This window comes from Ruegeria sp. AI3 (assembly GCF_056541245.1).
In genome coordinates this window covers 166070-221290 of record NZ_JBQFYA010000008.1, presented here as the reverse complement: position 1 = coordinate 221290, position 55221 = coordinate 166070, and the positions used below count along the sequence as shown (strand labels likewise).

Annotated in this window: 59 protein-coding genes, 1 tRNA gene and 1 riboswitch (2 of these 61 only partly in view); of the genes, 31 read left to right on the top strand and 29 right to left on the bottom strand. The window is 58.7% G+C overall.

The genetic code is table 11. The features are described 5' to 3' along the window. The 4 genes from ACRZ95_RS13980 to ACRZ95_RS13965 all read left to right on the top strand — a co-directional run. A protein-coding gene (locus ACRZ95_RS13980) for a helix-turn-helix domain-containing protein (RefSeq protein WP_170379801.1) crosses the window boundary here: on the top strand, positions 1-403 show its 3' portion. Its footprint begins 152 nt before the window's first position; only the last 403 of its 555 coding nucleotides appear in the window; its start codon lies beyond the left edge, outside the window; it ends in the stop codon at positions 401-403. Between the two features lie 24 nt (positions 404-427). After that, positions 428-700: a CBU_0592 family membrane protein gene (locus ACRZ95_RS13975; RefSeq protein ID WP_170679665.1), complete on the top strand. Its 273-nt coding sequence runs from the start codon at positions 428-430 to the stop codon at positions 698-700. A gap of 70 nt (positions 701-770) precedes the next feature. Beyond that, the gene (sseA, locus tag ACRZ95_RS13970) at positions 771-1625 is read left to right on the top strand and encodes a 3-mercaptopyruvate sulfurtransferase (RefSeq protein WP_170679663.1); all 855 of its coding nucleotides are present in this window, start codon (positions 771-773) and stop codon (positions 1623-1625) included. Further along, entirely contained in the window at positions 1625-2809 is a 1185-nt protein-coding gene (locus tag ACRZ95_RS13965) for an amino acid aminotransferase (RefSeq protein WP_170679661.1), read from the top strand. The genes sseA and ACRZ95_RS13965 overlap by 1 nt, the downstream gene beginning before the upstream one ends. A gap of 56 nt (positions 2810-2865) precedes the next feature. Here the strand turns inward: ACRZ95_RS13965 and ACRZ95_RS13960 are convergent, their stop codons facing one another. The 3 genes from ACRZ95_RS13960 to ACRZ95_RS13950 all read right to left on the bottom strand — a co-directional run bounded on the left by ACRZ95_RS13960 (position 2866) and on the right by ACRZ95_RS13950 (position 5075). Beyond that, positions 2866-3231, bottom strand: coding sequence for a SpoIIAA family protein (locus ACRZ95_RS13960; RefSeq protein ID WP_170679659.1), 366 nt, complete (start codon positions 3229-3231; stop codon positions 2866-2868). Positions 3232-3388: 157 nt separating this feature from the next. Continuing rightward, on the bottom strand, positions 3389-4702 hold the full coding sequence (locus ACRZ95_RS13955) for an ammonium transporter (RefSeq protein ID WP_170472706.1): 1314 nt from the start codon (positions 4700-4702) through the stop codon (positions 3389-3391). A gap of 34 nt (positions 4703-4736) precedes the next feature. Further along, entirely contained in the window at positions 4737-5075 is a 339-nt protein-coding gene (locus ACRZ95_RS13950; protein ID WP_170379789.1) for a P-II family nitrogen regulator, read from the bottom strand. Between the two features lie 260 nt (positions 5076-5335). Between ACRZ95_RS13950 and ACRZ95_RS13945 the strand changes: the two genes are divergently transcribed. Beyond that, entirely contained in the window at positions 5336-7522 is a 2187-nt protein-coding gene (locus tag ACRZ95_RS13945) for a PBP1A family penicillin-binding protein (protein WP_170679657.1), read from the top strand. A 73-nt stretch (positions 7523-7595) separates the two neighbouring features. Here the strand turns inward: ACRZ95_RS13945 and leuB are convergent, their stop codons facing one another. Continuing rightward, positions 7596-8699: a 3-isopropylmalate dehydrogenase gene (leuB, locus tag ACRZ95_RS13940; RefSeq protein ID WP_170679655.1), complete on the bottom strand. Its 1104-nt coding sequence runs from the start codon at positions 8697-8699 to the stop codon at positions 7596-7598. A gap of 91 nt (positions 8700-8790) precedes the next feature. Here leuB and ACRZ95_RS13935 point away from each other — a divergent pair, with 91 nt between their 5' ends. Then, on the top strand, positions 8791-9318 hold the full coding sequence (locus ACRZ95_RS13935) for a redoxin domain-containing protein (RefSeq protein WP_170679653.1): 528 nt from the start codon (positions 8791-8793) through the stop codon (positions 9316-9318). Positions 9319-9321: 3 nt separating this feature from the next. Here ACRZ95_RS13935 and ACRZ95_RS13930 read toward each other — a convergent pair whose 3' ends face one another. The 6 genes from ACRZ95_RS13930 to ACRZ95_RS13905 all read right to left on the bottom strand — a co-directional run bounded on the left by ACRZ95_RS13930 (position 9322) and on the right by ACRZ95_RS13905 (position 14305). Beyond that, positions 9322-10350, bottom strand: coding sequence for an endonuclease/exonuclease/phosphatase family protein (locus tag ACRZ95_RS13930; protein ID WP_170679651.1), 1029 nt, complete (start codon positions 10348-10350; stop codon positions 9322-9324). Further along, complete coding sequence (locus tag ACRZ95_RS13925; protein WP_170555195.1) at positions 10347-11177, bottom strand: hypothetical protein; 831 nt, start codon at positions 11175-11177, stop codon at positions 10347-10349. The genes ACRZ95_RS13930 and ACRZ95_RS13925 overlap by 4 nt, the downstream gene beginning before the upstream one ends. Before the next feature lie 333 nt (positions 11178-11510). Next, entirely contained in the window at positions 11511-12116 is a 606-nt protein-coding gene (gene leuD / locus ACRZ95_RS13920) for a 3-isopropylmalate dehydratase small subunit (RefSeq protein ID WP_170472726.1), read from the bottom strand. 42 nt (positions 12117-12158) lie between these two features. Further along, on the bottom strand, positions 12159-12713 hold the full coding sequence (locus ACRZ95_RS13915) for an HdeD family acid-resistance protein (protein WP_170379776.1): 555 nt from the start codon (positions 12711-12713) through the stop codon (positions 12159-12161). Positions 12714-12750: 37 nt separating this feature from the next. After that, positions 12751-14154 (bottom strand): 3-isopropylmalate dehydratase large subunit, encoded by a 1404-nt coding sequence (gene leuC / locus ACRZ95_RS13910; RefSeq protein WP_170379774.1) that lies wholly within the window; start codon positions 14152-14154, stop codon positions 12751-12753. A gap of 43 nt (positions 14155-14197) precedes the next feature. Next, positions 14198-14305, bottom strand: coding sequence for an isopropylmalate isomerase (locus ACRZ95_RS13905; RefSeq protein ID WP_152611973.1), 108 nt, complete (start codon positions 14303-14305; stop codon positions 14198-14200). Between the two features lie 230 nt (positions 14306-14535). On the opposite strand from ACRZ95_RS13905, the gene rsfS reads away from it, so the two are divergent. Genes rsfS through ACRZ95_RS13890 form a run of 3 tightly spaced genes read left to right on the top strand, consistent with a single transcriptional unit; the run spans position 14536 to position 15908 of the window. Then, positions 14536-14895: a ribosome silencing factor gene (gene rsfS, locus ACRZ95_RS13900; RefSeq protein WP_170379770.1), complete on the top strand. Its 360-nt coding sequence runs from the start codon at positions 14536-14538 to the stop codon at positions 14893-14895. A gap of 44 nt (positions 14896-14939) precedes the next feature. Beyond that, positions 14940-15410 (top strand): 23S rRNA (pseudouridine(1915)-N(3))-methyltransferase RlmH, encoded by a 471-nt coding sequence (gene rlmH / locus ACRZ95_RS13895; RefSeq protein ID WP_170679649.1) that lies wholly within the window; start codon positions 14940-14942, stop codon positions 15408-15410. A 12-nt stretch (positions 15411-15422) separates the two neighbouring features. Further along, positions 15423-15908, top strand: coding sequence for an NAD(P)H-dependent oxidoreductase (locus tag ACRZ95_RS13890; protein WP_170679647.1), 486 nt, complete (start codon positions 15423-15425; stop codon positions 15906-15908). 3 nt (positions 15909-15911) lie between these two features. Here ACRZ95_RS13890 and ACRZ95_RS13885 read toward each other — a convergent pair whose 3' ends face one another. Together ACRZ95_RS13885 and ACRZ95_RS13880 are read right to left on the bottom strand one after the other, a co-directional pair. After that, positions 15912-16259 carry a hypothetical protein gene (locus tag ACRZ95_RS13885; RefSeq protein WP_170679645.1) on the bottom strand — a complete coding sequence of 116 codons (348 nt, stop codon included), beginning with the start codon at positions 16257-16259 and terminating at the stop codon, positions 15912-15914. Between the two features lie 35 nt (positions 16260-16294). Continuing rightward, complete coding sequence (locus ACRZ95_RS13880; RefSeq protein ID WP_170644035.1) at positions 16295-17005, bottom strand: DUF599 domain-containing protein; 711 nt, start codon at positions 17003-17005, stop codon at positions 16295-16297. Positions 17006-17086: 81 nt separating this feature from the next. Here ACRZ95_RS13880 and ACRZ95_RS13875 point away from each other — a divergent pair, with 81 nt between their 5' ends. The 8 genes from ACRZ95_RS13875 (at position 17087) to ACRZ95_RS13840 (ending at position 26786) form a co-directional block, all read left to right on the top strand. Beyond that, on the top strand, positions 17087-18526 hold the full coding sequence (locus tag ACRZ95_RS13875; RefSeq protein WP_170679643.1) for an FAD-linked oxidase C-terminal domain-containing protein: 1440 nt from the start codon (positions 17087-17089) through the stop codon (positions 18524-18526). A 48-nt stretch (positions 18527-18574) separates the two neighbouring features. Beyond that, positions 18575-19675 (top strand): FAD-binding protein, encoded by a 1101-nt coding sequence (locus tag ACRZ95_RS13870; RefSeq protein ID WP_170679641.1) that lies wholly within the window; start codon positions 18575-18577, stop codon positions 19673-19675. Between the two features lie 4 nt (positions 19676-19679). Continuing rightward, positions 19680-20999, top strand: coding sequence for a glycolate oxidase subunit GlcF (gene glcF, locus ACRZ95_RS13865; protein WP_170679640.1), 1320 nt, complete (start codon positions 19680-19682; stop codon positions 20997-20999). 119 nt (positions 21000-21118) lie between these two features. Then, on the top strand, positions 21119-21910 hold the full coding sequence (locus ACRZ95_RS13860; protein ID WP_480555079.1) for a trypsin-like serine peptidase: 792 nt from the start codon (positions 21119-21121) through the stop codon (positions 21908-21910). Next, positions 21907-22722: a trypsin-like serine protease gene (locus ACRZ95_RS13855; protein ID WP_170679638.1), complete on the top strand. Its 816-nt coding sequence runs from the start codon at positions 21907-21909 to the stop codon at positions 22720-22722. Before ACRZ95_RS13860 ends, ACRZ95_RS13855 begins: the two co-directional genes overlap by 4 nt. A 126-nt stretch (positions 22723-22848) precedes the next feature. Continuing rightward, positions 22849-23316: an Hsp20 family protein gene (locus ACRZ95_RS13850; protein ID WP_170679636.1), complete on the top strand. Its 468-nt coding sequence runs from the start codon at positions 22849-22851 to the stop codon at positions 23314-23316. Between the two features lie 189 nt (positions 23317-23505). Beyond that, positions 23506-24546, top strand: a complete 1041-nt coding sequence (locus tag ACRZ95_RS13845) for a glycosyltransferase family 2 protein (RefSeq protein WP_170679635.1) — start codon at positions 23506-23508, stop codon at positions 24544-24546. After that, entirely contained in the window at positions 24546-26786 is a 2241-nt protein-coding gene (locus ACRZ95_RS13840) for a glycosyltransferase family 2 protein (protein WP_170679633.1), read from the top strand. The genes ACRZ95_RS13845 and ACRZ95_RS13840 overlap by 1 nt, the downstream gene beginning before the upstream one ends. Before the next feature lie 3 nt (positions 26787-26789). On the opposite strand, the gene ACRZ95_RS13835 is transcribed toward ACRZ95_RS13840, so the two are convergent. After that, positions 26790-27758, bottom strand: coding sequence for a glycosyltransferase family 2 protein (locus ACRZ95_RS13835; protein WP_170679631.1), 969 nt, complete (start codon positions 27756-27758; stop codon positions 26790-26792). 193 nt (positions 27759-27951) lie between these two features. Here ACRZ95_RS13835 and ACRZ95_RS13830 point away from each other — a divergent pair, with 193 nt between their 5' ends. Further along, positions 27952-30162 (top strand): hypothetical protein, encoded by a 2211-nt coding sequence (locus tag ACRZ95_RS13830; protein WP_170679629.1) that lies wholly within the window; start codon positions 27952-27954, stop codon positions 30160-30162. A 9-nt stretch (positions 30163-30171) separates the two neighbouring features. Here the strand turns inward: ACRZ95_RS13830 and dxs are convergent, their stop codons facing one another. From dxs to ACRZ95_RS13800, 6 genes are all read right to left on the bottom strand, one after another. After that, positions 30172-32100 (bottom strand): 1-deoxy-D-xylulose-5-phosphate synthase, encoded by a 1929-nt coding sequence (gene dxs, locus ACRZ95_RS13825; protein ID WP_170679627.1) that lies wholly within the window; start codon positions 32098-32100, stop codon positions 30172-30174. Between the two features lie 16 nt (positions 32101-32116). Next, a complete protein-coding gene (locus tag ACRZ95_RS13820) occupies positions 32117-32983 on the bottom strand; it encodes a polyprenyl synthetase family protein (RefSeq protein WP_170679625.1) in 867 nt (288 codons plus the stop codon). After that, positions 32984-33226 (bottom strand): exodeoxyribonuclease VII small subunit, encoded by a 243-nt coding sequence (locus ACRZ95_RS13815; protein WP_120634800.1) that lies wholly within the window; start codon positions 33224-33226, stop codon positions 32984-32986. Further along, a complete protein-coding gene (locus tag ACRZ95_RS13810) occupies positions 33223-34149 on the bottom strand; it encodes a histone deacetylase family protein (RefSeq protein WP_170679623.1) in 927 nt (308 codons plus the stop codon). The genes ACRZ95_RS13815 and ACRZ95_RS13810 overlap by 4 nt, the downstream gene beginning before the upstream one ends. Positions 34150-34218: 69 nt before the next feature. Then, entirely contained in the window at positions 34219-34920 is a 702-nt protein-coding gene (locus tag ACRZ95_RS13805; RefSeq protein WP_170379735.1) for a response regulator, read from the bottom strand. Continuing rightward, on the bottom strand, positions 34917-35429 hold the full coding sequence (locus ACRZ95_RS13800; RefSeq protein ID WP_170459388.1) for a MarR family transcriptional regulator: 513 nt from the start codon (positions 35427-35429) through the stop codon (positions 34917-34919). The genes ACRZ95_RS13805 and ACRZ95_RS13800 overlap by 4 nt, the downstream gene beginning before the upstream one ends. Before the next feature lie 159 nt (positions 35430-35588). Between ACRZ95_RS13800 and ACRZ95_RS13795 the strand changes: the two genes are divergently transcribed. The 4 genes from ACRZ95_RS13795 to ACRZ95_RS13780 all read left to right on the top strand — a co-directional run bounded on the left by ACRZ95_RS13795 (position 35589) and on the right by ACRZ95_RS13780 (position 38434). Beyond that, positions 35589-36455, top strand: coding sequence for a branched-chain amino acid aminotransferase (locus ACRZ95_RS13795; RefSeq protein WP_170679620.1), 867 nt, complete (start codon positions 35589-35591; stop codon positions 36453-36455). Between the two features lie 111 nt (positions 36456-36566). Then, positions 36567-37517 carry an AraC family transcriptional regulator gene (locus ACRZ95_RS13790; RefSeq protein ID WP_170494359.1) on the top strand — a complete coding sequence of 317 codons (951 nt, stop codon included), beginning with the start codon at positions 36567-36569 and terminating at the stop codon, positions 37515-37517. Positions 37518-37628: 111 nt separating this feature from the next. Continuing rightward, a complete protein-coding gene (locus ACRZ95_RS13785) occupies positions 37629-37994 on the top strand; it encodes a hypothetical protein (RefSeq protein ID WP_170679618.1) in 366 nt (121 codons plus the stop codon). Positions 37995-38245: 251 nt separating this feature from the next. Beyond that, on the top strand, positions 38246-38434 hold the full coding sequence (locus tag ACRZ95_RS13780; RefSeq protein WP_170679616.1) for a hypothetical protein: 189 nt from the start codon (positions 38246-38248) through the stop codon (positions 38432-38434). On the opposite strand, the gene cobO is transcribed toward ACRZ95_RS13780, so the two are convergent. From cobO to ACRZ95_RS13755, 5 genes are all read right to left on the bottom strand, one after another. Beyond that, a complete protein-coding gene (cobO, locus tag ACRZ95_RS13775) occupies positions 38428-39027 on the bottom strand; it encodes a cob(I)yrinic acid a,c-diamide adenosyltransferase (RefSeq protein ID WP_170679614.1) in 600 nt (199 codons plus the stop codon). The two genes, ACRZ95_RS13780 and cobO, sit on opposite strands and share 7 nt — an antisense overlap. A gap of 56 nt (positions 39028-39083) precedes the next feature. Continuing rightward, on the bottom strand, positions 39084-40019 hold the full coding sequence (locus tag ACRZ95_RS13770) for a DMT family transporter (RefSeq protein WP_170640659.1): 936 nt from the start codon (positions 40017-40019) through the stop codon (positions 39084-39086). 54 nt (positions 40020-40073) lie between these two features. After that, positions 40074-40736 carry an HD domain-containing protein gene (locus ACRZ95_RS13765; protein WP_170679612.1) on the bottom strand — a complete coding sequence of 221 codons (663 nt, stop codon included), beginning with the start codon at positions 40734-40736 and terminating at the stop codon, positions 40074-40076. Continuing rightward, positions 40720-41820 carry a chorismate synthase gene (aroC, locus tag ACRZ95_RS13760; protein WP_170679610.1) on the bottom strand — a complete coding sequence of 367 codons (1101 nt, stop codon included), beginning with the start codon at positions 41818-41820 and terminating at the stop codon, positions 40720-40722. The genes ACRZ95_RS13765 and aroC overlap by 17 nt, the downstream gene beginning before the upstream one ends. A gap of 141 nt (positions 41821-41961) precedes the next feature. After that, positions 41962-42399, bottom strand: coding sequence for a 6,7-dimethyl-8-ribityllumazine synthase (locus tag ACRZ95_RS13755; RefSeq protein ID WP_170679608.1), 438 nt, complete (start codon positions 42397-42399; stop codon positions 41962-41964). 75 nt (positions 42400-42474) lie between these two features. Further along, positions 42475-42629: riboswitch (FMN riboswitch) on the bottom strand. A gap of 54 nt (positions 42630-42683) precedes the next feature. Here ACRZ95_RS13755 and ACRZ95_RS13750 point away from each other — a divergent pair. After that, a complete protein-coding gene (locus ACRZ95_RS13750; RefSeq protein WP_170679606.1) occupies positions 42684-43313 on the top strand; it encodes an FMN-binding negative transcriptional regulator in 630 nt (209 codons plus the stop codon). A 56-nt stretch (positions 43314-43369) separates the two neighbouring features. Beyond that, positions 43370-43978, top strand: coding sequence for a glutathione S-transferase (locus ACRZ95_RS13745; RefSeq protein ID WP_170679605.1), 609 nt, complete (start codon positions 43370-43372; stop codon positions 43976-43978). 3 nt (positions 43979-43981) lie between these two features. Here ACRZ95_RS13745 and ACRZ95_RS13740 read toward each other — a convergent pair whose 3' ends face one another. Beyond that, positions 43982-44425 carry a cytochrome c family protein gene (locus tag ACRZ95_RS13740; RefSeq protein ID WP_170679603.1) on the bottom strand — a complete coding sequence of 148 codons (444 nt, stop codon included), beginning with the start codon at positions 44423-44425 and terminating at the stop codon, positions 43982-43984. Positions 44426-44886: 461 nt separating this feature from the next. Between ACRZ95_RS13740 and petA the strand changes: the two genes are divergently transcribed. The 3 genes from petA to ACRZ95_RS13725 are packed head-to-tail and all read left to right on the top strand — an operon-like array spanning position 44887 to position 47623. Beyond that, entirely contained in the window at positions 44887-45471 is a 585-nt protein-coding gene (gene petA / locus ACRZ95_RS13735) for a ubiquinol-cytochrome c reductase iron-sulfur subunit (RefSeq protein WP_170379708.1), read from the top strand. A 14-nt stretch (positions 45472-45485) separates the two neighbouring features. Continuing rightward, positions 45486-46817: a cytochrome b gene (petB, locus tag ACRZ95_RS13730; RefSeq protein WP_170379706.1), complete on the top strand. Its 1332-nt coding sequence runs from the start codon at positions 45486-45488 to the stop codon at positions 46815-46817. Positions 46818-46834: 17 nt separating this feature from the next. After that, positions 46835-47623, top strand: a complete 789-nt coding sequence (locus ACRZ95_RS13725) for a cytochrome c1 (RefSeq protein ID WP_170644066.1) — start codon at positions 46835-46837, stop codon at positions 47621-47623. A 140-nt stretch (positions 47624-47763) separates the two neighbouring features. Here ACRZ95_RS13725 and mtaB read toward each other — a convergent pair whose 3' ends face one another. Together mtaB and dapF are read right to left on the bottom strand one after the other, a co-directional pair. Continuing rightward, positions 47764-49020 (bottom strand): tRNA (N(6)-L-threonylcarbamoyladenosine(37)-C(2))-methylthiotransferase MtaB, encoded by a 1257-nt coding sequence (gene mtaB / locus ACRZ95_RS13720; protein WP_170679601.1) that lies wholly within the window; start codon positions 49018-49020, stop codon positions 47764-47766. After that, positions 49017-49859 (bottom strand): diaminopimelate epimerase, encoded by an 843-nt coding sequence (gene dapF, locus ACRZ95_RS13715; RefSeq protein WP_170679599.1) that lies wholly within the window; start codon positions 49857-49859, stop codon positions 49017-49019. The genes mtaB and dapF overlap by 4 nt, the downstream gene beginning before the upstream one ends. 212 nt (positions 49860-50071) lie before the next feature. Between dapF and ACRZ95_RS13710 the strand changes: the two genes are divergently transcribed. Then, positions 50072-50147, top strand: a tRNA-Lys gene (locus ACRZ95_RS13710). Positions 50148-50202: 55 nt separating this feature from the next. On the opposite strand, the gene ACRZ95_RS13705 is transcribed toward ACRZ95_RS13710, so the two are convergent. Both ACRZ95_RS13705 and ACRZ95_RS13700 read right to left on the bottom strand, forming a co-directional pair. Continuing rightward, the gene (locus ACRZ95_RS13705) at positions 50203-51282 is read right to left on the bottom strand and encodes a tyrosine-type recombinase/integrase (protein WP_170679597.1); all 1080 of its coding nucleotides are present in this window, start codon (positions 51280-51282) and stop codon (positions 50203-50205) included. After that, positions 51270-51437: a hypothetical protein gene (locus ACRZ95_RS13700; protein ID WP_170679595.1), complete on the bottom strand. Its 168-nt coding sequence runs from the start codon at positions 51435-51437 to the stop codon at positions 51270-51272. The genes ACRZ95_RS13705 and ACRZ95_RS13700 overlap by 13 nt, the downstream gene beginning before the upstream one ends. Positions 51438-51627: 190 nt before the next feature. On the opposite strand from ACRZ95_RS13700, the gene ACRZ95_RS13695 reads away from it, so the two are divergent. The 3 genes from ACRZ95_RS13695 to ACRZ95_RS13685 form a co-directional block, all read left to right on the top strand. Continuing rightward, positions 51628-52074, top strand: coding sequence for a hypothetical protein (locus ACRZ95_RS13695; protein WP_170679593.1), 447 nt, complete (start codon positions 51628-51630; stop codon positions 52072-52074). Positions 52075-52520: 446 nt separating this feature from the next. After that, complete coding sequence (locus ACRZ95_RS13690) at positions 52521-54854, top strand: DNA cytosine methyltransferase (RefSeq protein ID WP_170679591.1); 2334 nt, start codon at positions 52521-52523, stop codon at positions 54852-54854. Positions 54855-54860: 6 nt separating this feature from the next. Then, positions 54861-55221 carry the start of a hypothetical protein gene (locus ACRZ95_RS13685; protein WP_170679589.1) on the top strand. Its footprint extends 2000 nt past the window's final position, so only the first 361 of its 2361 coding nucleotides appear in the window; it begins with the start codon at positions 54861-54863; its stop codon lies beyond the right edge, outside the window.

Below are 55221 nucleotides of genomic sequence, written 5' to 3'. Positions count from 1 at the left end.
GAAAATTGCCAAGGGGTTTCAGGTTCCGCTGAGCGCCTTGATCGGGACTTCGGACGCGCGCGCGCAGGGCGTGTTCCGGACCGTGACCTTTCCGGGCAGCATTCAGGTCAAGATCGTCTTTCCCTTCGATCCCGCCCTTGGGGCCGAGACCTTCCATGTCGAACTGGCCGCCAATCAAAGCCACGAATCCCCGGCCCACGCCGCCGGGGTGACCGAGGAGGTCTTCGTGCTGAACGGCGCACTAGAGGTTTTGCAGGATGGCAAATGGGTCGCCCTAAAAGCCGGTGAGGGGCTGCGCTTTGCCGCCGATCTGCCGCATGGGTATCGCGCTGGGCCAGATGGGGCGGCCTTTCTGAACATGCATCACTATTTTCAACCGGCCGAGCTGGCCTCGGTCGGGTAGCCCGGCCTTTCAGGATAATTTGCAATGACGGACGTGCTGAAAAGCCTGACTATCGTGGATGCCGTGGGATCAGCCGGCGCGCTTATCGTGGTAGCGGCCTATTTTGCAACGCAGATGCGGATGATGAATTCCGACGATCTGGCCTTTCCGGTGATCAATCTGCTGGGGTCGGTGCTGATCGCATACTCTTTGCTGCACAACTTCAATCTGGCCTCGATGCTGATCGAGGGGTTCTGGATCATCATCAGCGTGATCGGGATAATTCAGTACTTCCGGCTGAAACGGGGCGTGGAATAGCGCTAACCCGGCTTGAATACGGCCCTTTGCGCGTATAGGGAAAACCCAACCGCGCTTAGGGGAGGCTTTGATGCAAGACGATCCCAAAACCCTCGTTTCAACCGACTGGCTTGCCGCCCATCTGAAAGACCCGGATCTGCGGATTCTGGACGGATCGTGGTACCTGCCTGCGCAGAACCGTGATGCCAAGGCGGAGTATGACGCGGCACATATCCCCGGCGCCCGGTTCTTCGATATCGATGACATTTCAGACCACCGTTCGGACCTGCCGCATATGGCCCCTCCAGTCGAGAAATTCATGTCGCGCCTGCGCGCTATGGGAGTAGGCGATGGCCATCAAGTGGTGGTCTATGACGGGGCCGGGCTGATGTCGGCCGCGCGTGTCTGGTGGCTGTTCCGGCTGATGGGACAAGAGAATGTCGCCGTTCTTGATGGTGGTCTACCTAAATGGCAGGCCGAGGGGCGCGAGGTCGAAGACCTGCCGCCCGTGATCCGCGATCGCCATATGACGGTGCGGGTGCAGAACCATCTGGTGCGGGACGTGACTCAGGTCTCGGCGGCTGCCAAGCTGGCCGATCATGAGATCATCGACGCCCGCTCGGCCCCGCGTTTCGAGGGCACCGAGGCCGAGCCGCGCGAAGGTCTGCGCTCGGGCCACATCCCGGGATCGCGCAACGTGCCCTTTGGCCAATTGCTGAACAAGAACGGCACGATGAAATCGCCCGAGGATTGCCGCGCCGTATTCGAGGCCGCAGGCGTGGATCTGTCGAAACCCGCGATCACCTCCTGTGGGTCGGGCGTGACAGCAGCGATCCTCAGCCTTGCGCTAGAGCGCATGGGCAAAAAAGACCACTCGCTTTATGACGGGTCATGGGCCGAATGGGGTGCCTTCCCAACCCTGCCTGTCGCAACCGGAGAGAACTGATGTTCGAGAACCTCAAGCCGCAGCCAGCTGACAAGATCCTGGCGCTGATGCAGATGTACCGTGAAGACCCGCGCGATCAGAAGATTGATCTGGGCGTCGGCGTCTACAAGAACGCCGAAGGCGTGACCCCGGTGATGCGCGCCGTCAAGGCCGCCGAAAAGCGCATTCTCGAAGAGCAGGAAACCAAAGCTTATACCGGTCTGGCAGGTGATCCGGCCTATGCCGATGCGATGATCGGCCTGATCCTCGGCGACGCAGTACCGCGCGCTAATATTGCCGCCGTTGCGACCCCGGGTGGCACCGGTGCCTGCCGTCAGGCGTTCGAGATGATCCGCATGGCCAACCCCGAGGCCCGCGTATTCGTGTCGAACCCGACATGGCCGAACCACCTGTCGATCCTGAACTATCTGGGCATGGAGACTGTCCAGTATCGCTACTTCGACGGCGAAACCCGTGGTGTCGATTTCGATGGAATGATCGAAGACCTGAAAACCGCCAAGGCGGGCGACGTGGTTCTGCTGCATGGTTGCTGCCACAATCCCACCGGCGCGAACCTGAACCTGGTGCAGTGGCAAGAGGTCGTGAACCTGATCAACGAGCTTGGCCTCGTGGCGATGATCGACATCGCCTACCAGGGTTTCGGCGACGGTCTCGAAGAAGACGCGCAGGCAACCCGTCTGGTGGCCTCGTCGGTCAAGCGCTGCCTGATCGCAGCGTCCTGCTCGAAGAACTTCGGCGTGTACCGTGAGCGTACCGGCCTTCTGATGGCGATCAGCGATGACGCTGCACAGACCTCGCTGAACCAGTCGACGCTGGCCTTCCTGAACCGCCAGAACTATTCGTTCCCGCCGGATCACGGCGCGCGCGTTGTGACCACGATCCTGACCGATGACGCCTTGCGCGCCGATTGGCAGGCCGAACTGGAAGAGGTTCGCCTGTCCATGCTGGGATTGCGCCAGCAACTGGCCGATGAGTTGCAGCGCCTGACCGGGTCGGATCGGTTCAGCTTTGTCGCCCAGCACCGCGGTATGTTCTCACGTCTGGGTGCAGCACCTAAGCTGGTCGAGAAACTCCGTGCGGACCACGGGATCTACATGGTCGGCGACAGCCGGTTGAACATCGCCGGTCTGAACGCAAACACAGTGCCTATTTTGGCAAAAGCGATCGTGGATGTAGGCTGCTAAGCCACCCTTTGGAAATCAAGAAAGCCGCGAAATTCGCGGCTTTTTTGCTTTGAAGGTTAAGACTTGATCCAAGCCCAGGCTTTATCAAGTTCGTCGGTGGTAAAGTGCTTTTCACGGATGTCGATCATAGCGGCAAATTTCGCGTCGATCTCGACAAGGTGACCCAAGAACACGCTGTCAGCGACAATCGCCAGCTTACCAAGTTTCTTCACATTCTTGATGATCCATTTCAGATCAGTCATTGCGGCCTCAAATGTGGCAGAGACCCCTTTGTCGACGACCACGAGCACGCTGATCTTGGCGTGATCTTTTAGTATGTACTCGGCTTTTGCGATTAACTCACGTTCTTGCGTGATGTCGATTTTGCCAGAGATTTCTAGGCCAAGGATATTGCCCTCGCTTTGGTCCAGCACCTTGTACATAACTCTCTCCCGATCTGATGCACGTCTTTGCGACCGTTGATTGGTCGGCTGTGTTCAGTGTTCAGCCATATACCAGAGTTAAGGGTGCAAGGGATCGAACAAAAGTAAAATGGCCCGGCATTGCGCCGAGCCATTCCAATGGTTTTATGAGTGGCACTTACCCTTTCGAGAATTCGGGGTAAGCTTCCATGCCCAGTTCCGCCATGTCGAGGCCGTTGATCTCGTCCTCTTCGCTGACGCGGATGCCAAGGATGGCTTTGAGGATGGTCCACAGGATCAGTGCGCCGACAAAGGTGAACACACCGTAGGCCGCAATACCCAGCAGCTGGGTGCCCAGAGAGGCCTCACCGTAGAAGATGACGGCGATGGTGCCCCAGATACCTGCGAACAGGTGAACCGGGATTGCGCCGACAACGTCGTCCAGCTTGAACTTGTCCAGCATCGGGACAGTGAAGACCACGATGATACCGCCAACTGCACCGATCCACAGCGCACCGAACAGGGTCGGGGCCAGAGGTTCAGCGGTGATCGAAACCAGACCGGCCAGCGCGCCGTTCAGGACCATGGTCAGGTCAGGCTTTTTGTACAGCAGTTGGGTCAGGATCAGGGCTGTAACAGCACCCGAAGCGGCGGCCATGTTGGTGTTGGCAAAGATGCGCGATACGTCAGTTACGTCACCCACGGTGCCCATCGCCAGCTGCGAGCCGCCGTTGAAGCCGAACCAACCCAGCCACAGGATGAACGTACCCAAAGTTGCCAGCGCCAGGTTCGAACCGGGCATCGGGTGGACTTTGCCGTCCTTGTACTTGCCGATACGCGGGCCCAGAACGATCACGCCTGCCAGGGCTGCCCAGCCACCGACCGAGTGTACGACGGTCGAACCGGCGAAATCCGAGAAGCCAGCTTCAGACAACCAGCCGCCGCCCCACTGCCAGGAGCCCGAGATCGGGTACAGGATACCGGTCAGCACGACTACGAAGATCAAGAAGGGGAACAGCTTGATCCGCTCGGCCACGGCACCCGACACGATGGACGCGGTTGCAGCCACAAAGACCAGCTGGAAGAAGAAGTCCGACCCGATCGAGGCATAGTCCAAAGCAGCCTCGGCAGGGTCAACACCAACCGGGTCCAGCACGGTTGGGCCGCCAATGGCAAAGAAGCCATTGAAGTCGCCCGGGTACATCGTGTTGAAGCCAACCAGCCAGTACATGATCGCGGCAATGGAAAACAGCGCCACGTTCTTGATCATCTGCATGGCCACGTTCTTTGAACGCACCAGACCGCCTTCCAGCATGGCAAAGCCTGCCGCCATGAAGAAGACCAGGAAGCCCGCCATCAGGAACAGCAGGGTGGTGAAGATATACTGGGTGTGCAGCGCAGCTTCGCCTTCGGCGGCGGCCTCTTGCGCCAGACCCATCTGCGGCAGCGCGACAATCGCGGCAGCAGGGATGAGAGATTTCATCAGGTTCATAGTCAGTCCTCGAATGATAGTGAGTGTGGGCGCCTTACAGCGCCTCTTCGTTCGTTTCCCCAGTCCGCACGCGCATGGCCTGCTCGACATCGAGGACGAAAATCTTGCCGTCACCGATCTTGCCGGTCTTGGCTGTGTTGGTGATGGTCTCAACGATCTGATCGGCCATCGTTGCAGGTACAACGATCTCAAGCTTGATCTTGGGTACGAAGTTCACGGCGTATTCCGCGCCACGGTAGATTTCAGTGTGACCGGATTGCGAGCCGAAGCCCTTGATTTCGGTCACCATCATGCCGCGTACGCCCGCTTCGGTCAGTGCCTCGCGCACCTCCTCGAGCTTGAACGGCTTGATTGTCGCAATGATCAGTTTCACGTCTGTCCCCTCTACTACTCCGGATCGGGCCGGCTTGTTTGCACGTGCAGAAAAAGAGCGCGTGTCGGGGCGTTAAGGAACGATTCCCCGACGTGAAACCGACTGAAAATGACGCAATATTGCACAATTTTTGCACAAATAGTGTCTGATGATTAAAAAATAGGCAAAAATGGGAAGGATAGTTCCGGAAAATCGGACCTCAACATAGGCGGGACGTCAGGGTATGGTGAGGCAAAAGTATAAACGGGCAGAGTTTGAGCATGTCTGAGTCCAAGCGCCGCAAACCGACACTGGTCGCGGATAAAAGATACCCTTCGAAGGCGCGCAAACCTTCGACGACCATGCGGGCTGCCAAGCCCGCGGGCAAGAAGTCGACCGCCCGAAAAACCACGACCCGCAAGACGGCACGGAAGAAAACGCGCAAGCGGTCGGGCGGCAACGGCGGAGGTTTTTTCCGTCGTCTGTTCCGCTGGATCTGGCGGCTGGTCTGGGGCGTGACATGGCGCGTTGGGGCCGTGGTCGCCATGCTGATCGCGCTGGCGGTGGGCGTGGTCTATACCTCGCTGCCCGATGTCGATGCCTTGCTGGATGGTCGCGCACGCGGCTCGGTCACGATGTTGGACCGCGATGGCAAGGTCTTTGCCTGGCGCGGGGACCAGTTTGGCGGGGTGATCACCGCCGATACCGTTTCACCCCACCTCAAGAACGCCGTCATCGCGACCGAGGATAAACGGTTCTACCGCCATTTCGGCGTCAGCCCGCGCGGTGTGGCCAGCGCGGTTCGCATCAACCTGAGCGAAGGGCGCGGTCCGCTCTCGGGCCATGGCGGCTCGACCATCACGCAGCAGACGGCCAAGCTGCTGTGTCTGGGCGTACCTTACGACCCTGCCGCGTGGGAGTCGGAGGCCGCTTATGAGGCGGATTGCCGTCAGGGCTCGCTCTGGCGCAAAGGCAAAGAGGCGATTTATGCCCTGGCGATGGAGGTGAAATACTCCAAGGACGAAATCCTGACGATCTATCTGAACCGCGCATTCCTGGGGGCTGGTGCACGTGGGTTCGAAGCGGCCAGCCAGCGCTATTTCGGAAAATCTGCGGCCGAGGTTTCTCCTTCAGAAGCCGCGATGCTGGCCGGTCTCCTGGTGGCACCATCGCGCTATGCGCCGACGAACAACCTGCAGCGCTCGCAGGATCGGGCGCGACTTGTGGTTGGGCTGATGGAAGCGCAGGGCTACCTGTCCGGCGCGCAGGCCAGTGAAGCGCGTGCCCGTCCTGCGCAACTCTCCGAAGCCGCTGCTGCCCGTGCAGGCGGCTATTTCGCCGATTGGGTCATGGCCAGCGGGCCAGAGTTCTTCACCCGCAACACCACCGAGGATGTGGTGATCCGCACGACATTGGACCAGCGCATCCAGACCTCGGCCGAAGAGGCGCTGCAATTCATCTTTCAGGAGAAGGTCCGGGAAGGGTCGAAAGCGCAGGCCGCGATTGTTGTGATGTCGGCGGATGGGGCGGTGCGCGCCATGGTTGGCGGCCGCAAAACCCGCGTCTCGGGCGCGTTTAACCGCGCGACACAGGCGCTGCGGCAGACCGGGTCGTCGTTCAAGCCTTTTGTCTATGCTACTGCGTTGGAGCTTGGGTATTCGCCCTATGATACGGTGATGGATGAGCCCTACTGCGTGAACATCCCCGGATCGGGTCAATGGTGCCCCAAGAACTACACCAACAAATACTATGGGCAGGTTACGCTGGCGGACGCGCTCAAGAACTCTCTGAACATCCCAGCGGTGAAAGTGGCCGAGATTTCGGGCCTCGACAATGTGCGTACGGTCGCCACCGGTTTCGGGATCGCCAGCGATCTGGCACAAGGCCCCGCACTGGCGCTGGGCGCGTCGGAAAGCACCCTGATCGAGATGACGGGCGCGTATGCGGGTATTCTGAACGGCGGCTCGTCGGTTGAACCCTACGGCCTGACCGAATTGAAGCTGCTGGGCGATGAAACCCCGGTGATGGTGACGACCACGGGGATTGGTGAGCGGGTGATCAATGACAAAGCCGCCAAGGAACTGATCTGGATGATGGAGCGTGTGGTGTCCGAGGGCACAGGTGGCCGCGCCCAGCTGCCGGGATGGCAGGTGGCAGGCAAGACCGGAACGACCCAGGCGGCGCGGGATGCTTGGTTCATCGGGTTCACGGCCGACTACGTGGCCGGTGTCTGGATGGGCTATGACGACAACACGCCCCTGTCCGGTGTCACCGGAGGCGGGTTGCCGGCCGAAATCTGGAAAGAGACGATGCTGCGCGTGACCGAAGGGATGACGCCGACACCTCTGCCGATGATCACGCCAGAGCCGCCGGTGCAGGTCGCGCAACCTCAGCCCCGCCGCAATCAGGGCGGAGGGTTCGAGCGTGCCATCAACAACTTGATCCGGGATATCTTCGGCGGAAACTAGCGCGCTAGGGTCCAAGCATTAAAAAAGGCGGCACACCCGGTGCCGCCTTCTTCAATTCAAACGTGATCTGGGATCAGACGCTGGCGTCCAGCGCTGCCAGAATTGCGTCGCCCATTTCTGTGGTTGTAACCGGAGTCACACCTTCATCGGCCAGCAGGTCTGCGGTGCGAACGCCGTCGGCCAGCACTTTCTCAATCGCGGCTTCCAGACGGTCGGCTTCGTCCCCCTGATCAAAGCTGTAGCGCAGCGCCATTGCAAAGCTGAGAATACAGGCGATCGGGTTGGCTTTGCCTTCGCCCGCGATATCCGGTGCCGAGCCGTGTACCGGCTCATACATCGCCTTGGGACGACCATTCTCCATCGGGGCACCCAAGGAGGCCGAGGGCAGCATGCCCAGCGATCCGGTCAGCATTGCGGCGCAATCCGACAGGATGTCGCCGAACAGGTTGTCAGTCACGATCACGTCGAACTGCTTGGGCGCGCGCACCAGCTGCATCGCGCCGTTGTCGGCATACATGTGGGTGACTTCGACCTCGGGGTAATCCTTGGCGACCTCATTCACCACTTCGCGCCACAGAATGCCCGATTCCATGACATTGGCTTTTTCCATCGAGCAAAGCTTCTTGTTCCGGCGCATCGCCAGTTCAAAGGCCGAGCGCGCGGCGCGTTCGATCTCGGATTCGGTGTAGCGCTGAGTGTTGACGCCCACACGCTCATTGCCTTCCTCGAAGATGCCGCGCGGCTCGCCGAAATAGATGCCCGAGGTTAGCTCGCGCACGATCATGATATCCAGACCTGTTACAACATCGGTTTTCAGCGACGAGAAATCCGCCAGCGCGTCAAAGCATTGGGCCGGGCGCAGGTTGGAATAGAGGTCCATTTCCTTGCGCAGGCGCAGCAAGCCGCGTTCGGGCTTCAGGCTGAAGTCCAGATCGTCGTATTTCGGGCCGCCAACAGCGCCCAGCAGAACCGCGTCTACCTCTTGGGCTTTGGCCATGGTCTCATCCGACAGGGGTTTGCCATGGGCGTCATAGGCCGCACCGCCGACCAGATCCTCGCTCACGTCAAAGTGAAGGCCGCGGTTGGTGTCGAACCAAGAGATGATTCTGCGCACTTCGGCCATAACTTCCGGGCCAATTCCGTCTCCGGGCAGGATGAGGAGCGAGGGGTTGGACATCGACAGTCTCCTTGCGTTTCGTCGCAAAGGGCCTAGCGTCTGCGCCGCACCGGGTCAATGAGACGAACCGGATGAATCGCGAGGAAAACACATGTTGATACCGGGAAATCCCGTCCCAGGCCTGAAAATCGAAACTGTCGGGCATGGGGTGTTCGATCTTGAGGCCGACAAAGGCGAAAACGGAACGCTGGTGATCCAGTATCGGGGACTGCATTGTCCGATCTGCATCAAGCAGATGACCGAGGTCGAAGCGGCGCTGGATGATTTTGCCGCGCTGGGCGTCGAGGTCATCATGATAACCACAGATACTGCCGACCGCGCGGCCGAGGCCGCTGAAAAGGCCGGTGTATCGCGCCTGCGTGTCGGTCACAGCCTGCCGCTGGCCGCGGCGCGTGAGGATTGGGGTCTGAAAATCTCAACCGCGCGTGAAGGCAGCGCCGAACCCGCTTTCTTTGCCGAGCCGGGGCATTTCTATATCGCAACCGACCGGACGCTGTACTACGCGTGGCAGCAGACAACGCCATTTGGGCGTCCGGCCATGGCGGATATCGTTGGCGGTCTGAAATTCACCCTCGGCAACAATTATCCTGCGCGTGGCACCTATACAGGCCCGCTCTAGGCCTTATGGCAGCGCGACATCGACCCACACCAGCCGGTGACGGCTGGCGCGCTGGGCAGTCTCGCGCATCGGGTCCTCAGGGTTGGGCCAGAACACGCCCGACTTGATGACCTGCAGGTCGACTGAGGGCAGGACATAATCCACCCTCAGCTCTCCGACGGCTTTCCAGTTTACAGTTGCGGCGTCGCCCTCTGCGGTCTTGGGCTGGGGGTCTTGCAGGCGGGGTTCCGAGAGAAGCGCGGCTATAGTCTCGGTGCGTCCGTCGCTCTTGCCGGGGTCCAGATTGGCGTCGCCTGCGATGACAAAAGGGCCGTCCGGAACGGGGCCAAGCCGCCCGTCCATCAGCAGGGACCAGAACCGGATCTCATCGCGATTGCGCAGGCCGTTGCGGTCCTCTGGCCCGTCGAAGACCGGCGGAGTGGCGTGAAAGGTCATCAGATTCAGATGACCAAAAGGCGTGGTGACGGGAACCACCCAATGCCCAGTGGAGGACAGCCTCTGCGCCGCCTGCGCCTGTGCTGAAGGGTAGGGCGCGCCATTCACGACCGGCAGTTCAGCCCCCGGAAGTTCTGACCATAACAGGGACGCGAAATCCTGTGCCTCGTCCTGTGCGATCTCGTATCGGGACAGAACGGCCAGCCCACCATGACCCGTAAACAAGCCCCAACCCTGCGAGTCGCCCGGTCCTTGGGTACGTCCGTCTCCGTCCAGGTCCAGCCCGCTGTCTATCCCGGTATTGGGCTGCGCTGTAAAACGATGTGGGTAGTCCAGCCCCGCCGCGCGCAGTGCCTCGGCAAAAGCGGTCAACGCCAAACCATCCATGTCCCAGTCGATCCCTTGCAACGCCAGAATGTCTGGCTGGACCCTTACAAGGACATCAACAACGGCCTGAACCTGTTCGTCATCTCGCTGAATATCGCGCAGCAGCAACCCGGGGCCTTTGCGGCTGAGTTCGGTGTTATAGGTGGCAACGCGCACGGTCTCTGCCTGTGCGGCCAGAGGCAGCATCAGCAGGATCAGGGCACGGATCATGCGGTCTGAGTAGACTCGGTTGTGGAATAGGCGCGGCGTTTCTCAACGATAAGCCCGGCAATCCGCAGGGTCGCCATGCCGCGCATGATCATGCTTGCGGGCAGGAAGGCCCAGGCGCACATGGTCCAGATCAGGGTCTGAGGGTTGCTTAGCGAGATCGGGAGCAAGATATTTGTCAGTAGCTTCATCACTGCCGGGATCAGGAAGGGCAACAGAATGCCGATGCAGATGTTCAGGCGCCCGTCGCGTTGCAGGCGAGTAACCACGTCACCGCCTTTGGTCGGGTCGAACAGAGGCAGGTTTGTCCACACATTGAACGCCCCGTTTCCAGTCGGCCAGCCGCGCAGTTTCACAGCATAGGCGAAGCTTGCGATGGTCACCAATGCGGCCATGTAGGCGATGCTGGCAGCGACACGCACAAGCTCAACCAGCGGCTGGGCAGCATCTGCGGGCAGCATCAAAACGATCAACCGAACCGGCGAATAGGGAAAATCGACTACATTCGCGACGGACAAGCCCATCGCGTAGGAAAAGCGGGTCATTTCAGTCGGCGCATAGGCGTTTTTGCAGATCAGCGTCAGGAACGTGACCATCGACATCAGGCCAACGAACCGCAAACGGTTCACCGGCGGCGCATCACGGAATTCAATAAAGCTGGGGAAGGCCGAGTTATATTCGGCAAAGGTCAGGATGAACGCGAGGATCGCGAGGAAGACAATGACCTCGGTCCCGTTCGTCGATGAAACTGGCAGGTACAACGCGGGGGTCAACACCATAACGGCGACCAAAATCCCACGTATCGCCGCCCCTGTCGTGCGTGCAATCACTATCCGAACCCTTTTTCAAACCGGAACCAGCCAATTCTGTGTCGGCTTCATTCCAACTTGTGCCCGTCGCCTGCGTTTTATGACGGATACCTCTTTCGACCAAACATGGACGATAAGCGGTAATTCGCTCAAGCCAGGGTGCAGATAACACGTGATTTCGGGCAAAATGATGGCGCAACTGGTGCGGGATTGCATCAATTTCGACGCAAATCCGACGTGTATCTCAATTTGAGACCTACATGTTGTGTTTCTCGGATTTTCAACCCCAAGAATGCGAACGGAGCCGCCTTGGCGACTCCGTTAGGTTGAGTATCAACAGATTCGTCCCCAGAATCACACCCAGGGGCGGGCCTGACCGGCGTGATCCTCGAACTTGTCGATGTGATGGTCTTTTTCCATCGTCAGGCCGATATCGTCCAGACCGTTCAGCAGGCAGTGCTTGCGGTGCGGGTCAATGTCGAAGGTGATCTCAACACCGTCCGAAGTGGTAATCTTCTGATCTTCCAGATGCACGGTCATGCGGGCGTTTTCACCCTTGTGCGCGTCATCCATCAGAACCGCGTGATGCTCTTCTTCGACCACGATAGGCAGGATGCCGTTCTTGAAGCAGTTGTTGAAGAAGATGTCGGCGAAGCTGGTCGAGATCACGACCTTTATGCCGAAATCCTTGATGGCCCAAGGTGCGTGTTCGCGCGAGGAGCCGCAGCCGAAATTGTCGCCGGCCACCAGAATCTCGGCCTCGCGATAGGCAGGTTTGTTCAGAACGAACTCTTCGTTTTCCTGCCCGTCGTCGTGATAGCGCATCTCGTCAAACAGAACGACGCCAAGGCCGGACCGTTTGATGGTCTTCAGGTGAACTTTGGGGATGATCATATCGGTGTCGATATTGATCAGTGGCATTGGGGCGGCCACCCCGTGGACTTTGTCAAACTTTTCCATGTCTACACTCCTGCGGGGTAGGGCCGCGCCCGTGCCTCGCGTCTAAGCTTCTTTCGCTTCAGTTGTTTCGTCTTTGGGTGCGTTCTTGACGAAGAACGCCATGAAGACCAATCCGAACCCGTTAAACAGCATCTCGATGCCCAGGAAGATCCCCAGAATGCTCAGCAGGGCCTGCGGTTGCTGCCCGACATAGCTCCAGATGATGCCTGCGAGGACGATCGACAAGATGCCTGAGATCATCGTGGGCCAGAAAAACTGCGTTCCCTTCATCTGGAACGACAGAATGATCCGCGCGATGCCGCCTGCCATGAACAGGATCAGCATAACGGTCGCCAGCGTCAGCGTGCCCTGCAGCGGGTGATCCAGAAAAGACCAGCCCAGAAACAGCATGACCGCACCCATGATGAGTGACAGGATCTTGTTGCCGACGCCTTCAACCGTGAAGCCGCCAACAACCTGCAGCACGCCCGAGATCAGTAGCAACACACCGGTTACCACCGTTACGGCGACAGATGCCACGACAGGTGCGCCCAGCACAAAGATACCGAACGCTATGGATAGGAGCCCCAGCAGGAGCCATTTGATCCAGTCACTCATTTGTTCAATCCCTCAAATATCTAGATATGAGGGGACCTTACATCAATTCACGGACGTCTGTCAGCCGTCCTGTGATTGCCGCAGCGGCAGCCATTGCCGGGCTCAGCAGGTGAGTCCGCCCACCACGCCCCTGACGACCTTCGAAATTGCGGTTCGAAGTAGCGGCACAGCGCTCGCCCGGTTGCAGCTGGTCGGGGTTCATCGCCAGACACATCGAGCATCCCGCCAGACGCCATTCGAAACCGGCCTCTTTGAAGATTTCGGCAAGGCCTTCTTCTTCGGCCTGAGCGCGGACAAGACCCGAACCGGGCACGACCATGGCGCGCATGCCGTCCTTGATCTTCTTGCCCTTCAGAATTTCCGCGGCGGCGCGCAGATCTTCGATACGACCGTTAGTGCAGGACCCGATAAAGACGGTGTCGACTTCGACATCGCTCAGCTTCTGACCGGCTTCCAGACCCATATATTCGATCGAACGGCGGGCCGCGTCGACTTTGCCGCCTTCAAAGTCCTCAGGGTGCGGGACGGTTGCTGTGATCGGTAGAACGTCTTCGGGGCTAGTGCCCCATGTGACGACCGGCGCAATATCTTCACCACGTAGCGTGATGACCTTGTCAAAATGCGCGCCTTCGTCGGTGTAGAGCGTTTTCCACCAGTCCAGCGCCGCTTCCCACTGAGCTCCTTTCGGAGCATGCGGGCGACCTTTGACATATTCAAACGTGGTTTCGTCCGGCGCGATCAGACCGGCACGCGCGCCACCTTCGATCGCCATGTTGCAGACGGTCATGCGACCTTCCATAGACAGATCGCGGATTGCTTCACCGCAATATTCGATGACATAGCCGGTGCCGCCAGCAGTGCCGGTCTCACCGATCACGGCCAGAGTGATGTCTTTGGCGGTCACGCCCGGCTGCAATTTGCCGGTGATCTCGACCTTCATGTTCTTGGACTTCTTCTGGATCAGGGTCTGGGTGGCCAGAACGTGCTCGACCTCAGACGTCCCGATGCCGTGAGCCAGAGCACCAAAAGCGCCATGGGTGGCGGTGTGGCTGTCGCCGCAAACGACAGTCATGCCGGGCAGGGTCCAGCCTTGCTCAGGGCCGACGATGTGGACGATACCCTGGCGGACGTCATGCACCGGATAGTAGTGAATGCCGAAATCCTTAGCGTTCTTGTCCAGTGCTTCGACCTGAATGCGCGATTCGGGGTTTTCGATCCCGTTCACACGGTCCGGCGTGGTCGGAACGTTGTGGTCCGGCACGGCGATGGTCTTTTCCGGCGCGCGCACCTTGCGGCCTGCCATGCGCAGGCCTTCGAAGGCCTGTGGGCTGGTTACTTCATGAACCAAGTGGCGGTCGATATAAAGCAGGCAGGTGCCATCATCGGCTTCATGCGCGACATGAGCATCCCAGATCTTGTCATAGAGTGTTTTGGGGGACATCGGTCCTCTCCCGTATGTAATGAGAAATAGCTGGCGAGGTGGCTTAGGCCGCCGATAGGCGGGCCAGAACCGTGCGGGCAGCCCCATAGAACCGTTCGCGCAACCGCGCGCGGTCTTCCAGATTCTGAAGTTGGGCTACATTGAGTCTCATATTTCGGTCAGATATAGACACTGGCCGAGTCTATCAAGGTCTTGTAAGGCCCCCAGATGCCATCAGGGCACATTCATGCGAGGCATCAGGCGTGCTTCATTGAAATGTCATGGGTCGCTTGCTACCTTGAATTTACCCTGCGCCGGGTTTTACGGCGCGCAGCAAAGGAGGACTATGTCCTGTCTCTACATACCCAGGCGGGTTTGCCCGCCGATGACGGGGCCAGTGTAATGGCCCACTCTCAGTCAATCAGCGACAAGCTGCTTGAGCGTATCCTTTCCTCACTTTCCGACGACAAGGCCGAAGACGTCGTGCAGATCAACCTGCAAGGTAAGTCTTCTGTTGCGGATCATATGGTGATTGCCTCGGGTCGGTCGACCCGTCAGGTCGCAGCCATGGCGGAAAAGCTGACGGATCGCATCAAGCAGGAATTCGGTTTCACCTCGAAGGTCGAAGGCAAGGATGCCGGTGACTGGGTGTTGATCGATACGGGCGACGTAATCGTCCATATCTTCCGCCCCGAAGTGCGTGAATTCTACCAGCTGGAAAAGATGTGGCAGCCTGCGGGCGGCAGCGCCTCAGCCAACTGAGGCGCCATCCCGGCCTTTATTGAATGGCCGGAGGCGAGAGAGATATGCGTATCAGCATAGTTGCGGTCGGGCGATTGCGCGCCGGACCCGAGAAAACCCTGCTTGACGATTACCTGACCCGTTTCGACCGCACTGGCCGTGGCCTGGGCCTTGGTCCTGCGCGGATGATCGAGGTTGAAGACAAGAAAAACGCAGGCATGGGCGCCGAGGCCGGTCTGCTGCGCAAGGCACTGCCCAAAGGCGCTGTGATTTTTACGCTGGATGAGCGCGGACGGCTGATGTCTTCACCGGATTTTGCCCAAAAGCTGGGGTATTGGCGCGACGCCGGGCGGCAGGATCTGGCGCTGATCATCGGTGGAGCAGATGGAATTGACCCTTCACTGCGCGCTGAGGCGGATTTTTCCATCTCATTCGGGTCCATGGTCTGGCCCCATATGCTGGTCCGTGTAATGTTGGCCGAGCAACTCTACCGGGCCGCAACCATCTTGTCGGGCGGCCCCTATCACCGGGTCTGAAACGGGTCTGACATGGCGCAGCTTCTGATTGTCTATCATTCGCGCACCGGCGGTGCTCGGCAAATGGCCGAAGCAGCGGCCGAGGCCGGTAGGGATGAGGCAGATATCGTCCTGAAAACCGCAGATCAGGCCGGGCCCGACGATCTGCTGGCCGCCGACGGCTACATTTTCTGCGCCCCCGAAAACCTCGCCGCGATTTCTGGCCTGATGAAAGAGTTCTTCGATCGCAGCTATTATCCCGTTCTGGGCCGGGTCGAAGGTCGCCCCTACGCTCAGATGGTGTGTGCCGGGTCTGACGGAGAGAACGCCGCCCGTCAAACCGCCCGCATCGCCACCGGCTGGCGGTTGAAAGAAGTGCAGCCGCCTTTGATCATCTGCACTTATGCTCAATCGCCTGAGGCGATACTGGCTGAGAAGACAATCCCCGAAGACCAGCTGGATCAATGCCGCGAGATCGGCGCTGCTATGGCGGCGGGGCTGAGCCTCGGGGTGTTCTGATCCTTAGTTCAGGTCGATGATCGTGGTGTCTTCGCTCCAACCGCCGACATTGTCGCGGGCTTGAATCTGCACCTGCGTGATACCTTCGGGAATCGAAACGCCGCTCAGCGAGCGGGTGAAGGGCTGTTCGTCCACATGCGGGTGATGCAACACGCGCATACCAAGCTCGGCCCCGTCCATGTCCAGCACACGCCAACCATCGGCGTAGTCATCCCATCCGGTATCCGGATGCCGGATCGTCACATCAAAACGCCACGTATCTCCGCTGCGGCTGGCCGAGACGCTCTCGATGGTCGGAGGATCGGCAAGAACGGGTGTGGCAAAGAAAGCAGTCAGAATCAGATAGCGCATGGGCAGATCCTAAGGAATTGGTTGCGAAATAGGGATCACGTCTTGGTGTCAGGGGGCAAGGTCAGAAGCACCGTTCTCGAATGTGATGCGAACTCACGCCGGTAGAGAACACCGAATGTGATCACGGTGCCAATGATCAACGCGATGGGGCCTAGAAACCACGCAAGCGAGGCAAGCGCGAAGTAGGTGGCCCTGAGCGCGCGGTTGAAACTGCGGGCGGCGGTCACACAGATCTCGGCGGCTTGCCTAGCGCGCGGGTAGGCTTCCGGGTCATCGGGTTCATTCGGCACGGCCGCCATCAGAACGGCGCAGTAGCCGAACAAGCGGTGCGCCCAGACGTATTTTAGAAACGCGTTTGCCAGAAACAGGATTACGACGAGGATCTTAATCTCCCACACCAATGCAGGGGCGCTGCCGATGGCCAGATCGCTGGCAACGCCTGCCAGTTGCTCGGTATTACCCAACAAGGCCAGCCCACCGCCAATTGCGATCATCGTGGTTGAGGCGAAAAAGGTGCTGCCCTGCCGCATGGCTGCAACAACCTGTGCGTCGAACATGCGGGGCTGGCGGGTGACCATCTCGTGCATCCAGCCGCGGCGGAAATCGTCCATCATCATCGCAACAGACAGTTTGCCCGGCGAAGGGTGTTCGATCTTCCAGCCGATCCCTTGCCAGGCCACCAGCAAAAGCAAAACGGCCGCATAGTCCAGCGTCGAAAACATAAGCGCGCGATCAATCCAGGTCATGGCGCGACAGTAGGGTCAGATCATAAAACTTGCCAGACGGAGAAATTGGTAATATTATTTTACCAAATTGGAGGATCAGCCATGGAAATGCCCCAGCCAAATCCTGATGTGCTTGCCCGAAAGCAGGCCGTTCTGGCGCGATTGCTGCAGGTTTTGCCTGAGGACGCAGTGATTCACGACCCGTCGGAAACGCGGGCCTATGAGTGTGACGCGCTGACCGCGTATCGTTGCCCACCCATGCTGGCGGTGCTGCCTTCGACCACGCAGGAGGTCTCGGACGTGCTGCGCATTTGCCATGACGAAGGCGTGCCGGTGGTCCCGCGCGGTTCGGGGACTTCGTTGGCCGGCGGGGCGCTGCCAACGGCGGATTGTGTGATCCTTGGCGTCGCGCGCATGAATGACGTGCTGGAGACGGACTATGACAACCGTTTCATCCGCGTTCAGACCGGCCGCACCAATCTCAGCGTGACTGGCGCGGTTGAAGAGGAGGATTTCTTCTACGCCCCCGATCCATCATCCCAGCTGGCCTGTGCGATTGCGGGGAACATCGCGATGAATTCGGGCGGAGCGCATTGCCTGAAATACGGCGTGACCACCAACAACCTGTTGGGCGTGACCATGGTGATGATGGATGGCAGCGTGGTCGAGATCGGCGGCGCGCATCTGGATTCCGGCGGGCTGGACCTGTTGGGCGTGATCTGCGGCTCGGAAGGTCAGCTTGGCGTCGTGACCGAGGCGACGCTCCGCATCCTGCGCAAACCTGAGGGCGCGCGGCCTGTTCTGATGGGGTTCGATGACAATGAGGTGGCCGGTCAATGCGTCTCGGACATCATCAAGTCGGGTATCTTGCCGGTTGCGATCGAGTTCATGGATACGCTCTGCATCAAGGCGTGTGAGAACTTCGCCCATGCCGGCTATCCTGACTGCCACGCGCTGCTGATTGTCGAGGTCGAAGGCTCAGATGCCGAGATCGACTATCAACTGTCGAAGACCGTCGAGATTGCGAAGCGCCACAACCCGGTGGAACTGCGCGAAAGCCAGTCCGCTGAAGAAAGTGCCAAGATCTGGCTGGGTCGGAAATCGGCCTTTGGCGCGATGGGGCAGATGAACGACTACATGTGTCTGGACGGCACGATCCCGGTCTCGGCGCTGCCTCAGGTTCTGCGCCGCATCGGCGAGTTGAGCGAGGACTATGGCCTGCCTGTCGGCAATGTTTTCCACGCAGGCGACGGCAATATGCACCCGCTGATCCTGTTTGATGCCAATAAGCCCGGTGATCTGGAAAAATGCGAGGCGTTTGGTGCCGATATCCTAAAGCTCTGCGTCGATGTGGGCGGCTGCCTGACCGGAGAGCACGGGGTGGGCATCGAGAAACGGGATCTGATGTCGCATCAATATAGCGCGGCCGATCTTGAGGCGCAGATGGCGGTGAAGGATGTGTTCGACCCGCAGTGGCTGTTGAATCCGGCCAAGGTGTTCCCGTTGGACGTTTCACAGGCGCGGCGGATGGCTGCGGAATAGGGGCTCTGTCCCCATCCCCCCGAAGTATTTTAGAACAGAAGAAGTGTCATGAGACCTGAGACAGAAACGGAGCTGGCCGAGATCGTGGCCGGGTTGCAGTGGCCGGTGCGAATTGCAGGTGGCGGGACGCGCGGGGTGTATGGCCCGGGGGCGGTTTTGAATGTGGATGGGTTGCGTGGGATATCGCTCTATGAACCCGGTGCGCTGACTTTGGTTGCGCAGGCGGGAACCCCGGTGGCTGAGATTGACGCCGCGCTGGAGGCCGAAGGTCAGCAACTGGCGTTCGAGCCTGCGGATTACCGTGCGCTTCTGGACACCTCGGGTGAGCCGACAATAGGCGGAGTTGTCGCTGCCAATATCTCGGGGCCACGGCGGGTGCTGGCCGGGGCGTGCCGGGATTTTCTGCTGGGCGTGCGCTATGTCGACGGGCAGGGGCAGGTCGTCAAGAATGGCGGGCGGGTGATGAAGAATGTCACCGGCTATGATCTGGTCAAGCTGATGGCGGGCTCTTGGGGCACGCTGGGGGTGTTGACCGAGGTGTCGTTGAAAGTGTTGCCGAAACCCGAAGCGGTCGTGACCCTGGGCGTGCCGGTTGCCCATGCCACGGGTGCGGTTGAGGTTCTGTCGGCTGCGTTGAGGTCGCCTTATGAGGTGAGCGGGGCTGCCTTTGCCCCCGAAACAGGTCAGGCATTGTTGCGGGTTGAGGGGTTTGCGGACTCGGTTGCGTATCGTGTCGGACGATTGCAGGACGTGCTGTCGGGGTTCGGCGAGGTAGCCGTTGTAGAGGATTCAGATGCCACCTGGCGTGCGATCCGGGACGTGACCCCGTTCGCGGGCAAAGAGGGCGATGTCTGGCGGATCTCGGTCAAGCCCAGCGATGCGCCGGAGATCACTGCGCGGCTTGAGGCCAATAAACTCTTACTCGATTGGGGTGGCGGTTTGATCTGGGCGTTGGTGGATGAGGGCACCGATGTCCGCGCGCGGCTTGGCGGTTTTCAGGGCCATGCCTCTATCGTGCGGGCTAAACCCGAAACCGTTGAGGCGCTGGGCCGTTTCCAACCGGAGCCCGCACCGGTTGCAGCCCTGAGTCAAGGGTTGCGGCAGCGGTTCGACCCAAAAGCTCTGTTTAGTCCGGGATTGATGGGGTAGGCCGATGCAGACGACTTTCACCGAAGAACAGCTGCAGGACCCAGGCATTCAACGCGCAAACGAGATCTTGCGCAGCTGTGTTCATTGCGGGTTTTGCACCGCCACATGCCCCACCTATCAGGTACTGGGGGATGAGCTGGACAGCCCGCGCGGCCGTATCTACCTGATCAAGGATATGCTTGAGAATGAGCGTGTACCGGACGAGAAAACGGTAAAACATATCGACCGTTGCCTGTCCTGTCTGGCCTGCATGACGACCTGCCCGTCCGGTGTGCATTACATGCATCTGGTCGATCACGCGCGCGAGTATATCGAAAACAACTACAAGCGCCCATTGACCGATCGTGTGCTGCGCTGGGTTCTGGCGCAGATCTTGCCCTATCCGATGCGATTTCGCTGGGCCTTGATGGGGGCCAAGCTGGGTCGTCCGTTCCGGTTCTTGATGCCGGATGCCCGTCTGCGAGCGATGCTGGACATGGCGCCGAAACATATCCCTCCGGTCAGTCGCAATGACGACCCGCAGAGCTTTGCGCCCAAAACACCGCGCAAAAAGCGAGTGGCCTTGATGACGGGCTGTGCGCAAAAGGCGCTGAACACCGATATCAACGACGCAACGATCCGTCTTCTGACCAGGTTGGGATGCGAGGTGGTTGTCGCCGAAGGGGCCGGATGTTGTGGTGCGCTGACCCACCACATGGGCAAAAGCAAGCAGAGCCACGCGGCGGCTGCAAGCAATATCCGTGCTTGGGTGCGTGAAATGGATGGGGATGGGCTGGACGCCATCGTCATTAACACCTCGGGCTGTGGGACGACGGTCAAGGACTATGGGCACATGTTCCGAAATGACCCTCTGGCACAGGACGCGGCACGGGTGTCGGCCCTTGCGATGGATGTCAGTGAGGTCCTGATGCAATTGGATCTGCCCGAGCAGTCGGATCAAGGGCTGACCGTGGCCTATCACGCGGCGTGTTCGCTGCAACACGGGCAGCAGATCAAGACCTACCCGAAGGAGCTGCTGAAAAGCGCTGGCTTCAAGGTTGTTGAACCCGCTGACAGCCATCTGTGTTGCGGCAGTGCGGGCACGTATAACCTGATGCAGCCCGAGATCTCGGGCCAGCTGAAACAGCGCAAGGTGCGAACGCTTGAGGCGAAAAAGCCCGACCTGATCGCTGCGGGGAATATCGGCTGCATGATGCAGATCGGATCGGGGACCGAGCTGCCGATCGTTCATACGGTCGAGCTGCTGGATTGGGCCACCGGAGGCCCGAAACCTCGTGGTTTGCAGACGGGCAGGGCGACCTCAGAGGTGCCTATTTTGCGCTAGGCAGCGATGATGCGCCTTGGCATCAGTTGAACAGGAAATTTCCGCCAAGCCGACCTGCCCTATTTTCGCCCCACGCGACCCGTAGAACAGTTGACCGGAACGGATAGCCGGAGAACCGCGTGCGCAACTGGATCAAGGCCATCGCGCTGAGTGTGCTGCCAATGGCCGCCTCGGCGCAGGATACCGGGCTGAAAAGCCTCGAGACGTCGGATTCCGGGCGGCAATGGATGGCCGTGGGGCGGCTGGATATTGACGGCACCGGGTTTTGTACCGGCGCGTTGATCTCACCCACTCTGGTGCTGACCGCCGCGCATTGCCTGTTCGAAAAACATACCAAGAAGCGAATCGACCCGTCGCGGATCGAGTTTCTGGCGGGTTGGCGACGTGGGAGCGCTTCGGCCTATCGTCCGGCGCGTCAGGCCGTGATTCATCCGAAATATGTATACAATGGCAGGGCCACCAGCGACCGTGTCCGCTATGATCTGGCGTTGATTGAGCTCTGGCAGCCGGTTCGAAACACCACCGTTATTCCTTTTGAGACCGGTGCACGCCCCGACCAAGGCGAGCAGGTGGGTGTCGTGTCTTACGCGCATGACCGGGCCGAAGCCCCGTCGCTGCAGCAGGTTTGCTCGGTCATGGCTGGGCACCGTGGTGTTTTGGTAATGTCCTGCGACGTTGATTTCGGGGCCTCTGGCGCGCCGATTTTCTCTCTGAGTGGTGAGCGTCCGCGAATCGTATCTGTGGTGTCGGCCAAAGCCGAGCTTAACGGGGAAAACGTATCATTGGGCACCGCGCTGGATGGATCGCTGCAGCTGTTGCAGGCGGAACTGTCCAATGGCAATGGGTTTGGCCTGTCTTCGGGCAGCACCGGGTCTGGCAAGAATGTCGGGGCAAGGTTTATCCGGCCATGAGGAATGCCTTTGCCCTTTTCGTCCTGTGCGCCTCTTTGGTGGCCACGGCGGCGCAGGCCCAAAGCAACAAACGCACACTGACGGATCGCGATGACCTCTACGGGTGGGAGGCGATCGGCCGGCTTGATGTGGGCAAACGGTCCTTCTGTACGGGGACGCTGATAGCGCAGGACATGGTGCTGACAGCCGCCCATTGTGCCTTGGACAAACGCACCGGACAGGCCTATGAGCCGGGCGAGGTGACGTTCCGCGCTGGGCTGAGCAATGGCGTCGCCCTGGCCGAGCGCAAGGTGGTTCAGATTGCCACGCTTCCAAGCTATGGGACCAATGACCCTCTGTCGAACCAAGGTGTGCGCGAAGACGTGGCGCTGATGCGGCTGGAGGAACCGATCCCCTATTCGATTGCCGATCCGTTTGTCCTGTATAAGGGGCCCGTCATCGGCTCGGAACTCAGTATCGCCTCTTACGGTCGAGGACGGTCCGAGGCCATAACACGCGAAAAATCCTGTCGAATCCTGGATCGGCGAGACGGGCTGATCACCTTTGATTGCGATGTCACCTTTGGCTCATCGGGGTCGGCTGTTCTGACCAAAAACGGGTCGCGCTGGCAGATTTTGTCGGTTGTCTCCGCTATTGGCGAGAGCGGGGGGCGCAAGATCGGCTTCGGGATGGAACTGTCTCCGGTCGTCTCCGAACTCAAGGCGATCATGCGGCGGGATGTACCCCAACCCAAAGCCAATATCCGCAGATTTCAGGTGGGTTCGGGCAAGTCCGGATCGGGCGCGAAATTCATCAGCTCGGGCGGGGGTTGAACTTACCCAAATCGTTACCCATTTGATTTGTATCGGATCGCCACAACGGGGTCCGGTATAACCCAAGGCCCGTCCAGATCGGAGGGCTGAACATCGTAAATCGCTCTAGGATGAGGATAACGACACATGCGTACATTTGATTTTGCACCGCTGCACCGCGCCACCATTGGTTTTGACCAGATCGCCGACATGATGGACCGCGTTCTGACCAACGACGTGGCACAGCCCAGCTATCCCCCATATAACATCGAAAAAACCGACGCCGACACCTATCGGATTTCCGTCGCTGTCGCCGGTTTTTCCGAAGAAGACCTGTCCGTCGAAGTGAAGGAAAACGCACTGATCGTGGCTGGCAAGAAAGCCGCCGAGGACAAGGACCGCAGCTATCTGCACCGCGGTATCGCCAACCGTGCGTTTGAGCGCCGCTTTGCTCTGGCCGACCATGTCCGCGTGACAGGTGCCAGCCATGAAAACGGCATGCTGAACATTGACCTGAAGCGCGAAGTGCCCGAAGCGCTGAAACCGCGCCGGATTCAGATTTCCTCGGGCAAGGCCATCGAAAAAGATGTGGTTGATGCCAAGGCCGTGAACTAACACGCCTTAAGTACCTGCGGCGGTCTCCTCCTCCCTGACCGCCGCAACACCCGCCCCGCGTTCCTCCAGACGCGGGGCGTTGTTTTTTGGCGCTACCCAAGCGCTCCCTTCCCTGATCAACCGCGTGGCTTTCCTGTTCCGATCTGCCTATAAGTGAATGAAAAGACCAAGAGCAGTCAGAGGTCATGCATGACCCTATTGGGCATCACATGTCAGAAGGATGACGGGCCGTTTCTGGTAGAATGGCTGGCCCATCACCTTGCGGCAGGCGTCGACCGGTTTCTGGTTCTAAGCCACGATTGCTCGGATGGGTCCGATGCGTTGCTGAGTGCGCTGGCGCAAAACGCGCGGATCGAACATCTGCCCTTTAACCCCAAGGGCAACAAGGCGGTGCAATGGCAGGCGTTGAAACACGCTTCGGATCACCCGGCCTACGCCTCGGCCGACTGGGCGCTGTTTTTTGACTGTGATGAATTCTTGTGTCTGCAAGATGCTTCTCTGCCCGATCTCCTGACTCGGTTCGAGGCAGCATCAGGGCTCTTCGATGCCCTTGCCCTGCCGTGGCGGTTCTTTGGCGCAGGCGGCCAAGTGAAGCGTGGCGGCGGTTTGACGCCCGAGAGGTTTACGCAAGCCGCACCCGCGGATCTGCATTTTCCCCTCGGCCACCTGTTCAAGACGCTCCACCGTCCGGCGGCGTTTCAGAAGCTGGGGGTGCATCGGCCCCGCAGCAAACCGTCAAAACCTGCGCGTTGGATCGGACCGGATGGGGCGGACTTGCCTGCGGGCTTTGCGGGGAATGACGGCGCGATTTCGCTCTATGGTCTGCCAATGGGCGCGCGTCAGGTCTGGCTGAACCACTATGCCCTGCGCTCGCGTGAAGAGTTCATGGTCAAACGCGTGCGCGGTTTGCCGAACCACATGGATCGCGAGATTGGGATGACCTATTGGGCCGAGCGCAACTGGAACACGGTCGAAGAGACAAGCATTTCCGCAATGATGAACGTGACCCGTGCTGTTTACGCCGACCTGATGGACCTGCCCGGCGTAGCTGCCGCGCATGAGGCCTGCCTGAACTGGCACCGCGCCGCCTATGCGGCCTTGCAGCAAGATATCGAGGCCGTACGGCTGGAGTTCCGCCTAGGGCTGGTCAACAGCATCCCGCCCTCGGCGCAAGAGGGGGCCGCGTTTGTTGCCCGACAGGTCTCGCTTTTGTCAAAGGCGGCTGAGTGATGGGGCTAATCGAACGGCAGCTTGCAGGTCAGGATTTGGGTGTCGCGATCCTGCTCGATGCGGTTGTGCATCAGGATGGCGGCGCGCAGGTCGTCACGTTGTTCTTTGACCGTTTGATCGAGCCTGAGGATGTCATCCCCTCTGATGGCAGTAAGCTTGAGGAGATGGGCGCTGTGGGCGACGCGCGCATCCTGCGATATCGCTTGCCGCAACACGCTTTGCCTCGGTTCACGATCTGCGGTGTTCCGTTTGAGGCCAGTGCGCCCTCGGAATGCGCGCTGTTTGAGGGACAGAATGCGTTTATCGCTCAACGCAACGGCGAAAGCGTTGAGATCGTGTTGCAGTGGCTGACCTATCACATCGAAACGCAGGGTCTTGAGGCCGCAGTGATCCTGGATCGCGCCCCTCCGGGTGCCGAGGATGGGTTTGTCGCCGCGCTTCGCGAGGGTTTGGAAGCTCACGCTCTAACCTGTCAGGTGGTTCTGGTTCAAAGCCGGGTGCCGCTGGGCAAGCCCGACCTGCCACCCGAGGCGCACCCCTATTGCGTTAGCGAGTCGCCGGGCAAGGACCGGATGAAGGTCCCGCCCCCCAGCCCATGGGACAGCCCGCTTGGAGCGTTTTCGGTCTATGAAATCATGCGCACACGGTTTCTGGCGCAGGCGCGCGCCGTGGCAAATATCGACGTGCATGACCTTATGGTCGAAACAGATACATCCGTCTTCGACGCAGCCGTTGCATCCGAGGGCGGGCTGATCGCGCTGTTCGGACGGCATTGCTATCCGTGGCGCGTGCGTGTGGGCCAAAAGGCGCATTTCGGCGATCATATCTGTGTGCAGTTTGATGCGACGGGCGGTCGGCAGCGCTGGTGCATCGCGCCGGCCAAATCCGCCCCAGATGCGGTCTGGCGGCTGGTCCGGGTCGGAAATGCGCGCCCGGATTCGACCCGAACTATGGGGTTCTACCGTCACATGTTGTTGCGGCACCCGACACGTTCGATCTCGAAAATCGTGCCCAAGACCTCTCTGATCGAGCATGAGCCGCTGTTGCAATTGTCCGCCACGACCTGGGGGCACAAGCCAGTGCGGATGCCCGAGTTGGAGGTCACTTCACAGCAAACAGGGCGCGGGCGGTGTGCCATCGTGACCACGATGAAGAACGAAGGCCCATTCATTCTGGAATGGCTCGCCTATCATCGGGCCATCGGGTTCGATGACTTCCTGATCTACACCAATGACTGCACCGACGGCACCGATACGATGCTGGAGATGCTGCAAAGCAAAGGCCTGGTTCAACACCGAGACAACCCGTTCCGTCAGATGGACATGCGCCCGCAGCACGCGGCCCTGCATTCCGCGGATGATGAGCAGATCGTCAAAGACGCGACGTGGGTCGCCTGCATTGATGTGGACGAATACGTGAACATCAAATGCGGCGACGGCACTCTGGACGCGCTGTTTGCCGCTGTGCCTGACGCCAACATGATCGCGATGACTTGGCGGCTGTTCGGCAATGGCGATCTGCATGGGTTCGAGGACCGGCCCATCATCGAACAGTTCCAGCGCTGCGCCCCTGAATATGCCCGCAAACCGCATCAGGCCTGGGGGTTCAAGACGCTGTTCCGCAATATCGGCCTGTTCCGAAAGCTGGGGGTGCATCGCCCCAAGGGCCTCAATCCGCAATTGTGGGAGGAGATCAACTGGGTCAACGGGTCCGGCGCGCCGATGCCACGTTCGATGTTTCGCAATGGCTGGCGGTCCACGATCAACACCTATGGCTATGATCTGGTGCAGTTGAACCACTACGCCGTCCGCTCTGCCGAGAGCTTTTTGGTCAAGCGCGACCGGGGCCGGGTGAACCATGTTGAGCGGGATCAGGGCCTCGCCTACTGGTTCCGCATGAACAACAACTACGCCGAGGATCATTCCATAGCGCGCATGGTGCCAGCGATGCGGGCCGAGTTGGACCGCCTGCTCAGCGATCCCGAGATCGCCGCCGCACATGCCCATTCGGTAGATCGCCACCGCGCCAAGATCGCGGAGCTGAAGGCCACGCCGAACTACGCCGCGTTCTACGCCGAACTGACCGGCGCGCGCCTTGAAAAGCTTGCGCGTCTGCACCGGCATTTCGGGGCGAATGTGTTCCTCAAAGGTCCTTCATCCATTCCGGATGACGTGCTGGAACGTGACCCCGACAAGGATTGGTTCTTTACCGTCGATCATGACGGGGAAACCCAGCATTAGAGCCTAAAGCGCGGCTTTAAGTCCGTTGACCAGCTCATCCATTTCCGGATCCAGCTTCATTGAGGCTGCCTTGCGCCGGTGCCATTCCACCGCCCTCGCATGCAGATCGCCCAAAACCGGGTCCGATTTCAGTTCCTCCGCCAGCTTGTTGCTTTGGGGGGCGTAGCGCTCGATCGAGGTGTCTTTTTCGTCGTTGAGGTTGAACCTGTCCCAGTATTCCATACCCAGCACGTGGTGGCTGTGGTTCGCCCGCCCGCGCGCGCGTTTGATCAGAAAACTCTCCATCGAACGCAACGCGTAGTGGTTGACCTGTGCGTGGGTAAACAAAGGCGGGTTCTCGGTGCGGGCGCCATCAACGACGTAGTCCGCGCCGCCTGGCAGAACACGCTTCGTGTCCGAGATATGCTCATCCAGCGACACCGGAGCATGCAGGCCCATCCGCTTGAATTTATGCTGGTTGGTGTAAATGGATTTGACGAATTTGCCGGTATTGGGCCGCTCCTTCGCGTCCCATTCAAACTCACCCATGGTGAATTGCTGGGTAACGGGCGCATCGTCGAACCGTTCGATGTGGTCTGGGCCGAAGACCCGCCAAGGCACAGAGATCACATCCGCATCCGCACCGGATCCTTCGACCAGCGCACGGGCCGAGCCATCGCCCATATGGATATTCAGGTACTCATCTACATCGCAGACAAAGACCCATTTGGCGTCCATCACGATGTCGTAGCGGCGCGAGGCCTGCCGCAGGGCCGAACGGTGAATCCCGCCGCCGCGAATGATTGTGTTGTGCTGTGTGACCAGCCCCATCTCTTGCAGGCGCAGAAGGATTTCGACGGTGGGATCAGTGCAGTCATTTGTGCAGACCAGAATATGGTCAAAGCCCAGCGTTTTGTAATGCGCCACCCAATCAATGATGTAGGGGCCTTCGTTTTTCATCGTGGAGACGACTGTATAAGTCTCGTTGCTCATGACTGTCTGCTCGCTTGCCTGCCGTGGCGCCTGGGTCTTGTATATGCGGCGCGAAGCGGGGTGCAGCAAGGTCACGCCTGGCCAACTATTCGCGCCTGCTGCGTAATCTGGCGGTACCCAAGCGCGGCGCAAGACCTTAGGATCAAGAAAACGACGCGTGTGCCAAAATACACGCAGGCACAAGGATACGCGGATGGCACGCACGCGCGAGGTTGGCACGTTATGGATCGGTGGCCCGCTCAGTTGGCTTGAACAGCTGTGCCTGAAATCCTTTGTGGACAAGGGGCAGAAGATCACCCTGTTTTCCTACGAGGATATCCCCAACGTCCCTGATGGTGTGATCCGCCGCGACGGGCGCGAGATCATAGATACCGACGATTTCATCAAATACGAACAGAAGAACTCATTCGCGCTGTTCGCCGATTGGTTCCGGCTGCACATGATCCAGAAATGCCCCGGCATGATCTGGATCGACACGGATGTCTTTTGCCACCGCCCCATGACCTATGACTGCGACTATGTCTTTGGGTATGAGCTGCCGGACTCGCCTCGGATCAACAACGCGGTGCTGGGGATGCCTTCGGACAGTGAGCTGCTGCGCCAGATGCTGGACTTCACCGAGGATCGCTATTCAATCGCGCCGTTCCTGCCGAAGGCGAAACAGCGCGCCATGCAGCAGGCGGCGGAAAGCGGCAACCCGGTTCACATTTCGCAACAGCCATGGGGTGTCTGGGGGCCGATGATGGTAACCCATTTTGTTCACGCGTTGGGTTTGGAGCACCACGCCCTGCCGGTCAGCGCCTTCTACCCGGTCACCTTCCCCGAGCGCTACAAGTTCATGCGTCGTGTGGCGTTGGCCAAGCAGCTGATTACCGAAGACACCACGGCACTTCATCTGTGGGCTTCGAACAAGCGCCAGTTGGGCAATCATCACAACGGCCTGCCGCCTAAGGGCACCTACCTCGCCAAACTTGTGGCCGAGACGGGCATCAACCCCGTCCTCTCGCCGATCAAAGGGCGAGGGCATACGGTGTTTGACGGCGCGCTGATTGATGAGGTCGACCTGACCGAGGTCCGCTCGGTCGCGGATCTGACCGGCAAGGCGCGCAGCTTTGTTCTGGCGCTGCATCACAAGTTCGATTGCGACGTCAAGCTGGTCGACGTCAACCGTCGCGGTAAGTTCAAATCCGAAGAAGAGCCGTGGATTGCCGACTATGTCGCCTTTCTGACCGATCATGAGGTCGACCGGGACCGGATCGAAATCATCACCTCAGAGGACCGGCTTAAGCCGGTGGACGTGCTGTGCAATCTCCAAGGGTTTGGCGATCACTATAGGGTGCCGTTCCTTGAGAAGTTCCTGATCCGGATGCTGCATTCCAACACGCAGCTGTTCATGGATATCCGAAAAGGCTCGGGCGCGTTTCCCTTCCTCAAGGCCTTCGGGACCAATGAAAAGATCGCCACGCATGAGGTTGACGGGCACGAGGTCACCCGCGTGAAGGTCCTGCCTAAACCGCCCGAACCCACCGATGCCGCAAGCAGCTGGGCGCGGATCGCGACGGATCTTGCAGGCAAGGACGGCTGGTACAGGCCCGGCGAGAACGGGCACTCACTGCTTTATATGCCGCGGTCCAAGGACACTCTTGTGGTGACCTTCGACAATCTGGACGTGGCGATGAACAATCGCAAAGACCGTCGCCCCTGGGGATATTCCTTCATCAAAGAGCAGAACTGGTCGATGCTCTCGGCCATCGCGGGCGGGTGGACGTGGTATCGCGAACCCTGGGTTTATGACCAATTCGATGAGCTGAAGCAGAGCGGTTTCTTCGACCAGTTTCAGCGTGTTGTCTTTTATGGGGCCTCGATGGGCGGCTATGCGGCCTGCGCCTTTTCTCCGGCAGCGCCGGGCTGCGATGTGGTTGCCATCTCACCGCAAAGCACGGTCGACAAGTCCGTTGTCCCGTGGGAGACGCGCTATAAAACCGTTTGGGATCGGGACTTTACCGGCCCTTATGGCGATGCCGCGCAGGTCAGTCAGGCGGCGCGACGGGTGTCGATCCTCTATGATCCCTATGAGCCGCTGGATGCCGGTCACGCGGCGCGGTTCACGAACGCCAACGTCTCGCATCTGCGCGCGCCGCTGTTGGGGCATCGGTTGGGGTCCTCTCTGCTGCAAATGGGTATCCTGCACCCGATCATTCTGGGGGCGTTGAACGGAACCCTGACCGAGGCTGAGTTCTACACCCTTCTGCGCGCCCGCAGACAATTCCCGCGCTACCAGCGAGAGCTGTTCAATCGCGCGGTCAAGAAAGGGCACAAGGACCTCGCCCGCCGCCTTGGGGCGCATATCCTGAAACAAAACCCCAACCGGGCCGTGCGGCTGGGGTTGAAGGAACTGAGTTAGACGCGGCGATCAGGCGCGTTTTTCACCGATGGTCGCAACGCCCAGAATATCCAGAACCTTGGCTTCGATCTGTTCTGCGTTCATGCCCGCCACCGCGTACATATCTGCCGGGCTGGCCTGATCAATGAAGATGTCGGGCAAGACCATCGAGCGGTATTTGAACCCGCGATCAAATACGCCTTCGTCGGCCAGAAGCTGCGCAACGTGGCTGCCGAACCCGCCCACTGCGCCTTCTTCGATGGTGATCAGCGCCTCGTGGTTTTCGACCAGATCGAGGATCAGATCACGGTCCAGCGGCTTGGCAAAGCGCGCGTCCGCAATGGTCGGAGTGATTCCGCGAACAGACAAGGCCTCGGCTGCTTTCTGAACCTCGGCCAGACGGGTGCCGAACGACAGCAAAGCCACACGCGCGCCTTTTTGGATCAGGCGACCTTTGCCGATTTCCAGAACCTCGCCCCGTTCGGGCAGGTCGACGCCAACGCCCTCTCCCCGTGGATAGCGGAACGCAATCGGGCCGTCATCATGGGCTGCTGCGGTGGCCACCATATGCATCAGCTCGGCCTCATCTGCGGCGGCCATGACCACCATGCCGGGCAGATTGGCCAAATAGGCAATGTCGAAGGAGCCGGCATGGGTGGCCCCATCCGCGCCAACAAGCCCGGCCCGGTCGATGGCAAAGCGCACCGGCAGGCGCTGGATCGCCACGTCATGCACAACTTGATCATAGCCACGCTGCAGGAATGTCGAGTACATCGCGCAGAACGGCTTCATCCCGCCCGCAGCCAGCGCGGCACAGAAGGTCACGCCATGCTGCTCCGCAATCGCCACGTCAAAACAGCGAGAGGGGTAGCGTTCCGCAAACAGGCTCAACCCGGTGCCATCGGGCATGGCGGCAGTGACGGCGACGATCTTGTCATCCCGTGCGGCCTCTTCGACCAGCGTTTTGCCGAAGACCGAGGTATAGGACGGCGCGTTTGAGGGCGCTTTTTTCTGCTCACCTGTGACCACATCGAACTTGGCGGTTGCGTGGCCCTTGTCGCGGGCCTGCTCGGCCGGGGCGTAGCCTTTGCCCTTTTTGGTCAACACATGAATCAGGATCGGCCCAGTCGCCCGTGCCTTGACGGTGCGCAGAACCGGCAACAACTGGTCCATGTCATGCCCGTCAATCGGGCCGAGGTAAGAGAACCCCAACTCTTCGAACAAGGTCCCGCCAACGGCCATCCCTTTGAGCATCTCTTTGGCGCGCTTGGCCCCTTCGCGGAACGGCTCGGGCAGCAAAGAGACCGCGCCTTTGGCGGCGGCCTTCAGCTCGTGAAACGGTTCCTCGGCGTAGATGCGCGACAGGTAAGTCGACAGAGCGCCCACAGGCGGCGCGATGCTCATCTCATTGTCGTTCAGGATCACGATCAGGCGCTTTCGCAGGTGGCCTGCGTTGTTCATCGCCTCAAACGCCATGCCCGCAGACATCGAGCCATCGCCGATCACCGCAATCGCATCGCCCAGCCCCTCGGGCGTTACACCGCCCAGATCACGCGCGACGGCAAAGCCCAATGCGGCACTGATCGAGGTACTGGAATGCGCCGCGCCAAACGGGTCATAGGGGCTTTCACTGCGTTTGGTGAAGCCGCTGAGGCCACCCTTCATGCGCAAGGTACGGATACGATCGCGGCGTTCGGTCAGGATCTTGTGCGGATAGCACTGATGCCCCACATCCCAGATGATCTTGTCGCGTGGTGTGTCAAAGACTGCGTGCAGCGCCGTCGTCAGCTCAACCACACCAAGGCCTGCGCCCAGATGCCCGCCGGTGACCGACACGGCCGAGATCGTCTCGGCCCGCAATTCCTGCGCCACCTGATGCAGTTGCGCATCCGAGAACTGCTTCAGATCCGCAGGGCGGTTCACAAGGTCCAGCAGTGGCGTATTCGGACGGTCAGACATTTGGCGCGTTCCTGGCTTAGCTGTCCCGGGCAATAACGAAGCGAGCAGCGTCCTTCAAGGTTTCAGCCTTGGCCCCGTACCCATCCAGCGCGGCGCAGGCTTCGCCCACCAGCTCTGCTGCACGGGCCTTGGCTGCATCCATTCCCAGAAGCGAAACAAAGGTTGCCTTGCCCGCATCTGCATCTTTTTGCAGCCGTTTTCCGGCCTTTTCGGCATCGCCCTCGATATCCAAGATGTCATCGGCGATTTGAAAAGCAAGCCCAAGGGCTTGGGCATATTGGCGCAACGGGGTCGGATTAGCCTGCGCCAACCGAGCGCCCGCACAGGCGGACCATTCGATCAACGCCCCCGTCTTGCCTGCTTGCAGCCGCGTGATGTCGTCCAGCGACAGAGGGGCAGAGGCCGTTTCAGCCGCAATATCCAGTGCCTGACCCAGAATCATGCCCTGCGCCCCACTTGCCTTGGCCAGAGTCATCGCCAGTTCGGCGCGAATCTCGGGCTTGCCGACGTCAGCCCGCGTGCAAAGCTCAAAGGCCAGGGTCTGCAAGGCATCCCCGGCCAGAACAGCAGTGCCTTCGTCCCACTTCACGTGAACCGTCGGGCGCCCGCGCCGCAGGTCATCGTCATCCATACAGGGCAGGTCATCATGGACGAGGGAATAAGCGTGCAACGCCTCAATCGCGGTCGCGGGCCAGATCGCCTGCGTGGCACTAACGCCATGCAAGCGCGCGCTTTCCAGAACCAGAAACCCCCGCAGACGCTTTCCGCCTTCGGTGGCGTAGGCCATGGCCCGCGTCACATCAAGATCGTCAAGTTCCCCCAGAACCAGATCAAAATGGCTCTGAACCCGCGCCGCATCCTGCGCCAGCCTGTCGCGAAACATTTACTGACCTTCGACTGGAGTCGTCCCGGTTGGCTGCCCGTTGGCGTCCAGCGTAATCGCGGCGACTTTTTCCTCAGCGCGCTTTAACTCATCTTCGCAGCGCTTTTTCAAAGCCGCGCCGCGTTCATAGAGCGCAATCGACTGATCCAGCGCCACGTCACCGCGTTCCAATTGGCCGACTACGGCCTCAAGCTCTTTCATCGCCTGTTCAAACGTCATCTGCTCAACGGGGGTATCGGTCATCGTGCTGCCTTCATCAGTTCTTCCACATGGGCGCGTGTCGCCTCGGCCAATGCGTTCAGATCATACCCGCCTTCGAGAGTCGAGACGATACGGCCCTCACAAACCTCGTCGGCGATCTTGCACAGCTCAGACGTGATCCAGGCGAAGTCGCCCGTGGACCAGTTGAGATTGGCCAGTGGATCGTCCTGATGGGCATCAAACCCGGCCGAGATAATGATCAGTTCGGGCTTGAAGGCTCTCAGGCGCGGGAAGGCCTGCGACTCATAGGCTGCGCGCATCTCAGCCCCACCGCTTGCAGGTGGCAGGGGTATGTTCAGAACCGTGTCGTAAGCCCCGGTTTCATCGGGTCGACCGGAGCCTGGCCATAAGGGCATCTGCTGGCTGGTGATCACAAGCGCGCGTTTCTCGTCCCATAACAGGTCTTGCGTGCCATTGCCGTGGTGTACATCGAAATCCACCACCGCAACACGGGCCAGCCCGTGATGATCCAGCGCATGTTTCGCACCCAAAGCTGCATTGCCGAACAGGCAAAATCCCATCGCCTTGTCGGTTTCTGCGTGATGACCCGGCGGGCGAATGGCGCAGAATGCGTTCGGGACTTCGCCGGACAGCACCAGATCCACCGCCCGAACAACGGCCCCAGCGCCCCGATACGCGGCATCGACCGAGCCTGGAGACATAAACGTATCGCCATCAATCTGCGCAAACCCTTCGGCAGGCCGCGTGGCCCGAATATCGCGGATATAGTCCTCAGGGTGAACCCGCAGCAAATCGTCATCCGCCACCATCGGAGCGGTCCTGCAGTCCAGGTCCAATGCCTCCAGCGCATGTAGTATATGCTCTAGCCGCGCCACCCGCTCAGGATGGCCATCGGGGGTGACATGGCCCAGACAATCTGCATGGGTCAACAAGGCCGTCTTCATCGGGATCCCCTCTTCATCTGGCTAAAAATATCCTCGCCGAAGGCACAAAATCGCCGCGCAGCGGCCCGGTCAATCCGGTGCCAACATATACCCTGCTCCGCGCACGGTTTGCAGGTATCGTGGCTGCTTGGGGTCCTGTTCGATCTTGCGGCGCAACCGCGTGATCTGCACGTCGACGGCCCGCTCCTGCGCCTGCCCCTTGTCGCGTCCCAGATCCTCAACCAGTTTTGCCCGGCTGATCGGCTCCCCCGGTTTGGCCGAGAAGATCTTCATCAACTGGCTTTCGGTTGCGGTCAGACGCACCGGGTCCTCCCCCTGCCACATCTCACCACGCTCGATATCATAGCGGATCGGGCCAAGGGTCAGGATTTTCGCTGCCGCATCCTGAGCAGGAGCTTCGGGCATCCGCCGCAGAATGGCGTTGATGCGAAGCAACAGCTCTTTCGGCTCAAACGGTTTGGCCAGATAGTCATCGGCCCCGGCCTCAAGCCCAGCGATCCGATGCTCGGTCTCGCCGCGCGCCGTCAGGAGAAGGATCGGAGTGCTGTGGGTCTCGCGCAGCGCTTTGGTCAGGCTCACGCCATCCTCGCCGGGCATCATCACATCCAGAACGATCATGTCGAAGTCCAGCCCGGACAGTACACGCCGCGCATGCGCCGCGTCCCGCGCCGCGGTCACCAGAAACCCGTTCCGCATCAGAAACTTCTTCAGCAGGTCGCGAATGCGTTCGTCATCATCGACGATCAGCAGGTGGGCATCCATATCGCTCATGAGGTCGTATCCCGCAACTTCTTGTAAGCATGACGCATATCAGCATCCATCATTGCTTCAAGTACTTTGCGAAAACCAGCCACGGCCTCGGGCCCCGCATCCTTGTAAGCGGCCCGCATCCGCGCGCGCTGGGCGTCTGACAATGTCGCCTCAAGCGCGCGGCCTTTTTCCGTCAGAAACAGATGCCGCTCGCGCTTGTCGACGGTCCCAACCCGGCTTTCGACCATGCCGTCCTCGATCAGGGTCCGCAGCACCCGGTTCAGGGATTGTTTCGTCACACCCAGAATGGCCAGCAGGTTGTTGACCGTCGTGCCGGGGGCGCGGTTGATGAAGTGGATCGCCCGGTGATGCGCCCGCCCATAAGACATGTCCGACAGGATTCGATCCGGATCTGCCGTGAACCCCCGATAAGCAAAAAACATCGCCTCAATCCCCTGCCGCAACTGCTCATCAGTCAGGAATAACAGGCTTTCACCCCCATAAATCGGGGCGGGGCGGATTTCGGACATATCATGCCTCATGCGTTACTCGACCTGCAGTTTAAGTCAGCCTTATTGACATTCCAAGGGCAGACAGGTATCGAATCGCAGTTTTTGCGCAAGATTGTGTCCGCTCCGGTCCTAACTAGCGCAACATTCGCAAATTCAACCCGGTTCAGGAGGTTTCGCATGGCGGGGTATGATGATCGTGATGGTACCATCTGGTTGGATGGCAAGCTGGTCCCATGGCGCGAGGCAAATGTCCACATCCTGACACATGCGATGCACTATGCCTCGTCCGTGTTCGAAGGCGAGCGCGCGTACAACGGCAAGATCTTCAAAAGCCGGGAACATTCCGAACGTCTGATCGCCTCGGCCGAGGCACTGGACATGCCGATGCCCTACGATGTGGATCAGATCGAGGCCGCCAAGGAAGAGGCCCTGAAAGCCAGCGGCCTGAAGGACGCCTATGTCCGCGCGCTGGTCTGGCGTGGTTCGGGCGAGGATATGGGCGTGGCATCGGCCAAGAACCCCGTGCGGATGGCTGTCGCCGTCTGGCCGTGGGGGGCCTACTACGGCGACGCCAAGATGCAAGGTGCCAAGCTGGACATCGCCGAATGGAAACGCCCCAGCCCTGAGACAATTCCGGTTCACGCCAAGGCGGCGGGCCTCTACATGATCTGCACCATCTCCAAGCACAAGGCCGAGGCTAAGGGCTGCTCGGATGCGCTGTTCATGGATTGGCGCGGCTATGTGGCCGAGGCCACCGGGGCCAACGTCTTCTTCGTCAAGGATGGTGAGGTCCACACTCCGCTGGCGGATTGCTTCCTGAACGGTATCACCCGTCAGACCGTCATCCAGATGCTGAAAGACAAGGGCATCACAGTGCATGAACGCCGCATCAAGCCCGAGGAAATGGCTGATTTCGAACAATGCTGGCTGACCGGAACGGCGGCCGAGGTTACTCCGGTCGGGCAGATTGGCGACTACACCTTTGAAGTGGGCGACCTGACCCGCGAAATCGCAGAAGACTACGAGAAACTCGTCCGCTCCTGATAAGAACTGAAACCCCTGCTTCGGCGGGGGTTTTTGTTGCAGATCGTGCAGAGTGTCTTGCAGATCGTTCAACAGCATGGACCTTGACGTGCTGCGCTGTATCTTTGTCCTATGTTGGACCTACTCAGCGATATCCTCACCCGCCTATCCCTGCGCGGCACGTTCTATTTCCGAACCTCCTTCACCCCGCCTTTCGGGATTCAAGTGCCCGGCTTTGAAAACGTGGCCCGGTTTCATTTCGTCCAGCGCGGAGAGCTAAAGGTCCACATCCCGGCAACTGGCGAGACCGTGCGTCTGAAACAGGGTGACCTGATCGTAATCCCGCATGGCGCGCAACATGCGCTGTTGTGCAACGAGGTCAGGCCGTTTGACGCTCTGCCGTTAGAGCAAGTCCTCGACATCGCGGGCTATACCGGTGACGGCGTTCTAGTCTATGGCGGCGGGGACGAAGAACGCGATACCCAACTGATCTGCGGACATTTTTCGTTCACAGGACCGGCTGGCCGGAATGGCACTGGTCATATGCTGATCGACCGGCTGCCGCCCTACATACTGATCCAGAACTATGGAGAAGAGGCGGGATCGTGGATCGAGGCCACCCTGCGCATGATCGGCTCAGAAGTGTCCGGCGCGCGGATTGGCGGCGACCTGATTGCCCTGAAACTGTCCGAAGTGCTGTTTGCGCAGGCGATCCGGGCCTATTTGGAACATCAAAGCCCCGACGATGACGCCCTGGCCGGATTTGCAGACCCGCGGATCTCGCGCGCTTTGACCGCGTTCCACCAAGCCCCCGCGCAAGAGTGGAGCGTGGCCAGCCTTGCCAATGAGGCCGCGATGTCGCGCACGGCCTTCGCTCAGCTCTTTGCCGAGAAGATGGGAACCACCCCGATGCAATATCTGACGGACTGGAGGATGCAGATCGCCTGCCACGGTCTGACCGAGGGGCGTTGGAACGTGGCCGACGCCGCAGCCGAGGCCGGATATGCGTCTGAGGCGGCGTTTTCGCGGGTGTTCAAGAAACAGGTCGGAGTGTCCCCCGCCGCTTATCGCGAGATGCACTGATCCACCGACACTTCTGAACGATCTGCAATGTTTTGCAAACGATCTGGGCTGCTACGTTCCCAATGCAGGTCCTATTCTTGATCTGTCTCTGATTGAGGAAAGGAAATCCAGATGTCCCTCCGTTTTGTCACCCGCAATATTCACGCCTATCTCGACTATCCTGTTGCCGTTGCGCTGATGGTGCTGCCCTTTGTGCTTGGACTGGGCCAATCCAATCCGCTGGCGCTGTGGCTGTCCGTTGTCACCGGCGTTGCTGCTTTCGTCCTGACGGTACTCACCGATCATCACCTGGGGATTTGGCGGGTGCTGCATTACAAACTGCATCTGGCCGTGGATCTGGCCGTTGGCGTGACCTTCCTGTTGGTCCCCAGCCTGCTTGGCTTTTCGGGAATCGACGCGCTGTTCTACTGGCTGAACGGGGCCGCTGTTGTCGCTGTGATCTCGCTCAGCGCGCCGGAACAGACCGCAGCGGCCTGATTCCAGTCTATCCCTCACTGCTCAAAGCCGCGCCATCTTGCGCGGCTTTTCCCTTTTTAGGGTCTGTTTTTCCGGGCAAAGCAGACTCGCTGTCTTGCCCGGTCGTTTTCCCTTGCAAAAACCGACAAAAACAGTCAGAAAAAATCAACGCCAGATGAACCGATCAAGCACATGGTTCCGGGGCGGTCTGTGGGCTCAGCAAGTTCAGTCGTGATGGCCTGCCACCGTTCCGGGAACGACCGAGGGCACCGATGCGTACCAGATTTGAAGAGCTGCTATCCGACCCGTTTTGCGCGTCCTGCGATTGCGACTCGCTGGCCTCGGATGTCGAGGCCTATCTGGATCGCAAAACCTGCGACGCAGAAAAATGCCGAGAGCTGAACCAACAGCCCTCGGACGATGTTGTCAATGAACCACCCAAAAGGACGCGCGATCAGTAGTCCACGCCGCGCTGGGCTTTGATCCCGGCTTGGAACGGGTGCTTTTCTTCGGTCATCTCGGTGACCAGATCGGCATAGTCCCGCAGCTCTTGCGGGGCATCGCGGCCCGTCAGGAATATGCTGGTCTTGTCCGAGCGCCCGTTCAGTCCCTCAATCACACGTTCAACCGACAGGTATTCGTAGCGCAACGCGATGTTGATCTCGTCCAGAACGACCAGATCGTAGTCCCCGCTGGCCATCAGGTCGCAGGCCTTGTCGAACGCGGCGGTTGCGGCGGCGATGTCGCGCTCACGATCCTGAGTGTCCCAGGTGAAGCCTTCGCCCATTGTGTGCCATGTCACGAGATCGCGTTCTTCGAAAAAGCGCCGCTCGCCGGTTTTCCATTTTCCCTTGATGAACTGAACAACGGCAACCTTTTGGCCCCAACCAAGCGCACGGATCACCACACCAAAAGCGGCCGAGGATTTACCCTTGCCCTTGCCGGTATTGATCAGCACCAGGCCGCGGTCAGGGTCGACCGCTTCGGACACTTTCTTGCGGTGCTTGGCCTGCACTTCTTGCATCTTTTCCTTGTGGTCTTGTGCGTCACTCATGCGGAGCCCTCATTGATTGTTGCGCTCAAACTAAGCGAAGTTGGCGAAAGGTAAAGTCACGGTTTGTGGTCGGTCAGAGACCGCGCCTTGCCGCGCTCCAACCCCAGCTGATGTTCGCGCCAAACCACGACCACATTGCCCGCGATCACCAGTGCCGCACCCAGCAAGATCGCCAGCGTCGGCAGCTCATCGAACCAGAAATAGCTGATTGCAATGGCGAACAGCATGGTGGTGTAGTCATAAGGCGCCAGCATCGATGCCTGACCAAACCGATAGGACGAGGTCACAAGGATCTGCGCAACCCCACCGATAAGACCCACAACGACCAATAACAGAGCCTGATCCAGTGTCGGCATGGTCCAACCCCAAAACACGGTCAGCGATGAAAGCAGCGTTGCCGTGATAGAGAAATAGAACACGATGGCGGCGGGGTGGTCGACCTTGACCAATTGCCGGATATGGATTTGCACAAAAGCCCGCGCGATGGTTGCAGCCAGAACGCAAAGGGCGCCAATCGTTGCCGCCACCTCCATCTCGGTGCTGCCGAGCCGAGGCCAAAGCATGATCAGAACCCCAACCAGCCCAAGCATCACCGCACCGATGCGGATCATGCGAATGCGCTCACCCAACAGCAGGGCGGCCAGGACGAGGGTGAAAATCGGGGTCGCGTAGCCAATGGCGGTGACCTCGGGCAAAGGCAGCAGGCTGAGGCCGGTAAAGGTCAAACCCATTGCGCTGGTGCCCAGAACGCCACGCCAGAAATGGCCCATGGGTTTCTTGACGACAAAGCCCTGTGACAACTCCCCGCGCCAGATCAGCCAGGCAATGATGACGGGAATCGCCAGGAGCGACCGGAAAAAGACCAACTCACCCGGCGGGAAGTCCTCGGACAACGCTTTGACCAAGGCCGACATCAAGGTGAACAGCATCAAGGCGGTCAACTTCAAGCCCACAGCAAGAGCGGGGCGGTGCGATGTCAAGGATTGTGCCATTGGCCGGGAACCTGCGCTTTTGGCGCGGAAAGATCAACGACGGGATTGTACCAATCAGGGGGTTTCCCATGGCGCGGGCAAGGGGTGGCCGATTTCATCCGCGAAGGCCCTGAGGAATTCGAGCATCTGTGCCCGGCGTTTTAGTGCCAGAGCATGGCCCGCCTCGGTCAGCATATCGTCGGGCAGGCTCAGCAGCTTTACTTTCCAGTGGTCGATCGAGAAATTCAGGTCGTCCAGATCGCGCGCCTTGGCAAATGGATCCTCGGGGTCGTAGAGATCCCGGCCCAACGCACCCGCGACCGCAAAAGTGCGCGCAATACCGATGGCCCCCAGTGCATCAAGCCGGTCCGCATCTCGCAGGATGCGGGCTTCGGATGTGCGGGGCGGGATGTTGGCCGAGAAGCTGTGGGCCTCGATCGCGTGTTGGGTGGCTTGGATCTGCGCGTCAGAAAAGCTCAATTCTCGCAGAATAGGCTCTGATTCCTGCGCGGATTGGCGTGAGGCCAAGTGGCGGTTCGGGTCGTTCTTTGGCAGGTTGATCAGATCATGCAGGTAACTGGCGGCCAGCAGTACTGCCATGTCCGCCTTATCGTCTGCAATCGCTTGCGCGTTTCGCCAGACACGGTCCAGATGGGCCAGATCATGGGCAGGATCGGTTTGCATACGCTGCGCGACGATGCCGCGCAGACGCGTGCGCAGATCAGCCGATATATCCACGGTTCTCGCCAATCTGGCCACGATGCAGCAGCAGGTGGTCCAGGATCACACAGGCCATCATCGCCTCGCCGACCGGAACCGCGCGGATGCCGACACAGGGGTCGTGGCGGCCTTTGGTGATGATCTCGGTTTCCTCACCAGATTTGGTGATCGTCTTGCGCGTGGTCAGAATTGAAGAGGTCGGTTTGACCGCAAAGCGCACCACAATGTCCTGTCCGGTCGAGATGCCACCCAGAATGCCGCCCGCATGGTTCGAGCTGTACTGAGGGCCGTTCTGGCCCATGAAGATCTCATCCGCGTTGGCCTCACCGGTCAGTTCGGCGGCGGCCATGCCTTCGCCGATCTCGACGCCTTTGACGGCGTTGATCGACATCATCGCGGCGGCGAGATCAGTATCTAACTTGGCGTAAATCGGTGCGCCAAGCCCGGCGGGGACGCCGCGCGCGACGACTTCGACGATCGCACCGACCGAGTTTCCGGACTTGCGCAGGTCATCCAGATAGGCGGCCCAATCCTCGGCGGCCTGGGCGTCAGGCGTCCAGAAGGGGTTCTGTTCGATCTGCGACCAGTCAAAATTGGCGTGGTCGAATTTGTGCGGGCCGATCTGGGTCATGTAGCCGGTGATCTGCACATTGGGCGCGATCTGTTTGATTGCTTCGCGCGCCAGCCCTCCGGCCGCGACGCGCGACGCGGTTTCACGGGCCGAGCTGCGCCCTCCGCCGCGATAGTCGCGGATGCCGTATTTCTGCCAGTAGGTGATATCGGCATGTCCCGGGCGGAACTTTTCCATGATATCACCGTAGTCTTTCGAGCGCTGGTCGGTGTTTTCGATCATCAGCTGAACGGGCGTGCCGGTGGTCTGGCCTTCGAACACGCCGGACAGGATTTTGACCTGATCAGGTTCGCGCCGCTGGGTGGTGAACTTGTTCTGCCCCGGTTTGCGCTTGTCCAGCCAGTGCTGGATCATCGCCTCGTCGATTTGCACGCCGGGGGGGCAGCCGTCGACCGTCGCGCCCAAAGCGGGCCCGTGGCTTTCGCCCCAGGTGGTGACGCGGAAGAGGTGTCCAAAGCTGTTCATCGACATGGGGCGGGCTCCTTTACGGGGTTGTGATTAGCGGGGAGAGCCTTTGGCCTCAAGTGGATTTGCGTTTGAAATGGGGAGAGGGGGCTCTGCCCCCGCCGCGCAAGCGCGCCTCCCCCGAGGTATTTTCAAACAGAAGAAGGATCAGGCTGCCTTGATCGCCTGGCGGGTTTTCGTGATGTTGAGGGCGGCGTTGGCGGCCTCACGCCCTTTTTGCACGAAGTGGTCGCGGTAGATGGCGTTGTGGTGGTCGGTTTCCTGATATTGGTGTGGAGTGAGCGAGACCGACAGGACCGGGACGCCTGTGTCGAGGCTTGCGCGCATCAGGCCATCAACCACGGCCTGGGCCACGAAATCGTGACGGTAGATGCCTCCATCAACCACGAAGGCAGCGCAGGCGACGGCTGCGTATTGACCGGTTTGGGCCAAATCACGCGCGATCAGGGGCATTTCAAACGCGCCGGGGACGTCGAGCACGTCAACCTGATCGGCTGGGATGAGCTCCAGAAACCCCTCAAGCGCGCGATCGACGATATCGGAATGCCAGTTGGCTTTGATAAAAGCATAGCGGGTGTGTGTCATCATGATCTCCTTAGCAAAACAGACACTTCACCCAAGGCGATCACGAGCAGACACGCCGAATCATCGACGCGTCTGGCACGTTCTCTTTCATCCGGACTTTAACCGTCGGCTCTGGCATCTCACCAGATCTGCTGACACCTTTCCGTAAACACGGTGAGGCCGCTCGCGGGCTTACGGATCATCGCCCGCATACCGCCGGTGGGGAATTTCACCCCGCCCTGAGAACGAGGCGGACCTTGCATAGATTGGGCCTCCTCTGCAAGAGATTTGGCAGGAGGAGTCTCATGCACCCGAATCCCGCCTTTCGCGCTGAGGAGATCAGCCGACATATCGCCTTTGCCTGCGACCGCGGTTTTGGCGTTTTGGCCGTGTCGACGGATGCTGCGCCAATGATCAGCCACGTGCCGTTTCTGCTGTCCGAAGATGGCTCGTTAGCTGAGCTACATCTTGTCCGGTCGAATCCGATTGTTCGGTTGCTGAAGGCACCGCAGGCGGCGCGGATCGCGGTTTCTGGTCCGGACAGCTATGTCTCGCCCGATTGGTATGAGGTGAGCGATCAGGTGCCGACATGGAACTATGTCGCCGTTCATCTGATCGGCGTTCTGGAATTGCGCCCGGCGGATGAGATGCGAGACCTGTTGGACCGACAGTCGGCGTTTTTCGAAGAAAGGCTGCGCCCGAAGCTGCCGTGGCACAGCAGCAAGATGGACGACGACGCGCTGGAGCGGATGATGCGGATGATTCTGCCCTGCCGGATGCGGGTTGAGGATATTCAGGGCACGTGGAAGCTGAACCAGAACAAACCTGACGACGTTCGGATGCGGGCGGCGGAGCAGGTCGGGAGTTTTGGAATCGGCTCGGAGGTGCAGGCCCTACAGGCGTTGATGCGCGCTGTGGAGCCCTCAGGCAAATGACGGCTTTTGTTTTCTGCACCCTGCTGTAAGGTCGGCCCAAACAAAGGAGTGCGCGCATGAAACTCTATCACAGTCTGACTTCGCCCTATGTCCGTAAGGTCATGGTTTTGTTGCATGAAACAGAGCAGCTAGAGGATGTTGAGTTGGAAACGGTGGCGGGTACGCCAGTGGCTCCAGCCGCGCCCTTGATCGGCAAGGCCCCTTTGACCAAGGTTCCCGCGCTGGAGCGGCCTGACGGCCCGACCCTGTTCGACAGTCGCGTGATCTGCGCCTTTCTGGATGACCGCGCCGGGGGGCGGTTTTATCCCGAGGGTGCGCGGCGCTGGGATGTTCTGACGCTTGAGGCGCTGGCAGATGGCATTTTGGATGCGGCGCTGCTGATGACCTATGAAAGCCGACTGCGTCCCGAAGACAAACAATGGGATGAATGGGTCGACTCGCAATGGGTCAAGGTCGAACGCGCTTGTGCCGTCCTGAATCAGCGTTGGATGGCGCATCTGTCGGGTCCGCTGGACATGGGACTGGTGGCCGTGGGCTGTGCGCTGGGTTATCTGGATCTGCGCCACGACGCGCGGGGCTGGCGCAAGGGCAATGATGCCCTCGCAACCTGGTTTACCGAGTTTGACGCGCGTCCGAGCATGGTCGCCACGCGCCCTGTTACGTAAACCTTACTGGCTGAATGTCGCCAGATAGGCGGCGATGTCGTCCGCGCCTTTCTTGAGCTTCACGCTCATATTCGGACGGGCGGTATCGTCCTGAAGAAACTCCTTGATAAACCCGATCGGGTCCTCGGAGTATGCGGCGATGTTTTCCTCGGTCCATACCAGACCTGCGTCACCAGCGCGGATCATGTCGTCGGTGAACATGCCGATGGGTAGGCGTTCGCTGCCATAGCGATAGTCGTTCTCGGATCCGGCGGTGCGGCCCACAACCCCGTATAGGTTGGGGCCTGTGATGCCGCCTTTGACCAGAACCTCGCCATCCTTGATGATCGCGTGGCAGGCCGAGCAGCGGTTGTAGAGTTTTTCGCCTTTGGCGGGGTCTCCGGCCGCGGTGGCTTGGGTCGAAATAGAAATCGTTAACAGAACGGCGGCCAAGTGGGTCTTTGACATGGGGGTCTCCTGATCGGCGTTCGCGCGAAACCGGGCATCAGGTATTCGCGCAATAAGTGCAACAGGAAACAGGCCCGTTCGGCGCGCGAAAAATCGTCTATTTCAGGCATATGATTTGTTGGTCAACAAACCCGGTTTCGTATGTCGGATTTTTCAGGTTTTCGCGCCAATGCGACCCGCTTGTGTTGTCGGCCCAGGTTCGCTGGTCCCGGTCAGATTGGGGTCACAGGGCGCGAATCAAGCGGGGCTGATTCGACGCTTCGTTGAAACATGAGGGCGAGAAACATCAAAAAGACTGCCCCGCGCGATGATAAATTACGCAGATGCGGCGTATTGCGCATTCAACACCGCTGGACGAATACTATTCTGCTCGGTAGAGAATTCCGCTAAGACCCGGCATCCGTGCCGGGTTCCAGCTATTGGCCCGTTCGCACGGGCGCTAGACAATCGGAGAAAACCTCGTGTCCCACGTAGAAGACCACGAAGGCACCCGCAGAGATTTCCTGTACTACGTCGCGGGCGGCGCAGGGGTCGTAGCGACCGGTGCTGCGGTATGGCCTATGATCAATCAGATGAACCCGTCGGCGGATGTGCAGGCTCTGTCCTCGATCCGTACGGATGTAAGCGGGGTTGAGCCGGGTACACAGCTGACGGTCAAGTGGCTGGGTAAACCGGTCTTCATCCGTCACCGCACCGGCGCTGAAATCGCCGAAGCGCAGCAGCAGGACGAAGAAGCGGTAGGTAACCTGCCAGACCCGCTGGCCCGGAACTTCAACATCAACGCAGATGCACCCGCGACCGACGCCAACCGCGTCATGCCATCGCCCGAAGGCGAGGCAGAGGGCGCGTGGATCGTTCAGATGGGCGTTTGTACCCACCTGGGCTGCGTGCCTCTGGGTGATGCAGGCGACTTTGGCGGCTGGTTCTGCCCCTGCCACGGCTCGCACTACGATCTGGCAGGCCGGATCCGTAAAGGCCCCGCGCCTGAGAACCTGCCGATCCCACCGGTCGAGTGGGTCGACGCTTCAACCATTAAACTCGGCTAAGGGAGACCCAACTAATGTCCGGCATTCCCCACGATCACTACGAGCCGAAGTCAAACGGCGAAAAGTGGCTGCACAGCCGCCTTCCCATTGTCGGCCTGATGTACGACACCCTGATGATCCCCACGCCCAAGAACCTGAACTGGATGTGGATCTGGGGCATCGTTCTGGCCTTCTGCCTGGTGCTGCAAATCGTCACCGGCATCATGCTGGTTATGCACTACACGCCGCATGTCGATCTGGCCTTTGCCAGCGTCGAACACATCATGCGTAACGTGAATGGCGGTTACTTCATCCGCTACCTGCACATGAACGGCGCATCGCTGTTCTTTGTCGCGGTCTACATTCACATGTTCCGTGGTCTCTACTACGGCTCATACAAGGCCCCGCGTGAGATCACGTGGATCATCGGTATGCTGATCTACCTGATGATGATGGGCACCGCCTTCATGGGCTACGTTCTGCCCTGGGGCCAGATGTCCTTCTGGGGTGCGACCGTGATCACCGGCCTGTTTGGCGCGATCCCGTTTGTGGGTGATGCGTTGCAGACATGGCTGCTGGGTGGACCCGCAGTGGATAACGCCACGCTGAACCGCTTCTTCTCGCTGCACTATCTGCTGCCGTTCATCATTGCGGCGCTGGTTATTGTGCATATCTGGGCCTTCCACACCACCGGCAACAACAACCCTACGGGTGTTGAAGTGCGTCGCGGCTCAAAGGCCGAGGCTGAGAAAGACACGCTGCCCTTCTGGCCGTATTTCGTGATCAAGGATCTGTTCGCTCTGGCGGTCATCCTGGTCGTGTTCTGGGCCATCGTTGGCTTCATGCCGAACTATCTGGGTCACCCCGATAACTATATCGAAGCCAACCCGCTTGTGACGCCTGCACATATCGTGCCCGAATGGTACTTCTTGCCGTTCTATGCGATCCTGCGCGCCTTCACCGGCGAGGTCTGGGTTGTTCAGTTCGCCAGCTTCATCACCGGCGGCATCATTGATGCGAAATTCTTCGGTGTTCTGGCGATGTTCGGTGCGATCCTAGCCATGGCACTGGCGCCTTGGCTGGACACCTCGACTGTGCGTTCGGGTCGGTATCGTCCGATGTTCAAATGGTGGTTCTACCTGCTGATCATCGACTTCTTTGCCCTGATGTGGCTGGGTGCGATGCCTGCGGAAGAGCCCTATGCGACATTCTCGCTGATCGCCTCTGCGTACTGGTTTGCGTACTTCCTCGTAATCCTGCCGCTGCTTGGCGTGATCGAGAAACCTCTGGCTCCGCCTGAGACCATCGAAGAAGACTTCAACGCGCATTATGGCAAGGCTGACGCCGACGCCACGCCGGCCGAGTAAGAAGAGGGACCGGAAACATGTTCAAGAAACTTGCAATCGGCGCTGCGTTTGCCCTGGCCCTTACCCCTGCCGCTTCTTTTGCGGCAGGTGACTATGACACTCACATCGAGGATTTCGACTTCTCGTTTGAGGGTCCGTTTGGAACCTGGGACCAGAACCAGCTGCAACGCGGTCTTCAGGTCTATACCGAAGTCTGCGCGGCCTGCCACGGCCTGCAATACGTTCCTCTGCGCGATCTGGAAGCGCTAGGTTACAGTGAAGAGCAGGTGATCACTTACGCGGCGGACAATTTCGAGGTTTTCGACCCCGAGTTGGACGATTTCCGTCCGGCAATCCCGACCGACCACTTCCCAGCGAATAACGGTGTTGGCGCGCCGGACCTGAGCCTGATGGCAAAAGCCCGCGCGGGCTTCCACGGTCCTTATGGTCTGGGCATCAACCAACTGGTCAAAGGCATGGGCGGCGCGGAATACATCGCCTCTCTGCTGGACGGCTACACAGGTGAAGAGAAGGAAGAGGCAGGTACCATCCTTTACGAAAACAAGGCCTTCCCCGGAGGCTGGATTTCGATGGGCCCGCCACTGTCCGAAGATCAGGTTGAATTCGCCGATGGCCACGCGGCCACTGTCGAAGCTATGTCCGAAGACGTTGCAGCCTTCCTGATGTGGGCCGCGGAGCCCAAGCTGACGGACCGAAAGAACGCCGGTTTTGTCGGCGTGATCTTCCTGACCGTTCTGTCGGTGCTGCTGTATCTGGTCAACAAGCGCCTGTGGGCACCGCATAAAGGCAAGCTGCGCGAGCAGTAAAGCTTTTGAGCTTTTGAAATTGAAGACCCCCGCGCCTTTAAGGTCGCGGGGGTTTTTCTTTTTGATGGGGCAAAGGGGCCAGCCCATCTTGGCCTGCGGCCAATTCACCCCGAGGTATTTTTGGCCAGATGAAGAGCGGATCAGGCTTGTAGCTGGGTCGCAGTTTGTCCGGTGATCATCGCGGTGACGATTTGACCTTCTGGATGGGGGGTGTCGAAACTGACTTCAGTGAATTGTTCGGTGCGGCCCATATGCGGGTTTTCCATGAGGATGTGATGGGTTTGACCGATCTGTGCTGAGAGGTGCTTGGCGACCTGCGCCTCTCCGACTGTGCGCAGGCGGGCGGCGCGGTCCTTGATGATCTTGCCGTTGACCTGCTGTGGGATTCGCGCCGCTGGCGTGCCTTCGCGCTTGGAGTAGGGGAAGACATGCAGCCAGGTCAGGTTGCAGTCCGTGACCAGTTTGAGGGAGTTTTCGAAATGCGCCTCGGTTTCCGTTGGGAAGCCAGCGATGATATCGGCACCAAAGGTCATGTCGGGCCGCAGGCTGCGCGCCTCTTCGGTGAAACGGATGGCGTCATCGCGCAAGTGGCGGCGTTTCATTCGTTTCAGGATCAGGTCGTCGCCATGCTGCAGGGACAGGTGCAGGTGCGGCATCAGGCGCGGCTCGGTCGCGATGGCCTGCATCAGGTTTTCGTCCACCTCGATCGAGTCGATCGAACTGATGCGCAGGCGCGGCAGATCCGGCACGAGCTTCAGAATTCGCATGACCAGATCGCCCAGTTTGGGCTGCGCGGGCAGATCCGCGCCCCATGAGGTCAGATCAACGCCGGTCAGGACGACCTCGTTATAGCCTTTGTCGACCAGCCGCTTGATCTGATCCACGACCACACCGGCGGGTACGCTGCGTGAGTTCCCGCGGCCATAGGGGATGATGCAGAAGGTACAGCGATGATCACAGCCATTTTGGACCTGCACATAGGCGCGTGAGCGGGTGCCGAAGCCGTCGATCAGGTGACCTGCCGTTTCGGTAACCGACATGATGTCATCGACCTGAACGGTTTCGGTCTCGCCGATGAAGTCAGCCGCCATGCCTTTCCAGGTGTCGGGCTGCATCTTCTCAGTATTGCCGATCACGGCATCAACTTCCTCCATCGCCGAGAAGGTCTGCGGTTCCGTCTGCGCGGCGCATCCGGTCACGATCAGGCGCGCGTTGGGGTTTTCGCGGCGCAGCTTGCGAATCTCTTGCCGGGCCTTGCGAACCGCCTCGGCCGTCACGGCGCAGGTGTTCACGATCACCGCATCTTGCAGACCCGCTTGCTGAGACAGCTCTTTCATCGCCTCAGTCTCATAGGCGTTCAGGCGACAGCCCAGAGTGGTGAATTTCGGGGCGCTCATCCCAGTGACCTCAGGAATTCCGGGGTCAGAGTGCCCGAGAACACATGGCAGGTCGGTCCGGTCATCCAGACGCCATCATCGCGCCAATCGATCCAGATAGTGCCGCCGTCCAGCTCGATCTGAACCTTGCGCCCCGTCAGGCCGCGCCGGGCCGCGGCGACGGCTGTAGCGCAGGACGAGGACCCTGAGGCCAGCGTGATGCCCACCCCACGCTCCCAGACGCGCATACGGATGTGGTCCGGCCCGATCACCTGCGCCACCTGCACATTGGTGCGTTCAGGGTAAAGGGGGTGGTGTTCGTGCCGCGAGCCGAACTCGGCCAGGGGAATCGCTTCGGCGTCGTCCACGAAAAACGTGCAATGGGGGTTGCCCATGCCTGTTGCCGAGGGCGCGCCCTCGATCGGCAGTTCCAGCGTGTCCATCTCTTCTGCAAGCGGTATGTCCTGCCAGTCTAGCTGGGGCTGCCCCATATTGACCGAGGTCAGGCCGTTGCCTGCATCCTGCGCGTACAAGGTGCCGCGTTCGGTCGTCAGGGTCAGGTCTGTTTTGTCGCTCTCTTCCATCAGGAAACGGGCGATACACCGTGTGGCGTTCCCACAAGCGGCCGAAGTCGACCCGTCCGCGTTGTAGAACACGAGATGCGCGTCGGCCGCTCCTTTTTCGATCACTGCCAGCTGATCGAATCCCACACCAAACTGCCGGTGCCCGATTCCCTTTGCCAATGCAGCGCTGATCGGTGTCGCCTGCGCGCGCGCGTCGACAATAACGAAGTCATTGCCCAGCCCGTGCATCTTCATGAAGGGCAAACCGTTATAGAGTCTCTGTTGCATGGCGGGCATATAACGTTGGTCTTGCGATGAATCCACCCTGCGGTGACGATTCCTGAAAAAAGGGCTTGACCCCCCTGCGCCACCTGCCTAATTAGGCCGCCTATCGGGTCGCCGTAAACACTGATTACTCTGGCGAAACGAAGTGCAAAATAAGGTCTTGAACCCGGTCGGGAAAATGCCTTAAAGAGCGCCACGGATCGCAAAGATCCAGACAAAAGAGTGGGCCGTTAGCTCAGTTGGTAGAGCAACTGACTTTTAATCAGTGGGTCGCAGGTTCGAATCCTGCACGGCTCACCACTTTTCATAAATTTGCCTTTCCTTGTAGGGGCTTGAGATGAAGCTTGGCGAACCATCACGTGCGGTTCGCCAGTTTTTGTTCATTCTTTGTGCTTGCTGACATCTTTTCGAATGCCGAATCTGCAAGGGTTTTGCGCGATGCTGCGACGGTATATCGTTGTGCAAGCGCCAGGGTCTTATGACCAGTCACGGCCATGATTTGGTGAGCGGTTGCCCCCGCTTCGGCGAGTCTGCGAGCGCACGCCTTGCGTAGGCCGTGGGCTGTGCATTCAGGCAAACCAGCCTCATCGCACCAGCTGCGCATCATGTTGCCGAGACTGTTCTCGCTACGTACGTTTCCTGCCCCTGTTGCGAGGAAAGGTCTATCTTTTGGCAAGCGGTCTAAAACAGCCTTAAGCTCAGGATGAACAGGGATGTCGATGAGGACTCCGCTTTTCTTTTTTGTCTTTTGCCGTCGGTACTGCAAACGTCCATTGCGAATGTTGAGCGGACCAAGCTTAACTGCGTCGACCCGAGCAGCTCCCGTGAACAGCATCAGTGTGACTGTAGTATGCGCAAGCGTGTCTTGGGGGTGTTTTTCAAGGAATTTTTCGATTTCCTCTTCCTCCCAAGTATGAAACCCTACCGATTCAACTGAATATGGTTTTGTTGCTTTTGCCGGATTGTCGTCGCGCCATTCCAGCTTAATTGAGTGATCCAACAATTGGATCAGGCGCTTACGAAGATTATTCGCCGCATTTGGTGTTTCAGCCTTATCGGCCAAAATTTCCTCCACATGTCGGCGCCTCATCTGATGTACGGGCTTCCTTCCATGCCGCAAGCGCAGTGGCTCTACGATTCCTCGATAGACGCGTTTAGTGCTGTCCTCGAGCGCCATGAAGTCAGGACTGCGATACCATGAGTCAATAAGAGCTGAAATAGAGCCCTGCGTTGTCTTTGGTGCCCGCGAATGTGCTGGTTCTTTTTGGTTTTCGAGCGCGGCTTCATACCTTTTGATGAACTCATCACTGCCGTAACTTGTTCCTAGCTCAGCTGAGAAACCTCCCTGACGAAAGCGCCAACGACGGTTTCCGTGGCGATCTTTGTAATATGTCGCCCCCGGGAACTGTTTTCTTGTTTTTGTTACGCGTCCCACTGGTTTGCCTCCTCTTCGATTGCCAATTCTGTTGGGGTGATCGTCAGTCTTTGCGGCTCGACAACGATTGTCGGTGTTGGCAGCCCTACGTCGCGAAATGATTTTAGAATCTTTGTCACGTCGCTTTGTTTGAAGATCGATTTTGAACGGCTCATTTTGCCCTCCACGATTCCTGGAAAACGAAAAACTTGCGCCACTCTGAAGCAGCTAAAGTTCAGCGTATTTTGGGGAATGAATAGAGGGATCTCATTGGGGTGCGCCTTGGGGATGTTGACTTCGTTGGCAGGAAATTATAGAACGTGTGCGCGATAGTCAATCAAAATCCCACTCAAGGCGCTGAAAAAATTGTTTTTTCTCTTTTTCCCAAAATTCCTTGGCAAACTACCTGACGAAGTGTCAGGCTTTTTAAGCAAAGAGAGCCTAACGTGGGACGAATTTGAAACTTTTCTCTCCGAATGCCGCCGTGAAAGACCAGACCTTACCGTTGGAACTTTGAGGACCTTTATCTTTATTGCTAGGCGCGCGGCTGCCCAAACAGATCAAGAGCCAACAATAAAGGACGTAGCTGAAGCGCTCGACATCGGTCATGGAACGGCGAGGCGTCATTGCGAAATACTTGGGGATGGACCATCTGGAAGACCCGGGCTTGGCTGGATTGTGAAGGAGCCGGGAAGCGATGCGCGCGAAAAACACCTTGGGCTAACATTTGCCGGAGTAGAATTCTTGGTTTCGGTAACCAAGGAAATGTCGCTCGCCAAACAAAAGCAGCCGAAGGCGCATACCGAGAATTAAGAACTTAGCTTAGATCATTGGCCGACGCGTTCTTATTGGACTCAGCCTGTATTCAGCACACCGTAGAAGGGTGAACTCTCAGCAGTTATGCGACTTGCCTGTTATCAAAGCCGCCTTCCGGGGACTGGATTGCTTATTGCCGATTGATTGCCGCAGGTCGACTTAGTAGCGGCCAGCTTTATTGGCTGCCCCAATCGAGGACCTGATTGACGAGCAACGTAGCGAGGTGACGGCGTTGCAAGGAGACAGCCTGGACCTCGGTTCTTTGCAGGTGGAGCGTACATGTTACATAAACCATAAAATGATGCACTTTGCGCACAATAGATGACACCGATATTCATCGATCTAAGGCGTGGACATCTGACTCGATTTCTATATTTTGTATCTAACCATTAAGCAGTCGCAAAAAGTTGACCCTGCACCAAAGCCCGCAAATGAGCAAATAAATGGACGACTTCGACAAGTTTGAGGACGACACAATAAGCCTGGATCGCTTGAGGGAGCCACACTCAAACCCCGTTCGGCAATCCGAAGAGGAAGCTGTATGGCCGGATGAGTTGGCGGAAAGTGACTTTAGAGATCTTCCGGCTTCATACAACAAGAAACTACCCGATCCGAAGCCAGTGTACCTGATCGACTTTTTCTCAGGTTGTGGGGGTATGAGCTATGGCTTTGCTACAACGCGGCAAAGTCATGCAGCCTTTAAAGTTCTGGCAGGGATCGACATCAACGAAGTGGCCTTAAAAACGTACGCGCGCAATGTGCCAGACGGGCGCTCTGTTCATGCTGATGTATTCGAAATTGCCGAAGACCCCGATTTGCTGCGTAAATTGGTGCCAGATTTTGATCCGGAGAGCTGCCGCCCATTGGTTTTCGTTGGATGCGCTCCTTGCCAAGGTTTCAGCGCTCATCGAAAAAAAGACCCGCGAAACGACGGTAGAAACAGCTTGATGGTAGCTTTCGCGAAAATCTGTAGCCACTATGAACCTGATGTTGTCGTGCAGGAAAACGTGCCAGAAATTATTTCGGGCCGGTTTTCGAACTACCATGCAGAAGCCACTGAGATTCTTGAGAAGTCTGGTTATAAATTGCAAGCTGACATCCTCGACCTCAGTCAATACGGCGTACCCCAAAGACGTCGCCGAGCGATTGTCATTGGTTCAAAAAATCACGCTATGGGTTTGCCAGAGCCTTTGTTTTCTAAGGAAGAAGCCCCCACGGTGCGTGAAGCGATTTCGCATTTGGAGCCAATTTCGGCCGGTGACTGTGACCCAGTTGATCCCTTCCATAGATCTCCTGGCCATACAGATCGTATTGTTCAAAGGATAATGCGGACGCCTCCTGACGGCGGGGACAGAAGATCTCTCGGATCAGAAGACCAGCTTGATTGCCATGCGAGCATCGACGAAAGCAAAACGCCAGGCTTTACCGACGTATACGGTAGGCTCTATTGGGATCGACCTAGTGTTACGATAACGGCGAAAAGTAGTACTCCGAGTTGTGGGCGTTTTCTTCACCCTGAGCAACATCGGAACATAAGCGTGCGTGAAGCAGCAATACTGCAAGGGTTTCCGCAAACTTATCAATTTGAAGGTCCCTTCGTAAATCAATATCGTCAGATAGGAGAGGCAGTACCGCCGTTGTTTGCGCGTTTCTTAGCTTGGACAGTGCTGGATCATCTGCATCCCAACATTGAATCGTCTAGTGCCGCAACTTGCCGTGAGCCCGCGGGAAAAACCTACGCTTCGAAGGAAGAATTTTTGGTAGTTGACGGGTTTTGTGGCGCGGGAGGCTTGTCGCTAGGTTTTGAGCAAGCCGGCTTCAAGACAGCATTTGCTTTTGACACGAATTCTGATGCTGTGGACACTTTTTCAAAAAATCAGTCTACAAAGGCTGAGTGCATTAGCGTGCTTGACGACGAGCTTCCAAGTAGGATTGACCGTGCGGTAAACAATAAGCCATTTGTTTTGGTTGGAGGGCCACCTTGTCAGGGGTTTTCACAGCAACGTCGCGGCGATCCAATCGATGAAAGAAACAACTTGGTTGTCGAATTCGCAAACTTGGCGTCAAAACTTGACAAATTACCTGACGCCATCGTCCTCGAAAATGTAACCTATTTGGATTCACCTCGCGGGAGGCACATCTTCTCCGCATATGCCAAAAAGTTGGAATCCCTTGGCTATCAACTCTTCAGACATGATCTGAATTCGGCAGATTTTGGTGTGCCACAACTCCGCCGCCGAATAGTTTCGGTAGCGTTAATGAAAAAGCATGTGGATGCGTATGCCGGACCAGAACCGAGTTCCGCCGATAGATGGCCCACAATTGGAGAAGCACTGCGCGGGTTGTCGAAGCCTAGAGCCGTTAACACAAACGCGGTCGCGCATAATCATCTGCCAAGTAGAGAAGGTGCACTTAACAAACGCCGAATTGCCTACGTAGACATGGGACTAGGAAGGATGTCCGTCCCAGAAAAGCTTCAGCTTAAGTGTCATACTAAGTATGGTGGACACCTGGACGTTTACGGCAGGCTGGATTGGTTTGCTCAAGCAAGGACCATTACCGGTGGCTTCGACAGCTTCACGCGTGGCGAGTATGCCCACCCTTTCGAGCATCGTTCAATAACTGCAAGAGAAGCTGCCCGAGTTCAGGGATTTCCGGATAGTTTCTTTTTTGCAGGAAACCGATCAGAAGTAAGGAAGCAAATTGGCAACGCTGTTCCTCCGCCGATGGCTCGGGCAATTGCCAAAGGACTAATGAAGGCGCTTACGCAAGGGTAATTTAAGATGGGCGAGCTTCTGAAGTCATTTGCTTTTGATCGGAATACGATCAAGCGCAATGCGGACGTTTCTACCAAAGAGATTTTTGAGCACATCGCACTGGTAGATTCTGGTGCAGAGTTAAATAAGACGCAAAGCAACATAGTCGGAGCGATGCGAAGCTATCTTGGAGTGCTCGATAGCAGAAACAATTTGTCTCCAATTGGTAAGAAATACCTAGATCTCTATCACCAAAATCCGACTGACGCTTGGCGTTGGTTGCTAACTAGGTCGCTTTGGCTATACTCAGTCCCAAACGGAACAAACGCCCAAGTCAATCGAATTGCACGGGGCGCCTCACAAAAATTCTCACTTTTTCGAAGTATTA

Bases quoted from the DNA above. Each gene is read 5' to 3' on its own strand.
- ACRZ95_RS13975 (WP_170679665.1), top strand. From the start codon at position 428: ATGACGGACGTGCTGAAAAGCCTGACTATCGTGGATGCCGTGGGATCA.
- sseA (WP_170679663.1), top strand. From the start codon at position 771: ATGCAAGACGATCCCAAAACCCTCGTTTCAACCGACTGGCTTGCCGCC.
- ACRZ95_RS13965 (WP_170679661.1), top strand. From the start codon at position 1,625: ATGTTCGAGAACCTCAAGCCGCAGCCAGCTGACAAGATCCTGGCGCTG.
- ACRZ95_RS13960 (WP_170679659.1), bottom strand. From the start codon at position 3,231: ATGTACAAGGTGCTGGACCAAAGCGAGGGCAATATCCTTGGCCTAGAA.
- ACRZ95_RS13955 (WP_170472706.1), bottom strand. From the start codon at position 4,702: ATGAACCTGATGAAATCTCTCATCCCTGCTGCCGCGATTGTCGCGCTG.
- ACRZ95_RS13945 (WP_170679657.1), top strand. From the start codon at position 5,336: ATGTCTGAGTCCAAGCGCCGCAAACCGACACTGGTCGCGGATAAAAGA.
- leuB (WP_170679655.1), bottom strand. From the start codon at position 8,699: ATGTCCAACCCCTCGCTCCTCATCCTGCCCGGAGACGGAATTGGCCCG.
- ACRZ95_RS13935 (WP_170679653.1), top strand. From the start codon at position 8,791: ATGTTGATACCGGGAAATCCCGTCCCAGGCCTGAAAATCGAAACTGTC.
- ACRZ95_RS13930 (WP_170679651.1), bottom strand. From the start codon at position 10,350: ATGATCCGTGCCCTGATCCTGCTGATGCTGCCTCTGGCCGCACAGGCA.
- leuD (WP_170472726.1), bottom strand. From the start codon at position 12,116: ATGGAAAAGTTTGACAAAGTCCACGGGGTGGCCGCCCCAATGCCACTG.
- ACRZ95_RS13915 (WP_170379776.1), bottom strand. From the start codon at position 12,713: ATGAGTGACTGGATCAAATGGCTCCTGCTGGGGCTCCTATCCATAGCG.
- leuC (WP_170379774.1), bottom strand. From the start codon at position 14,154: ATGTCCCCCAAAACACTCTATGACAAGATCTGGGATGCTCATGTCGCG.
- ACRZ95_RS13905 (WP_152611973.1), bottom strand. From the start codon at position 14,305: ATGAGACTCAATGTAGCCCAACTTCAGAATCTGGAAGACCGCGCGCGG.
- rsfS (WP_170379770.1), top strand. From the start codon at position 14,536: ATGGCCCACTCTCAGTCAATCAGCGACAAGCTGCTTGAGCGTATCCTT.
- rlmH (WP_170679649.1), top strand. From the start codon at position 14,940: ATGCGTATCAGCATAGTTGCGGTCGGGCGATTGCGCGCCGGACCCGAG.
- ACRZ95_RS13890 (WP_170679647.1), top strand. From the start codon at position 15,423: ATGGCGCAGCTTCTGATTGTCTATCATTCGCGCACCGGCGGTGCTCGG.
- ACRZ95_RS13885 (WP_170679645.1), bottom strand. From the start codon at position 16,259: ATGCGCTATCTGATTCTGACTGCTTTCTTTGCCACACCCGTTCTTGCC.
- ACRZ95_RS13880 (WP_170644035.1), bottom strand. From the start codon at position 17,005: ATGACCTGGATTGATCGCGCGCTTATGTTTTCGACGCTGGACTATGCG.
- ACRZ95_RS13875 (WP_170679643.1), top strand. From the start codon at position 17,087: ATGGAAATGCCCCAGCCAAATCCTGATGTGCTTGCCCGAAAGCAGGCC.
- ACRZ95_RS13870 (WP_170679641.1), top strand. From the start codon at position 18,575: ATGAGACCTGAGACAGAAACGGAGCTGGCCGAGATCGTGGCCGGGTTG.
- glcF (WP_170679640.1), top strand. From the start codon at position 19,680: ATGCAGACGACTTTCACCGAAGAACAGCTGCAGGACCCAGGCATTCAA.
- ACRZ95_RS13855 (WP_170679638.1), top strand. From the start codon at position 21,907: ATGAGGAATGCCTTTGCCCTTTTCGTCCTGTGCGCCTCTTTGGTGGCC.
- ACRZ95_RS13850 (WP_170679636.1), top strand. From the start codon at position 22,849: ATGCGTACATTTGATTTTGCACCGCTGCACCGCGCCACCATTGGTTTT.
- ACRZ95_RS13845 (WP_170679635.1), top strand. From the start codon at position 23,506: ATGACCCTATTGGGCATCACATGTCAGAAGGATGACGGGCCGTTTCTG.
- ACRZ95_RS13840 (WP_170679633.1), top strand. From the start codon at position 24,546: ATGGGGCTAATCGAACGGCAGCTTGCAGGTCAGGATTTGGGTGTCGCG.
- ACRZ95_RS13835 (WP_170679631.1), bottom strand. From the start codon at position 27,758: ATGAGCAACGAGACTTATACAGTCGTCTCCACGATGAAAAACGAAGGC.
- ACRZ95_RS13830 (WP_170679629.1), top strand. From the start codon at position 27,952: ATGGCACGCACGCGCGAGGTTGGCACGTTATGGATCGGTGGCCCGCTC.
- dxs (WP_170679627.1), bottom strand. From the start codon at position 32,100: ATGTCTGACCGTCCGAATACGCCACTGCTGGACCTTGTGAACCGCCCT.
- ACRZ95_RS13820 (WP_170679625.1), bottom strand. From the start codon at position 32,983: ATGTTTCGCGACAGGCTGGCGCAGGATGCGGCGCGGGTTCAGAGCCAT.
- ACRZ95_RS13815 (WP_120634800.1), bottom strand. From the start codon at position 33,226: ATGACCGATACCCCCGTTGAGCAGATGACGTTTGAACAGGCGATGAAA.
- ACRZ95_RS13810 (WP_170679623.1), bottom strand. From the start codon at position 34,149: ATGAAGACGGCCTTGTTGACCCATGCAGATTGTCTGGGCCATGTCACC.
- ACRZ95_RS13805 (WP_170379735.1), bottom strand. From the start codon at position 34,920: ATGAGCGATATGGATGCCCACCTGCTGATCGTCGATGATGACGAACGC.
- ACRZ95_RS13800 (WP_170459388.1), bottom strand. From the start codon at position 35,429: ATGTCCGAAATCCGCCCCGCCCCGATTTATGGGGGTGAAAGCCTGTTA.
- ACRZ95_RS13795 (WP_170679620.1), top strand. From the start codon at position 35,589: ATGGCGGGGTATGATGATCGTGATGGTACCATCTGGTTGGATGGCAAG.
- ACRZ95_RS13790 (WP_170494359.1), top strand. From the start codon at position 36,567: ATGTTGGACCTACTCAGCGATATCCTCACCCGCCTATCCCTGCGCGGC.
- ACRZ95_RS13785 (WP_170679618.1), top strand. From the start codon at position 37,629: ATGTCCCTCCGTTTTGTCACCCGCAATATTCACGCCTATCTCGACTAT.
- ACRZ95_RS13780 (WP_170679616.1), top strand. From the start codon at position 38,246: ATGCGTACCAGATTTGAAGAGCTGCTATCCGACCCGTTTTGCGCGTCC.
- cobO (WP_170679614.1), bottom strand. From the start codon at position 39,027: ATGAGTGACGCACAAGACCACAAGGAAAAGATGCAAGAAGTGCAGGCC.
- ACRZ95_RS13770 (WP_170640659.1), bottom strand. From the start codon at position 40,019: ATGGCACAATCCTTGACATCGCACCGCCCCGCTCTTGCTGTGGGCTTG.
- aroC (WP_170679610.1), bottom strand. From the start codon at position 41,820: ATGTCGATGAACAGCTTTGGACACCTCTTCCGCGTCACCACCTGGGGC.
- ACRZ95_RS13755 (WP_170679608.1), bottom strand. From the start codon at position 42,399: ATGACACACACCCGCTATGCTTTTATCAAAGCCAACTGGCATTCCGAT.
- ACRZ95_RS13750 (WP_170679606.1), top strand. From the start codon at position 42,684: ATGCACCCGAATCCCGCCTTTCGCGCTGAGGAGATCAGCCGACATATC.
- ACRZ95_RS13745 (WP_170679605.1), top strand. From the start codon at position 43,370: ATGAAACTCTATCACAGTCTGACTTCGCCCTATGTCCGTAAGGTCATG.
- ACRZ95_RS13740 (WP_170679603.1), bottom strand. From the start codon at position 44,425: ATGTCAAAGACCCACTTGGCCGCCGTTCTGTTAACGATTTCTATTTCG.
- petB (WP_170379706.1), top strand. From the start codon at position 45,486: ATGTCCGGCATTCCCCACGATCACTACGAGCCGAAGTCAAACGGCGAA.
- ACRZ95_RS13725 (WP_170644066.1), top strand. From the start codon at position 46,835: ATGTTCAAGAAACTTGCAATCGGCGCTGCGTTTGCCCTGGCCCTTACC.
- mtaB (WP_170679601.1), bottom strand. From the start codon at position 49,020: ATGAGCGCCCCGAAATTCACCACTCTGGGCTGTCGCCTGAACGCCTAT.
- dapF (WP_170679599.1), bottom strand. From the start codon at position 49,859: ATGCCCGCCATGCAACAGAGACTCTATAACGGTTTGCCCTTCATGAAG.
- ACRZ95_RS13700 (WP_170679595.1), bottom strand. From the start codon at position 51,437: ATGAGCCGTTCAAAATCGATCTTCAAACAAAGCGACGTGACAAAGATT.
- ACRZ95_RS13690 (WP_170679591.1), top strand. From the start codon at position 52,521: ATGGACGACTTCGACAAGTTTGAGGACGACACAATAAGCCTGGATCGC.